Origin of the sequence: Sedimentitalea sp. (assembly GCF_039973035.1) — a bacterium.
Lineage (GTDB): Bacteria > Pseudomonadota > Alphaproteobacteria > Rhodobacterales > Rhodobacteraceae > Sedimentitalea.
Genome location: NZ_JBDWLR010000069.1, coordinates 57672 through 107690, shown reverse-complemented (window position 1 = coordinate 107690; position 50019 = coordinate 57672). Strand labels below are relative to the sequence as shown.

Sequence of the window (50019 nt, the reverse complement as noted above, 5' to 3'; positions counted from 1 at the left end):
CGCCGCCACCTCGACCGAAGACGCCACCGGCCAATCCACCCTCGTCACCCTGCGCATCACGCCCGAAGGCGACCTCTTCATCGACGACACCCTCCCCGACACCGTGCCGGACGAGACCGACGCACCGACACTGGTGATCCCGAACGATCTGTTGCGCCCTGCCGCTACGGACTCCGACGGGTCGGAAACCATGACAGAGCTGTCGCTGACCGTTTCCGGTCTTCCGGGCGGGTCAGCTGCAGGATCGCTGAACCTGAACGTGCCTGCAGGAGCCAGCGTCCTGTTTACACCGGAGGCGGATGGGTCGACCACGATGGCGATCTCCCTGTCCACAGGATCGGTCGGCGATGTGGCCGCGGCCTATGCCGCAATCAACTTTGAGCTGCCCGCTGACTTTTCCACGACCAACCGGACCGATCTGGCGAGCGAAACTTCTCGACCGCTGGAACTGACTGTGACGGCCAGCACCGACGAGGATCAGGATTTGTCCACCGATACGCCGGTAGATGGTCAGCAAACCGCCTCGCGCGTGGTCGTGATCGATTATCAGGCCGACGTGACCCTGTCTGCCCCGGCAACGCTGTCGGGAATCGAAGACAGCCTGAGCGGCGACGGTTCTGGCGTTTTGGTGCTGCTGGATATCGATGTCGCGCCAAACGATATCGACGGCTCCGAAGACTCCACGACGGTCGAAATCATCTATGCAGACATGCCCGGCGGCACGATGTTCTCGGCAGGCACTTATGACGCGGCAACCGGCATCTGGACCGGAACCTGGCAAGACGCCAACGAGCTGACGCTCACCCTGCCCGGCGACTATTCAGGTACGATCAATTCGACGATCCGCGCGATCAGCCCGGAGGGCACCGTCGAAACACCGCAGGTGATTACCATTGATCCGGCAGGTGACGTGGACCTGACACTAACCGAATTGACCGCCGAAGAAACCGATGCGCCCGTCACGGTCACACCCTCAACCGCCTGGCAGGTCGCGGTCAGTGATTTTGACGCAAACCAGCCGCGCGAAACCATCGATACCGTTACCCTGACGCTGAGTGACCTTCCCCCCGGCGTGATCGTCAGCGGTGTGCCCGGCAGCACTGTGTCCTATGATGCCGTGGCAGGCGGCGATTTCACCTTTAGCGGAACCGGTGCCGAGTATGCGGCGCTGCAACTGGTCTTTCCGGCCGATTTCTCAACCGAAAGCCCGATGCTGACCGGAGGTGTGATTTCCGGCACCCTCACCGCCACCTCGACCGAAGACCCTGTGGGGCAATCTGCGCCCGTGACATTGCGCATCACGCCCGAAGGCGACGTGACGATCGACGATACGCTGCCCGACACCATACCGGACGAAACGGACTCAATGACCCCGGTTGCTCCACACACACTGCTGGCACCTTTGGTGACGGACTCGGACGGATCGGAGAGCTTTACCAGCATTGAATTGGTCATCGAAGGTGTGCCTGTCGATACGGTTTTCGCTGCCATTCCCGATGTGTTGTTGTTCCGCGATTTGCAGCCCGATGGCACCTATACGGTCACATACAGGGTGGATCCGAGCGCCGCCGACATGCTAGCTGCCTACAACAATATCAGTTTTGCCCTGCGCGAAGATTTCTCAACCGCGAACCGGTCTGACCTGTCCACCGGCGACACACAATTGCCGCTGACCTTCCGTCTGACCGTGAAAACTGACGAGGACCAGAACCCGCTTGATGATACGCCTGTTGACGGGCAAGCGACCGTGGAACGGATCGTCGACATCGGGTTTGAGGAAGACATTGATCTGACGGCCCCCGCACAGGTCTTGGCGGATGAAGACAATGGCGTGGCCAACAGCAATCAGGGCGTGACCGTCGATCTGGAAATCGACATTGTCATCGACGACCGTGACGGATCAGAGGTCGAAGACCCTGCAAGCCCGTTTGGTGCGAATGTGCGTATCGTCTTTTCTGGCCTCCCCACCGGCACAATCGCGACCGAAGGAACCCTTTTGGGACCAGTCTGGCTTGGCAGCGTTGCAGAGGCGCGAGACCTCTCGCTGGAGCTTCCCGGTGATTATAACGGCACGATCAACGCGGTGATCTCTGTTTCTACGCTGGAAGGCATAGAAACCACGCCTCAGACCATCATCATCAACCCCACACCCGACGCCGAGATCGACGGCCAGGTTGATACTCAGGAAACCGACGCCGCGCTGCCAGTGCGATTGTCGGACTATGTCAGCATCGTTGACCCGGCACCGGGCGAAACAATTGTTTCGGGGGATTTCGTGGTCACCGGCTTGCCCGATGGCACGACAACCAATGGTGGCAGCATCGTCGCTGACGGCACTGGAACATTCACACTCACCTATGACTATCCGACCGACGCGACGCTCCCTGCCGATCTGGTCATTACATTTCCAGCCGATTTTTCGAGCGACAACCCGCTCACAACTGTTTCCGGAGAGCTATCGCTGGTCATTAATGATGGCACGTCAACCTACACCGAAAACGCCACGATCCCGTTTAACATCGCAGTCGAAGGAGATGTTGAGGTCACCAGCGACGCAATCACGATTGCAGAGACTGACGATGTCGTCACGTTCCGGCCCGCTGACACGATTACGCCGCAGGCCACCGATGCGGACGGATCAGAAAGCAATACCGAAATTACTGTCTCGATACCCCAACCGCCGGCTGGTTTGCGATATTCCATCGATGGGGGGACATTTGCGTTATTGCCACCCAACAACACGATTTTCATGACCGAAGCCGAGTATCAGAACCTGATATTCGAATTGCCACAGGATTATTCGACCGAAAGCCCCGTTGCGACGCTTGAGCTTCTTGTTCTGGCGACAACCGACGAAAACGGCAGCGACATAGGCACATTGTCGGTGACGGTTGATGCCGAGGGCGACATAGTTCTCAATGGCCCCGGCACGATTACGCTCGCCGAAAATGACACGCCCGGCGACACCGATGAGGATGTGACGACCACCGCGCCAGTGGTTTTCACCCTCAGCGATACCATCGACCCGGTCGCGACGGATGTGGACGGTTCGGAGACTGTTGCCAGTGTCGATGTGACAGTGAACGACCTGCCCGATGGTGCGGAATATTCCACCGATGGATTTCAGACCGTCACCACGGTTACCGGCGGCACGTTCAGCCTTTCGGCCATAACGCCGCAAGACTACGACGCGCTGCAAATCCGCCTGCCTGATGACTATGCGACCCAGACCGACATCACCGGCACGGTTACCGCACGCACCGATGAATCAATTCTGGCTGGCGAAACCGACAGCGGGCCGGACGATGGCGTGGAATCGCGAGACTTCACCGTTACCGTCGAATCCGAGGCCGATGTCCGGATCGACGTGGCGGACATCACGGTGATCGAGGATCTCGGCACCGATATTCCATTAAATATCGACGCCGCGGTCACCGATATCGACGGCTCGGAAACGATCACGGCGATCGCTGTCACGTTTGACGGGCTGCCGACCAACGGGCCAACCACGCTGACCGATGGCACGCAACTGACCGGTCCAAGCGGCAGTTGGTCAGGCACTACCGCAGAATTGGCTGCTCTCGGTGTCACATCCTTTCCACAGCATTTCTCGGGGATCGTTGACATCACTGTGAATGTGGTCACCAACGAAGGTGACCAGAGCGGCACCAGCGACGCCTTTGTTCTGAACGTCACCCCGGTGGCTGAGCCGACGATCGTCCTGACCGTAGATGACAGCGAAGCCGCCGTAAATTCACCGGCCGCTGGCAACTTTGTGGTCAAGGAAGACAACGGGTTCCTGTTGCAGATCGATGCGCAAACGCCAGATCAGGACGGTTCCGAGGCCTTGACGACCATCACGATCGAGAACCTTCCCGCGGGATGGGTGGCCAGCACAGGCGGCACAGTTGATCTGGCCCTGTTCGAAGCGGGCGCGACCGAGGTTGACAGTGCGACCGTTTCCGGCACGACGCTGACCATCACGCTGCAACCGGGGGTCACCAGCTTTGATGGTGCGCTCCGTGTCACACCGCTCGCCGATGATGACCGTGATGTCGCCACGCTGACGGGCGATGATCTGATCGCCACCGTCACCTCTGTCGATACCGCAGCAGGTTTGGCCGACGATACGGCAACAGCCACAGACGACGTGGATGTCGATGTCGACGCGGTGGTCGATGATGCAACGCAGACCGTGGCGGATGCCAGCACGGATGAGAATATCACAGACGCGCTGGACCTTGATCTGGATCTGAACGGGCTTGGTCTGACGGACAATGATGGCTCCGAGGTATTCGATGCGGTCGAACTTACCTTCACGATCGCCACGGCCAGCGACGTATTCGATCCCAGAACCGATATGGTGCTATCCGGCGACCCCGCACTTACAGGGTTCGTCGATCCATCTTTCGTTGGGTCGACGGCCACCAGCGCCACCTATCGGTTTGAACCAGCGGGCAACGCCACAACACAACAGTTCTCGGATGCGCTGGCGTCGATCCAGATGCAATTCCCACAGCATTTCAGTGGCGTTGTGACCATAGACGGAACAGCCGATTGGCACGAAACCACCACGCCCGCGACCCATCCGGGCGACGTCGAACAGGACACGAGCGACAACACCAACAGCGGCAGCTTCAGTTTCACCAAGACCGTGAACCCGGTTGCCGAGGCACAATTGACGGCCAGCGTGTTCGTTCTGACGGCAGACGACGCGGCAGCAGACAGCCCGACGCGGGTCGACGCTACAGTCAAGGATGGCACGGTATCAGGCGCGAGCATCCTGACGCTGCTGGAAAGCACCAGTGACGGGTCAAGCCCGGGGGGGCAAGTTGACCTGTATATTGGCATTCAGGGCGCAACCCCGGACGACGACGGCTCTGAAGAGTTGCACACAATCACGGTTGAAAACGTGCCGACCGACTGGATTGCCCAATACGTGACGGGCGGAACCGTGGATCAGGCAGCATTCTACAGCGCCGACGGCTCCAGCGCGCTCGCAGCCAGCGAATACGCCAAGATTGACAGCGCGAACTATGATGAAACGACGGGCGCACTGACGCTTGACCTCGTCCCCGACGTCACATCGTTTGATGCATCCATCCTGCTTCAGCCAACGCTTTACGAAGATTACGATGTCGACCGGCAGGATGGTGATCCTTACACCGCAGCGGGCGCGTTCTTTGGTCAGGACCTGAACATCACCATCGATGTGACCGACGCCAACACCGCAACAACCGATGACCAACAAGCCAACACTGTTTTCGACGTTGATGTCGATCCGGTCAACAACCTCGCCGTGATCGATCCGTCGCCGGTGGGCAATGAACAAGAGATCGACGATGCGGGTGGCGTCTGGGCGCTGTCACTGAATGCCTCGATCCTGGATGTTGATGGCTCTGAAGAGATTACCGCGATTGTTCTTCGCAGCGTGCCCAGTGCTGTCACGATCTTTGTTCCGGACCCTGCAGACCCGACTGGCCCCAAGATTCCGGCCCTGATTACCGAACTGAACTCTCCGCCCGGCTTCAACACCTGGAGTCTGGAATCCTACGAATGGCTGGATATGGAGTTTCGCGGCATACCCACGCATTGGGCCGGACCGATCAGTCAGGATATTCAGGTCGTCACCACCGAAGACGACGGCAATACCCGTGTCACGACGCTGGACACCCCGTTCTACATCGAACCGGTCGCCGATGGCGGGGATCCGTCCGAAACCGCCAGCACCCGCGAGGATACTGCCGTGCAGGTGGTGATCGACGGAAATATCATCGACAACTCAACCAATTCACCGCTCTCGCCCGAAGCGATCCTGAACTATGTCATCGTCGGCAACGTTGGTAGCGACTCGGTACGCCGACAGCCGCGCTTCTTTGATGGTGATCCGGCCAATGGCGGAACTGAAATATCCCTTTCCGGCGGCCGGGTCATACTGTCTCCGGATCAGGCCGCAAACCTGTGGGTCCTGCCGGGACAGGACACCAACGAGGACATGACCTTTGATGTGCAGGTCCGGTACTATGAAACCATCGATCCGACAGAAACGAGGGTCGAAACCGGTACCATCACTATTAATGTGCAGGGCATTGCCGATACGCCAGATCAGGTCGTGCAAAACGAGGACCCTGCGATCACAGCGGGCGGGATCACGCAGGCCGAAATAAATGACATTTACCGTCCTGATGAGGTTCAGGATGGCACGGCAAACTACAATCGGGCCTATGGTTATGCCGGGTTCGACGAAACACCTTTTGCGCTGGACATGCGGCTCACCGACGACGCACTGGAAAACGGGTTCGACAACGTGGCCGCGGTGTTCGAGGATGCCACCACGCTGTCTGCATCGATGACAGAAATCATCGTCGCCCCGCCCGACGGCTATGACGGGTCGGAAACGATCTATCACATCATTACAGGCGTCGACCCAAGTACCAGCTTTATCGGCGGGCAATCGATTGATGCATCCGGCGAAACCTATCTGGTTACCGATACTAACCTTGGAAATCTTCTGTTTGTGCCGTCGGACGTCACCGATGTCACCTATTACAACATGACCCTGCATACGATCGTCATCGAAGACGATCAGGATGTGGACCTGCCACCCGGTAATTCGACGCTGCTTAACCTCGCCTATATCAACACCCTGCCCGGTGGATCAGTTGTCTCCGAAGACTTCAGCGTCGTCGTTCTGCCCGAAACCGGAAACGGTCCGCCCGATCCCTGCCCGCCGGAAATGCAGCTTCCACTGCCTGACCTGACATTGGTGGGAAGCGGTGACGAGGATACCGAGATTGCACTCAAGCTTCAGATCACGCCGGTGCCGGGCTATTACGACAGCATCGATGATCTGGCCAATCTGCCAAATGGTGTGCAGGGCGATTTCACTCTGGTGATTGATCTGCCGGATAGCGCTTCACTTTCCAGTGACCCAACCGGTGCGGTCCTGCTTGACCCGACGACGGGCAACTATGTCGTGGATATCGCCAAGCTGGGCGTCGATCCGAACGATCCGACCCAGACCGAAGGCAGCATTCTCTATACCCCACCACCGCATCAATCGAGCCCGGTGAACCCGTTCGATCCGGCGGAAACCCTTGGTCCCGACGATCCTTATGATGATTTGACGGATTTGACCTATCAGATGCGTCTGATCAACGCCTCCTGCGAGACCGTGGACACCGGCGGTGGCAGCTTTGGCATCTATATCAATCCGGTGGTCGATGGGCCTGACATCATCCTCGGCGGGGCGAATTCGTTTGATGAGGACACCCCCTATGATCTGGGGCTTACCGTCGAAGGCATCGACGGTGGCGAACGTCTGGTTGGCGATGTTGAAATCACAATCGGCGGCGACAACGGCGCGCAGTTTTACGATGCCAGCGGCACGCTCCTGACCGGAACGGTCAATCCGGACGGATCCGCGACCTATTCCATTTCTCCTGACGATCTCGCTGGTCTCAGCGTTGTTCCCACCCAGCATCTGAGTGGTAATATCACCATAGAGGTCAGCGCCACATCCGAGGATGTCGATGGCTCTACGCTGACGAATACGGCGACACGAACCGTCGAGGTGATCCCGGTCGCGGATGTGCCTTTCATCAACTTTGATGACACTGTGATCGACACCGATACTGGCCAACCCTATGTCGACAACAGCGGTGCTGAGCCTGTCATTACGATTGTCGAAGATCAGGCGTTTACTCTGGCGGATGTGATTGACGCAGACACCCCGGATCAGGACGGGTCGGAAACGATCTCGATCACAATTTTTGATATCCCGTCCTACATGCTGATCTCCGGCCCATCGGGTTCCGGTTTCATCGACAATGGCGATGGCAGCTATACGATTTCACGCGAGGCCTTCCAGCAAGTCACCCTGAGCCTTGCGGTTGAGAATGCGCGCACGCCCGATGCTCTGAGCCCTGCATTGCCCGACAGCATCCCCCTGCGGATGACGATATCAACGCTGGAAACCGGAAATTCGGATACGCAAAGCACGACGCTGGATTTCTCGGTCAAGGTGCGCCCTGATGCCGATGTGGCGGACCTGACGGCCTTTATTACGCCGACAACCGGAATCGAAGATCAACCTCAGGCCTACACCCTGACCTTGTCGGCAACGGTGTACGATCTTCATGAAACGGCTGCGTTCCGCGTTGCCGTTCCTGCCGAAGGATCGGTCTATCTGGATGGTGTGGCGTTGACCCCGGATGCCAATGGGAACGTGACAATCCCCGGCACTCCTGGCGCCAGCACGGGCCTGACAACCAACTTTACGCCCGCTGGGCAAGTAACGTTCGTACCGGGCGGCGATTTTGCGGGGCAGGTTTCGCTGGACGTGGTCGCGGTGACCTCTGACGCCGAATTGAATGGCCCGTTTGTCGATACCCAGGACTCTGCCGTGGTAACGCTCGATCTGGATATCGCGGTGGCGCCGGATCTGATCGTGACTGTGGATACACCTGTCGTGGACCTTCAGGAAACCGACGATGTGGTCAGCTTTGATCCGGCCGGCGATTTCACGATCGACGTCACCGATGTTGACGGGTCGGAAACGGTCGATGCTGTCACCTACACCATCAGCGGCATACCCGATGGCACGTCGTATTCGGTCGGTGGCGGCAGCCCTGTCGCCGTCAGCGGTGATCTGGTGTTCACCGGGTCGCTGGCCGAGTTCAATGCGCTGACAGTCACCTTTCCGCGCGACTTTGCGACCAATGGAACGCCGTTGGATGGAACTCTCAATGTCACGACCAACGAAGGCGGCGATCAATCCGGCAGCTTCAGCATCAACATCGATGGCGAGCTGGACCTGACGGTCACCAATACCACTCCGATCAACGTGGCACAGGACGGCGCGCCGCTGACCGTGGATTTCGGGATCGTTGCTGATGTGACCGATCAACAGCCCGATCCATCCGAATGGCTGGAAGAGGTGATCGTCACGTTCGACACGCCCTTGCCCGCCGGCACCACGGCATCAAGCGGTACATTCGACGCTAACCGGCAAACCCTGACATTCACGCGCGGCAGTATGGATATTGCAACATTCAGCGCAGCCGTGGCGGCCCTGTCAGTCGCACTGCCAGACAGCTTTTCAGGCGGATTTGGTGGCACCATAACCGTATCAACCAATCACGGGACGGCACCGGCGCAGAACTATGTCGTCGATGCGAATGACCAGCCCCAGATCAGCGGACCGGTCAGTTACGCGACGACTGAAACCAGCTTTGAAATTGATTTCGCCGCCCTGCTGGCCAATGCCTCCGATTCCGACAATTTGACGATCGAAAACCCGGCAAGTGCCGACCCTGACGTGTCGGTGGCGCTTCTTGCGGATTCGGTTCAGGTTACGGTGCCCACGGGCTTTGTCGGAACACCGGTCCTCACCTATGACGTCGTGGACGATGCAAGCGTGCCGGCCAGTGCAGAGGCCACTGCCGATCTTGATATCAACACGATGCAGATGGTCGATACCGGTCAGACCGTGAACGGCAATCCATTGCTGTCCGACGTCACTGGCGGTACTGGCGCAAACGATATCGCCTTTGCCACGGATTCGGCGGACTCGGTCGTCTATGACGCCGTGGACCGGCCTTATGACGCGGTCGAAGGGTTCTCGCTCATGGGAGGTGACGATTTTGTCGATCTCTCCGGTAGCAGCGCTGGCTATGACGTGGATGGCGGCGATGGCAATGATACCATCATCGGCAGTGCAGGCAGTGACCTTCTGACAGGTGGCGCTGGCGCAGACACCCTGACCGGCGGCGCCGGGGATGATGTCTTTGCCATGACCGATCTTCTGGCAACTGACGTAATCGCCGACTACCAGACGCCGGATGACCCGGCGAACACCGATCAGATCGACCTGACTGCACTTGTGCAACTGGCCGCAGGTGAGGTCGTTGCCGATCACGTTACGTATGACAATACCACGGGCAATCTGAGCGTTGATAGCAACCAGATCGCCACGGTCGAGACCGGGGCCGGGTTTGCCGATCAGGTTCAAGTGATTTTCGAAGACGCTGCCAACACACAGCAAAGCGCGGTCATCTGATCGCGCTTACCGTTCGCGCAGGGCCTCAAGACGGGCCTTGCGGAACGGTTTCAGCAGATAGTCCAGCACCGTCTGTTCGCCGGTCATGATGTCGATGGACACGACCATGCCGGGGCGGATGTGGAAACTGCGCCCTTCGTGTTCCAACGTGTCGCTCTGGGTTTCCACGATCACTGGAAAGTACACCTCGCCCGTCGCCTCGTCCTGCTCGGCATCCGCGCCAACGCGCAGAACATTGCCCGGAAGTGAACCGTAGATGGTGAAATCAAAGGCCGTGATCTTGACCTTGGCAGGTAGGTCCGGGCGGACAAAGGCGATGTCTTTGGGCGCGATCCGGGCCTCGACCTGTAGCTGGTCGTCGTCGGGTACGATGCGCAGCACCTCTTCGCCCGGTTGGATCACCGACCCGATGGTGTTCACATTCAGGACCGAAACGATCCCATCGACCGGCGCACGCAGGCTGGCCCGTGCAACGATATCACTGGCCCGCTTGATGGATTCGTCGATGATCGCCTTCTGGTTCAAAGTATCGGACCGCTCGGCGCTGATCTCGGCGCGGCGGTTCAGTTCCAGTTCGATCAGCCGCGCCTCGGCCTCGGCTTCGGCAGAGCGGGCCTGTGCCAGCTTGCTGACCAAAGCACCCTGTTCCTGTCGTTTTATGGCCCGCTCACGCTCCAACGGCAGGATTTGCGCCCGCGAAACCACACCGCTCGTGGCACGCAGATCAATTTCTTCTTCGAGTAAGGCGAGCGTTTCCTGGACCTGAGGAACTGCGGCCTGCAATTCGGCAATCTCTTCGCGACGCTGAGACAGTTGTGCCTGCAGCACGTTGCGCTGTGCCCGATAGGACGCCAGCCGGGATTGAAACAATGCCACCTCGCGCAGCGCCTGGGGTGACGCGTTGCCCCCGTCAATTCCCGCGAAATCAAGCGACTCTTCGCCCCGCGCCTCGGCCTCAAGACGCAGGTTTCGCGCTTCGAATGCCTGTTGCTGCGCGCGCAACTCGCCCAGGTTGGCGGCAGACCCTATGTCGCTGATGCGCACCAGCACCTGACCTGCGCCCACCGTGTCGCCCTCGCGCACCTCGATTCCGCGCACGATCCCGCCCTCAAGGCTCTCGACCGTTCGGGCGCGACCCGACGGCACCACGCGACCATCTCCGCGCGTGACCTGCTCGATCCGCGCCCAGTTGGCCCAGACCAACCCGCTGGCGACCAGCGCCACCAACACCACAAGCATGAGCGTCACCAACCGGGAACTGCGCCCGATCCGGGCATTTCCCCCTCCGGCCGTGAAATCCCGCAGGTCCCAATTGTCGGCGCTCATTTGCCGACTCCCTCTGCTGCTGTACGCAAGGACGCAAGAACCGCTGGTTTGTCCCCATCACGCAGTACTTTTCCGCCATCCAGAAGGATCAGACGGTCAACCAGTTCCAGCAATCCCATGCGGTGCGTCGATACGATCAGCGTCATCGGGCGCTCTTGCAGGGCGGCCCCAAGGCGACGGATGAATTCTGCCTCGCTTTGTGTGTCCATGGCACTTGTCGGTTCATCAAGGATCAGAACACGCGGACGCGGCAGCAGGGCACGCGCAAGCGCCACCATCTGCCGCTGACCACCGGACAGGTTGCGCCCCCGCTCGGTTATGGGCATGGCGAACCCGGCAGGATGGCGTGCGGCAATCCGGTCGACACCGGCAATGCGGGCCGTGCGCAAGACATCTTCTCCCCGCGCATGCGGCGTCCCAAAGGCGATGTTTTCGGCCAATGTGCCGGAGAACAGAACCGCCTCTTGCGGCACCAGTTGCACGGCCCCCCGGACACGTGCGGCGTCAAGCTGGTTGAGGTTCAGCCCGTCCAGAAGAACGCGGCCTTCGCTCGGAGGATAGAGCCCCGCCAGCACCCGTACGAGGCTGGTCTTGCCGGCCCCAACCGGCCCGATCAACCCGATCCGTTCCCCCGCCGCAATCGTGGTCGAGACCTCACGCAACGCCGGAACCTGTGCCTGCGGATAGCTGAGCGCGACGTCAGTCAGCTCGAACCGCCCCTGATCCAGCGGCGCATTGATGCCACTGCCTTGTCCGGCGGCATCCGAAGGCATCGCCATGATCTGGTTCAGGCTCCGCATCGTCGAGATCGCAAAACTTGCCCGCACGAACAGATTGGCCAGCATGGCTGTCGGGGCCAATGCACGGCCTGACAGGATCATCGCGGCGATGACCGCACCCATGGTGATCCGCCCGTCCAACGCAAGGTAGACACCTATCACCACGATCCCCACCGACGATAACTGCTGCATCAATCCAGTTACGGTGGTCGCGTAGGTCGCCAAGCCCTTGCTGCGTTCTTGCGCACGCGCGCTCTCTGCCACCTGGCTTTCCCAGCGAGCCTGCATCCGCCCCTGCCCGGATACCGCCTTGAGCGTTTCCAGTTCCGTCACCGCCTCGACCGCAACGGCGTTCTTGCTGCCTTGCGCCTGACGCGAGGCATTTGATGCGGTGCGCAACGGCCACAGGATGAGAACCCCCATCACACCCACGACTCCCAACGCCAACGCAGGCGGCAAGGCAAGCGGGCCACCGAGGTAGTAGATCACCGCAATGAACAGCACCGCGAAACACAGGTCGGTCAGGGTCGCGAGCGTTTGCGAGGAAAAGAAATCGCGCACCTGCTCGTAATCCTTGAGCGTGTTCATGAGCACACCGCTGGACATGGTCTGGCTGTCCAGCTTCAGGTTCGCTACATGCCTGAAGATCGTGGACGATACCGCGTGATCGACCTGTCGCCCGACCCGGTCCACCACGGCAGAGCGGACCCATTTCAGGATATTGTCAAACACCAATGCGATCACCACACCGGCAACCAGCGACCACAACGTCACCACCGCCGCGTTGGGAAACACCCGATCATAAACCGTCATCGTAAAGATCGGCGTCGCGAGCGCCAAAAGGTTCACAACCGCCGACGCCACGATAACTTGGGAATATTCCGGCCAGAACCGGGCCGCGACGCTCCAGTACCAGTGACGTCCGCTGCTCGGGGCGGCGTCTTCCGAAACCACCTGCGCCTCTTCCGGGCGCAAGAGCAGAACATGGCCCTGAAACGCCTCTTCCAACTCGGCGCGGGGCAGCGTGATCGGATCGTCTGAGCGAGATGGCCAAATGACTTGGGCGGTGTCCTCGGAAATCTGGAGCAGGACACAGGCTTCACGCCCATCCAGAAACAGGACAGCCGGCAATACCTCGGCAGGGACATGACGCAATCCGCGACGAGAGGTCAGTTTGGCGCGAAACCCCTGCAACTCGGCGGCTTGCAAGGCAAGCTGCGGCGTGAGGCGACCATCGTTTGCCAGCGCGATTCCCGCGACCAGCGAAAGCGGCGCAATATCGCGGCCCAACTCGCGCATCGCCGCCACCATGGACAGCACGAGCGGATCGGTCTGTCCGGCCTCAAAATCCCAGTCGGCCTTGACCGCCTTGGACCCGGTCCGTTTCAGTTCAATCTTGCGCTTCACTGGTTCAGCGGCGCTTCCCTCGCTCACGTCAGTCTCCTGCTGGGGGCGATGACGCACCCGAATATGCCTACTTGTCTACAGAACGACGCCAGTCGGTGAAAGAGCGCGCATCAAACCGTCTGGGCTGTGCTCCCGCGCCGACATCCGGAGCGTTCTGGAACTGGCTGGCATAATTCGTCGCGTCCTCGGGAGCCTGAATACCCATCGTATTCAGCAAGGTACCGGTCGCGGCAAGCAGGCGATACCGGATATAGATCTCAAGCGACCTCGCGTTTACGAGATTGACCTGCGCCTGAAACAACGAATTCTGCGTGTTCAGGATATCAAGCAGCGACCGTGAGCCGACGGTGTATTCCTCTTCATACGTCGCGCGCAATTCCTTTGACAGGTCCGCTTGCCGGGACAGCGTCACTACACGGCGCTGCGCAGCCTTCCAGTCGGCCCAGGTATCACGCACTTCGCGTTCGACAAGACGCGTCTGATGCAGCAATGTTGCGCGGCTTTCGCTGATGCGCCGGATCTGTTCCTGCCGTTGGGCGCGCTTGCGATCACCCTGCAGTTCATAGCGCAGCACGACGCCGACCTCGGCATCCGACACACGACCTTCGAACCCGCCAACATCTTCGCCCGCCGTAACTTCGGCCTCCAGATGCACGGTCGGACCACGGTTTGCCTCGGCCACACGCCAACGCGCCTCAGCCGATCCCACATCGGCCTGCGAAAACCGAATGGTCGGGTTCTGCCGGCGCGCGATGGCCAGCGCCTGTTCAACCGACCCGTGCACTTGCGACGAGATGCTGGGCACCGTGCCGAGCGATTTGGGTTCAATGCTGACGATTTGCAGGAATTCGTTTTCGATGCTTTGGGCATTAAGTTCGAAATTGATCATCGTGTCTTCGGCAAACAGCACCCTCTCGCTGGCTTGCTGCACGTCACCAACCGGGATTGCACCGCTACCAAACGCGTTGTCGAGCCGGGCGTACACATCACGGTGATACCCCAGATTTTCCCGCGCGAGATTCAGCATTGATTGTGACCGCAAGACATCCGCATAGAGGCGGATCGCCTCGAGCGACAGGAACTCGGATCGCTCAAGAACCCGCAGCGCCGCCGCATCGACGCGGTAGGCCTGGCGTTCAATTTCGGAGCGGATACGAAATCCGTCATACAGAACCTGCGAGACGCGCCCCGTCACGCGATATCCTTCGATCGGATCACTGGCTGCGGACGCATCCGTTGACCGTGTCCCATCGTCAAAGCTCGACCCGGCCCATGCCTCAAGTTCGAACTTTGGCATACGGAACGACTGCGCCTGATCCAGCTCGAATTCAACCGCCTGCTTGTTGGCTTCTGCGGCCTCGATCTCGGGGTTGGTTTCCAGAACGCTGCGAACGGCGTCTTCCAGTGTCAGTGCCAAAATAGGCACCGGAGACAGACAAATGCCCGCGAACAGACCCAGACCGGCGAATGCGTGGTGAAGTTTCATAGTGTTCCCTGTTGTGCTCGAAGACGCAATCATCTTAACGTTTAGTGCGACTCTCGCAAAAGGGTCAAACAAGAGTTAGCTTTTTTGCGGAAATGCTTGCTTGCAGACAACACAGTAGCAACGAAATGGGGCTTAGATTCGAGAGTATGAACATGAAACATCTGATCCACGCACTCGCCCTTGCCTGTTTTGTGCCTTTCTTTGCCACTGCGCAGGCGCAAGAAATCGGCACTGTCAATTTTGACTTTGATTCCGCCGAGCTTGACGCGACGGCAATGGCGAAGATCGAGGAAATTGCGAATAAACTGAAATCCATAGACAGCTATAAGCCAACAGTCGTGGTGGGATACACTGATGCGGTTGGTAGCGCGGGCTATAACCTCGGACTTGGCCAGCGTCGCGCCAATGCGGTGGCAAATGCGCTCACCGCCCATGGGGTACCGGTCGATCGTGTGGGCCTCGTCGAAAGTCGGGGCGAGAATGATTTGCTCGTCAGCGTCGCCACACCCGAGCGGCGCAACCGAAGGGTGAATGTGACCTTGGAACAGATGATGGCGGCGTGCCAGGATTACCGGGCCGTTCCGCTGACACAGCGGTCAATCGGAAGCGAATTGCAGGGGGATCTCAAGGCCCGCCTGACCACCGCCGCAACATCCTTTCAACAGTTTCAGTCCGACGGGTTGAACACCGCGGCGTTTCAGGTCGCGGGCGCTGCCCGTGAAACCTGCGAGATCGCAGTCGCCTATGACATGGGAGCTTTTCGCAAACTGGAATATTCCCAGCGTTGTTTCTGTAACGCGGCTCGTCTGGACGTTGCCCTTGGGAAAATCCCGCCGGCTTGAATCCAGACGCGCAATGGAATTCGCCGGTGCCGCTAGTCAGCCTTGTCCATCAAGCCGCGCAACCACCACCCTGCCGCGATGGCGGCAGGGACCCCCAAGGGGACCGCAACGACAAGGGCCAATTCCGGTGACAACGCCGACAACCCGATGGCCTGCCCCATCAGCCCCAGCATGAAGAGGTTGATGGCAACCGCAGGCATCGCAAACGGATAGAGCAAGAGCGCCAGTTTCCCGATTGACCATTTGCCGTGAGTGCTCATACCAGCCCCCTCAACCGAACACGATCACCGCGACGCTTAGCCAGCTCGAAGTGCCCGCCATAGGGGAAGACAATCGACATCCTAATGGCTGGTGCCTTCGGAAAAGCTGATCTTGTTCCAGACATTGTATTTCCCCGAGGGTCTTTTCATCGGCAATCGCGTGACCTCTTCCAGCGTCGCCGCGTCATAGACGATCACCGCCCCGTCTTCCTCCCAGACCGATATCAGCGCATGGCGACCATCGCGCGTGAACTCTACATGCGCCACCGTGGCACCCGGCACGGGGCGCAGGGTCTTCACGATCTCCAGCGACTGCTTGTCGATCACATGCATGACGTCGCGATTGGGGCCGAAAAAGACATCGGCCCAGAAATAGGGCGTGTTTTCATGACTGCGCAGAAAAAAGCCCGGTCCCTGGGTTTCGATGGTCGTTATGAGCTCCCAGCTACTGGTGTCGATCACAGACAGCTTGCCTTCCTTTAAATGCGGCGTGGCCATCACACGGCGCTCTCCCCTGTCCCAGCTGATGCCAGAGCCCAGATGCGGCATTCCATTAAGCGGCAGTTCCGCGATCTCGCGGCCAACAATCAGGTTGACGACCACAGCGCGGCTGCCATCACGCGCCGCGCCGATCAGGTTACGGTAGTCGTCCGAAAAGAAGAAATCGTCCAGCGGCTCTGAAATCTCGATCCGGCGCCGGGCAAAAAGCCCCTCGGACGAGGCAAGCGCCTCGATCATGCCTTTCTCATAGCTGTGCACAAAGCCTTCGTAAATCGGCGGCGCATTCGGATCGGTCGATATCTCCCAGATCTCGGCGGCATCCTTGAGCGCCAGAATAAGGCTGTTGCGTTGCGGCGCCTGATACACCGCAGAAACGCGGCTTTCGCTGCCATCCTTGGCGACAATCGAGACGACCTTCTCGGGCACCAGGTCGTCGGTCGACAGGATCGCCAGCGTCATCGGAAGGTAATTCGCCACCGCCAGCCATTTGCCATCGGCGCTGATCGCGATGTTGCGACTGTTCAAACCGGCGCGAACGCGGCCGACTTCTTGCAGCGACCAGATATCGTATTTCTGCACCCACCCGTCGCGCGACATGATAAAGACATACCGCCCATCCGGGGTGAACTTTGGCCCGCCGTGCACCGCAAACGGTGTCGGAAAGCGGTCGAGCACGTCAAACGTATCACCATCCAGAACCGAAACATGGTGATCGCCCTTTTCCACCACCAGCGTGATGTTCATGGGATCGGACTGCCAGATCGGGATGCTCGCGGCGTGATAGCCATCGTTCATCTCGCGGCTCGCGGCGATATCCTCGATCTGCCATGCTGGCACCTTGTCCAGCGGCGTCTTGAGATAGGCGGCCAGCGCGGCAATCCGGTCGACCCCCAGATCATCGCCAAAGGCAGGCATCTGCGTGGCGGGCCGACCCTGCGCGATCACCTCGTCCAACACAGGCCCGCGCATCCGTCCAAGCGTTTCAGGGATCAAGGCGGGGCCAAGTCCACCCAGCCGGTTTTCGCCGTGGCAATCCGCACAATGGGCCGCAAAATCCTTTTGCGGATCGGCAGTTGCAGCCCCGGTCAGCAGCAGCACGATTAGGGCCGCAATGTCAAAAGAAGTTATGCGCCGGGTCATTCCGTTTGCCTTTGAAAGGGGTGGTTCTCAGGCGGTCAGCGTCTGCTACGCCGATCTCTTCGCCGCTCAGGTAGCACGCCGGGTCCTCGGCCCATGGATCACCCGTGAGTTGCAGAGCACGGATCCGCGTGTTGCCACCGCAGACATCCTGCAACTGACAAACACCGCAACGCCCCTTGAGAGGTCGGGGGCGCATGCGCAGAGTCGCCAGCATCGGATCATCGCCGCCCCAGATCTCGGAGAACGGCGCGGTCTTGACGTTGCCCACAGTATAGTCGGACCAATAGGTATCGGGGTGGACGTTACCGAGGAAATCGATGTTCGCCACGCCCAACCCCGAGGAGTTTCCGCCCCAGGCGGCCAGATGTTCGCGCATGTGGGCCACACGATCCGCATCAAAATTCCGCGCCACCCATTGCAGAAAATATCCCGCATCCGCATCGTTGTTACCGGTCACGATCTCCAGTTGCGCACCGTTGTTTTCGGCCGCCCAGGCCCGATCAATCAGCAGGTCCAACGCATGACGGCTGCGGTCATGTTCGGCATCCTCGCCCCGGTTCTTGTCGCCGCGCCCGGCATAGACCAGATGCGACAGATAGAATTTATCAACTCCTTCGTCTTGGCAAAGCTGAAGAATGTCCGGCAGGCTCTGGTGATTGCCTGCTGTCAGAGTAAACCGCAGACCCACCTTGATACCCCGCGCCTTGCACTCGCGAACGCCGCGCAACGCTTCGGCAAAGGCACCGTCGACACCCCGGAACCAATCGTTCGTCGCACCAATCCCGTCAATCGAGATACCGACATAGTGAAAGCCGATCTCGGCCACCCGGTCCGCCGCCTTGCCAAAGATCCTGGTGCCATTGGTTGACAGCGCCAGCATCCGGGATTTGCCCCGCGCATGTTCCGCGATCTCAAAGAAATCCTTGCGCGATAGTGGTTCGCCGCCCGACAGGATCAGGCCGGGAACGCGCATCTCGCCGATGTCATCCAGCACCTCAAAGACCTTTTCGGTCGATAGCTCTCCGGGGAAATCCACGTCCGCAGACACCGTATAGCAATGGCGGCATTTCAGATTGCAACGCCGGGTCAGGTTCCAGATCACCACCGGCTTGACCGGACCTTTGCGGTGGCGCGCCGGTGTCGGGTGCACCAACTGGCGCATGTATTCGCTCAATCGGAACATGACGGTCCTTTCCTGCGGAGCCGCAGCCCCGTCTTTTTCAGTATCCGCGCGGAATAGAGAATGTCGTTTGCGCGCGACGCCGCGCCGAGTATCGCCGCGATCTGCTGTCGCTTCTCCTCGACCTCGTCACGCGTGGTTCCGTGCACCATGGCAAAGAGGTTATAGGGCCAGTCAGGCAAAGCCCTGGGACGTTCATAGGAATGGGTCACAAATGGCAAAGCACCGACCAGCGCCCCAAGGTCGGCCACACGCGCATCTTCGACATCCCAAACCGTCATACCGTTGGCTGTCATGCCGAGTTTGAAATGGTTGGGTGCCACGGCAATACGGCGGATTACGCCACTTGCCTGCATTGCCTCAAGCCGCGTCAACAGGTCCTGCTCGGCCAAGCCAAGCGAAGCGGCGACGACAGCATAGGGCGCAGCCACCAGAGGCAAACCACCTTGCAGCGCACTCACGATATCACGGTCGGTCACACTCATGCTGCCACCCTGAAACCGATGAAAAATTCTTGTAACTTCGGAAACCGCAACACCGTGATCCCAGTTGCCTGCTCGATGGTGTCCGCGGCCTCGGCAATACCCTCCGGCGTTTCGGTTGCCAGCACGAACCACATGTTCAGCCGATGCTCTCGCTGGTAGTTATGGGCGACTTGCGCAAAGGCGTTGACCTGTTCCGTCACCTCTTCGAACTCTGCCTCGGGAACTGCCATGGCGCAGAGGCAAAACGCGCCTCCCATCGCTGCCGCATCAAAGAACGGTCCAAACCGGGTAATCGCGCCGATGTCTTTCATCCGCTCCAGCCGTGCCAGAAGATCGTCAACAGTGATCCCAAGCTCTGCAGCGAGGCCGTCAAAAGGAGCGGATGTCAGGGGCAGACCCTCTTGCAAACGGTTGATCAGGGTGCGGTCTGTGGCATCCAGCATCATGCGGCCTTTCCTTTGTTCACGTTGATCAATGCTCCAGTCTGTTTGAAACAGCGGGTCGAAAACAGCACCTTGTGGCGCGCTTCCTTCAGGCCTTTCAAAGTGCGCACTTGGTCCAGCGTGGTCATCGCCTCGGGCCGACTGCGCGCGTGAATCATGTTGTAAAGACGATATGGCCAGACACCCTCGACCGACCGCCGTTCATAACACAGCGTGACACCGGGAACGCGAGCCAGCACCGGACCGACCTCACCGGCGACCTCATGGATCACGTCCCAGACGCACATCGCGTTCGATGTCCAGCCCAACGCGCGGTGACGCACGATCACGCCAAGGCGTGCGATGACCCCAGCGTCATGCAGGGCAGCGACACGCGCGAGCACTTCGTCCTCGCTGCGATCCAGATGGCGAGCCATCGCTGCCCAAGGGCGCGATTTAAGTGGCAGGCCACGGGTCAGGCATTGCAGGATGTCACGATCACCGTCGCAGATTGCCGATGGGTCAGCCGGTCGCGGTTCGGGTACGGCACCGGCCTTGCCATTCATGCGAAAGCCAAGATCGACGTTGAACGGGCGCACAAGCCGCAGGTCCAGCACCTGTCGGTTCGTGCGTTCCGAAATTCGGGCCAGCGTGTGGTTCACGTGGCTGCGATCCGGCCCTGTGGCCACGAACCAGATGTTCCATGCATCCTCGCGCAGGTAGGAATGATTGACGCCCGGCTCATCACCGACGATCCCCGCGACCTGTTCCAACTCCTCCGGCCCGGCCTGCAGGGCCGCCAAGGTGCTGGCCGATACCGTATTGGGCGCACAGGTCGCACCGACACGGGTGATCCGCCCGGCCGACCGCATGCGATCCAGCCGTTGCAGCACTTCGTCTTCAGAGATGTTCAGCCGCACGGCCAGCACTGCAAATGGTGCAGGTACAATCGGAAAATCCCGCTGCCAGTCATTCAGCAAGGCGACATCGACAGGATCGGCGACATTCTGCATCACAGGCCCATCCGGTGTGCGCGAGCTGTGAAAAAGATCCCTGATGGGCTTTCGGCGTCGATCTCTCCGCGTTTCTCAAAGGTCTGCGTGTCGTAAATCATGATCTTGCCGGCATCCGGCACGGAAACCCAGACCTCGTGCCCGCGCGGAGTGAACTCCATGTGCAGGACTGCAGGGCCGGGTTTGAACATATGCACCACCTCCTTGGTCACCGTGTCGATCACCTGGATCGTGTCGTTCAACGGATGCGCAAAATTGACCCAGACCTGACGGCCATCCGGACGCGCCATGGCAAAGACCGGCTGACCATAGGTGGCCGTCCTGCCGGTTTCTTTGAAATCGCGGGCATCGACCCAAAGCACCTCGTGCCGCCCGACCGCAGGCAGCACGAATTCTATTCCAGTCAGGGCCCAGCCTTCGAGATGGGGCATCTTGTATACGGGAAGCGGTTCTTCCCCGCGACCATACCCGGCAAGCACATGCGTGGGTTCCGGCGTCTCGGACCAGAGGTCGAGCGCGGTCAAACCGTCTTCACCAAAGAGACCAGCGATGTAAAACCGCCCATTTGCGGTAATCAGCGCGTCATATGGGTTTTCTCCGATCCCGGCGATCTTGGTGATCTGCGGTGTCTCGCCCGACAGGTCCGCGATCCAGGTCTCGTCCGCATCCCACAGGCTGAAGACAAAGCGACGTCCCGGCGCATCCACCAGCCCGATGGTCTTCGACCCGGTGGGAATATCCGCCACTATCTCAAGCGTATCAACATCAAAAACGCGCACGCCACCCGGTTCATAATTGGAAACAGCCACCAATGCGCCATCATCGGAAATCGCGCCGCCTATGGAATTACCTGCCTGTATGACGCGACCGGCGATGCGTCGTTCGACCAGATCCACCTTGGTCAACCCGCCGTCCCGCCCAAAGACGAACGCGAACCGTTGATCCGGCGAATAAACCAGCGAGGCATGGGAGAGATCGCCAAGCCCTTCGATCCGCGCCAGTGCCGCGCGATCGGACTGATCGACCAGCAACACCGAGCCGCTCGCGCGTTCGATCACCAGCCCCAGATCACCGGTGGCTATGGTTTCAGAGACAGCAGGCGGTCCCGCGAACACAAGGACCGCGAGGATCAGGTGCAAAAGCTTCATTCGCTCTCTCCTGTCAAAAGGTATTGGGCAATCCAGAGCGCTTCGTCATCAGACATCAGCGGTTCCCATGGCGGCATCGGCGTTCCCGGCACCCCGTTCAGGATCACCGAGGCGAGACCTTCGCGGTCATAATGCGCGAGTGTTTCCATCCTGAGATCAGGGCCAAGCCCGCCTTTCAGCGTCAGCCCGTGACAGGAACCACAATCCTGATGCACCAGACGTTTGAGTGCATCACTGTTCACCTCTCCCGCCCGGACCGGTGTGCAAAAAAGGAACAAGACCAACAGACTACGCATGTGCAGCCGCCATCGCTTGGGGCAATGCGCGGTCGGAATACAGCGTGACGACGCGACCAATCATGAAGAGCACCGGCGCTTCGAGCTTTGCCACCCGCACGTCGCGACCCAACATGTCGAGACGGGAAAGGAGCCGGCGTTCGCGTGGCGTGGTGGCCTCGGCGACGGCCAGAACCGGCGTCGCGGGATCAAGTCCCTCGGTCATCAGGCCCATGGCGATCTGCCCGATATTGGCAACGCCCATATAGATCACCAGCGTCGAATCCGGATCGGCCAACCGCTTCCAATCAAGATCCAGAACTTGCCCGGCCTGCCGATGACCCGTGACATATTGCACCGCCCCCGCCAGCCCGCGATGGGTAAGCGGCACACCCGTCGAGCTGGCCGCTCCTTGTGCGGCGGTAATGCCGGGAACGATAACCACCTCGACCCCATGCGTCTCTAGATGTGCCGCCTCTTCCGAGCCACGTCCAAAGATCAGCGGATCACCCCCCTTGAGGCGGGCGACGATGTGCCCCTGCCCTGCGCGTTTCAGAAGAAGGTCATTGATTTGCTCTTGGGGTACGGGATGGCACTCGGGCGATTTTCCCACCGCGATGCGCTCTGCCCCCTCGGGACAAAGCGCCATGATGTCCGTAGATACCAGCCGGTCATAAATCACGACATCGGCCTCAGACAACAGGCGCAGCCCGCGCAGGGTCATCAGCTCTGGATCGCCCGGTCCGGCCCCGATCAGATACACTTTTCCCGCGCTCGTCATGGCATGTCTTCCTGTCTGGCATCAGCTGGAAAAGGTGGCGGTGGGCCGTTCTGATCGGCCCACCGCGTCAGGCTCAGTAGACGTCGGCCCGTGTGTTGTAGACGTTGAACTTGCCGGTCGGCGTGATCAGGCGCGGGTCTTTGATCACCTTTTTCAGTTCAAGTGTCTTGTCATCGACGACCACGATGGCGCTTTCCAGATCCTTCGCGTTCCAGACCGAGAACCAGACTTCGGTGCCCGCCTGATTGAACTCTGGTTGCACGACGCGTGGCTGGCCTTCTGCGATGCCCGCCCATTCGCCGATGGGTAACGTGGTGTATTCTGGGTCTTCGCCGGCCTTCATGTCGGGGATCTTGAACACCGCAACCGAGGCCGAGGTCTCGGCGTCCGGGTTCAATGTCGCGTCAACATAAAGATTTTCGGATTCCGGGTGCGTCTTGATGAACAGCGACCCGCCCCCAAGCGCATAGAACGTCTGGGCGATCTTCCACGCCTGATCAGCGTGCCCCTCGGGATCAGTCCCGATAAGTGCAACGGAATCGTCACCCAGATGGGATGTTGCCCAGACCGGACCATGATCAGGGTGCACGAAATTGGCACCCCGGCCAGGATGGGGCGTCAGACCTTCGGTGTCAGTGATGGCGACCAGCTTACCCTCTTTTGTATCGATCACCACCAGCTTGTTGCGCGCATTTGCAGCGGTGATGAAATAGCGCCGCGTGCTGTCGAGCCCACCATCATGAAGGAAGCGTTCGGCCTCGATCTCGGTGGTCTTGAGGTTGGTCAGGTCGGTATAGTCCACCAGAAGGATCTTGCCGGTTTCCTTGACGTTGACGATGAATTCAGGCCGGTAGTGGCTGGCCAGGATCGCTGCCACGCGTGGCTCCGGGTGATAGGTCTGTTCGTCATAGATATAGCCGCGTGTCGACTTGATCTTGAGCGGTTCCAGCGTGTCGCCGTCCATGATGACATATTGCGGCGGCCAATAGGCACCGGCGATGGCGTATTTGTCCTCGTAGCCTTCCATCTTTGAGGTCTCGACAGACCGCGCCTCCATACCCACCTTGATTTCCGCCACCGTTTCCGGGTGCTCCATCCAGAGGTCGATCATGTTGACCCGCGCGTCCCGGCCAATCACATAGAGGTAACGCCCAGACGCCGAGATACGGCTGATATGGACAGCATAGCCGGTTTCGAGCACTGCATGGATTTCATAGGTGCCGCCGTCGATCAGGGCAATCTGGCCCGCGTCGCGCAGTGTCACTGACATCAGGTTGTCGATGTCGATGTCGTTCATCTTTTCGGTCGGGCGGTCTTCTGGCGCGACAACGACCTGCCAACTCTCAAGCATCTTGTCCATGCCCCATTCCGGCGGCACAGCCGGATCTAGCAGCAGGTAGCGGGCCATGATATCGACCTGCTCTTCGCTCAGATCGCCCGAGGTGCCCCAGTTTGGCATGCCCGCAGGCGAGCCATAGGTGATAAAACTGTGCAGATGATCGTAACCGAGTTCCCGCGTGAGATCGACGGTCAGCGCCTTGCCGGTCGCCCCCTTGCGCAACACGCCATGGCAGCCGGCGCAGCGCTGGAAATAAATCTGGTTGGCGACGTCGTATTCTTCCTGATTCATCACCGGGTCTTCCGGACGGCGGCCCGGTATCTCAATGTTGAGTTGTCCCAGCGTGTCGTATTCGCCCACGTAGGATCCGGCGGGGCTGGTGTCGTGAACCTGTTCCGGGTCGTCCTGGGCCGCAACCGGACCCGCGACGGCCAACGCCAGCGCGGCGCTGGTAAACAGCAGTCGGCTACGTATGGCTTTGATACTTTGCATGACGTTGTCTCCGTGAAGCTGGTGAGGCCACGGTCAGCCTTGCATCGCGCCGAAGTGCGGTCCTTGACTTTCGTTAAGGACCATTCAACCGGGCGGCGATACCGCTTGGATCATGAAAAGTGCGTTTCATCCCCACCGGCTCGCGGCGATGGTCGTTCTGGCGTTTTTATGCGCCCTGCCAGCGATTGCCGAGACCCGCATCGGATTTGAGTCAGACATCGCACCTGCTGTTCCCGATACCCCGCTCGCTGCGGAAATGTTCGATGTACCCTTGCCGGTGACCATTGTCCGAACCGAATCCCCGGTTCCCGGATGGCAGATCAGCGCGCGGGATGGGACCCTGTTGGGTCGCATCGGGTCGAGTTGGGAAATCGCAGGCTCGGTGGGGTATTCCGGCCGCCCGATCGATATGCTAGTGGCGGTGGATACCGAGGCACGGATCACCGCCGCGCGTTTGATGCAGCAATCCGAACCGATCCTGACCCTTGGCCTGACCAAAGATGACATCATAGGTTTTGTCCAAGGCTTTGAAGGCATCGACCTCCGCGCACCGGACAAGTCGGATGCCCCCCGTTTCATCTCGCGCGCCACCGTGTCCACGGCGGTGATCCGCGACGCCATCTTTCGCACGGGCCGGACATTGGCGCTGGCCGATGGCGGTGCAGGCGTCGGCCGGATTGACCGCCTGACATTTGCACCGCACGACTGGGACTCGCTTGTTCGCATCGGCGGCGTGCAATCGGGCTCCATGACAATGGCCGAGGCCGCCGAGATTTTTGCAGAAACTGCAAATCCGCCCACACCCAGCGGGGCCTATTTTCTCGACCTGAACGTCGCATTGCTCGACCCGCCCGAGATTGGTCGCAACCTGTTGGGCGAAAGGGTCTACTCCGGCGTCATGGGCGATTTGCCCGCTGACCGTGTGGCGCTGTTTGTTGCCTCGCGGGGGCTCTATTCCCATCGTGGATTGGAATGGCGCAATTCAGGGGTTTTTGACCGTCTGTCGGTGATCCAGAACGCCAACCGCTATCCTATAACCGATCAGGGTTACCTTCGGATTGACGACCTTGCCATCTCAGGCGCGCCTGACTTCAAGGAACGCAGCATCTTTCGCATCGGCGGCAACGGGTTTGACCCCGCCGCGCCATTTCGCATAGAGGTTTCCGCCACCCCCGACGCGGCAAGAGGCCCGGTGACCGCGACCATCGGTGTTGATTATGCCCTGCCCGAACACTTTCTGCTGCCCCCTCCGCCGCGCCAGATCCCATTGTGGGAGGAAATGTGGCAGCGAAAGCGCCCGGCCATTGTCGCGCTCGGCGTCATGCTGACGGTGTTGACCGGTATTCTGCTCTTTCAGGACAGCATCACCCGCCGCCCTCTGCTCTGGCGACGGCTGCGGCTGGGATTTTTGACCGTCACTCTGGTCTGGCTCGGTTGGGGGGTGAATGCGCAACTGTCGGTGGTTCAGGTTGTGGCGTTTGTGCAATCGTTGTTGAGCGGTTTTCGTTGGGAAACCTTTTTGGTCGAACCCCTGATCTTTATGCTGTGGAGCTTTGTGGCATTGGGCCTGCTGTTCTGGGGGCGCGGTGTTTTCTGTGGCTGGCTGTGCCCGTTTGGTGCTTTGCAGGAACTAACCAATCAGGCCGCGCAGAAACTGGGCGTGAAACAGATCGCCGTACCTTTTGGCCTGCATCAGCGGCTTTGGGTCATCAAATACACGCTCTTCATAGCCATTCTCGCGATTTCGTTCTATTCGATGAAGGACGCGCTGATCCTTGCCGAAGCCGAACCCTTCAAAACCGCCATTTCGCTTCGTATGGTCCGGGCTTGGCCATTTGTCGCCTTCGTTCTGGTGATCCTCATTGCGGGCCTGTTCATCGAACGGTTCTACTGCCGCTATATCTGCCCCCTCGGCGCGGCGCTGGCGATTCCCGCAAAACTCAAGATCTTCGACTGGCTTCGCAGACGTCCACAATGCGGGCGTGAATGCCGGTTGTGCGAACCCAAATGCACCGTCGGAGCCATTGATCCGCTCGGACGTATCAACCCAAACGAGTGTGTCCTATGTCTGAGATGCCAGGTCATTTACAACGACCCGACCACCTGCCCCACCCTGAAACGCCGCGCGCGCGCTCAAAAGGCCCCGTCATGAAGACCACCGTACTCAGGGTAATCACCGATGGTTTCCGCGTCTTCTTCCTCGCTGCGGGGCTATTTGCCGTTTTTTCCGGCCTCGCATGGGGCATTTACCTCAGCGTGCATATGGCCGGCGGGCTGATCATCGATCTGCCCTATGCGATGGCGCCGCATTTCTGGCATGGGCACGAGATGATCTTTGGCTTTGCCGGTGCAACGATTGGCGGCTTTCTTCTAACAGCGGTGCCCAACTGGACCGGTGGCAGTTCGGCCAAGCCCTACTTCATCGGCGCGGTGGCATTGCTCTGGCTTTGTGGGCGTCTGGCGATGTGGTGGTCCGCAGCCATGCCCGGATGGCTTGTCGCGGTTGCGGATCTGTCTTTTCTCCCGGTCCTCATCGCACAGGTGGCGTGGCAACTGACGAAACGCCCGAAACCGCAGAACGCGATGTTCCTTGTGTTCCTTACCCTGTTCTGGGCCGCCAACCTGTTAACCCATCTGGAATGGACCGGCGTGACAGATGATACGGTGCTTGCTGGACTCTATGGTGGCCTCTTGACGGTCTGCGCCTTGATTTCGGTGCTTGGCGGACGGGTCACGCCCGCCTTTACCCGCAACGCCATGCGCCGTGCGGATGAACCCGAAGCGGCCTGGCCGCAAGGATTTCCGATGATCGAGAAGGCCGCCATCCCACTGGCGATTCTTCTGCCGATCCCGGTGCTGGCGGGATCTGCGGACTGGGCCGCACCCTTGGCAATTGCTCTTGGTGGCGTGCAGATTCTGCGGTTGACCCGCTGGCGACCGATCTGGGCAATGCGGCAGCCAATCCTGATTTCACTGCATGCAGGGTTGGCGATGCTTGGCTTAGGCCTGATCTTATGGGGGGCTGCAGTCTTGGGGCATGGCAGCGAAGTGGCGGCATTGCACATCCTCGGCATTGGCGCTGTCGGCGGCATGACCCTCGCCGTGATGAGCCGCGCGATCCTCGGCCATAGCGGTCGCGATCTCGCGGCGCCCGGACCTGTGGCCCTTGCCTATGCACTGATCCCCGCCGCTGCCGCCTTACGTTGGGGGGCCTCGGAATGGGCAGGTGATTGGTATTTCCCGATGATCCTGCTCTCGGTCTCTCTCTGGTGCCTTGCCTTCACGCTCTTTGTCGTTTCGCTCTGGCCTGCACTGACCGGACCGCGTCGCAAAGGCTGAAGCCCGTATTCGGAAACTCGCGGTTCCTTGACTTTCGTTAAGGCTGTGCTGCCCTCGGCCCGCCATAACGATCCTATCCAACCGGGCGAAGGAGAGCGCTATGCGCGAAGTCATGACCAAGAGCATGGCCCGAAACATTTTCTATGGCGGGTCATTGTTCTTTATTCTCATCTTCGTGGGGCTGACGGTGCATTCGCATCGCTACATTGTCACCACGTCAACCGACGCTGAGGGCCTGACCGAAAGCGTGGTGCTCGGCAAGCATGTCTGGGAAAAGCATGCCTGCATCAACTGTCACTCTCTGCTTGGTGAAGGTGCCTATTTCGCGCCCGAAGTCGGCAATGTGATGACCCGCTGGGGCGTCGATGATGACCCCGAAGCGGCCTATGAAACCCTGCGCGGCTGGATGGAAGCGATGCCAACCGGCATCGAGGGCCGCCGCCAGATGCCATATTTTGAGCTGACCGAAGAAGAATACCGCGGGTTGGCCGATTTCCTGATGTGGTCCGGCACCATCGATACTCAGGGCTGGCCGCCCAATGACGCCGGTTGAGAAAGGGCAAGCAAGATGAAATATCAAACCCAAAAGATCGCACTGGCCTATTTTACCGTGGCCTTGGGGCTGTTTGTAATCCAGATCATAGGCGGGCTGCTGGTTGGCTTTGTCTATGTCAGCCCGAATTTCCTGTCGGAACTGCTGCCGTTCAACATCCTGCGGATGCTGCACACCAACTCGCTGATCGTCTGGCTGTTGCTGGGCTTTTTTGGCGCGGCCTACTTCCTGATTCCGGAAGAAGCGGAACGCGAAATCCACTCCCCCATGCTGGCCTATCTGCAACTGATCATCCTTGTGGTCGGGACGCTGGGCGTGGTCCTGACCTATGTTTTCAACCTGTTTGAGGGCAACTGGCTGCTGGGCAAGGAAGGGCGCGAATTCCTTGAACAACCGAAATGGGTCAAAGTCGGCATTGTCGTTGCGGCGCTGATCTTTCTCTACAACGTCTCGATGACGGTGCTGAAGGGCAAGAAGACCGCGATCACCAACGTGCTGCTGTTGGGCCTCTGGGGTTTGGCGCTGCTGTTTCTCTTTGCTTTCTACAACCCGTCCAACCTTGCGCTCGACAAACAATACTGGTGGTACGTGATCCACCTTTGGGTCGAAGGCGTGTGGGAACTGATCATGGCGTCGATCCTCGCCTACCTGATGCTCAAGCTGACCGGTGTGGACCGTGAGGTGGTCGAGAAATGGCTTTATGTCATCGTCGCGCTGGCGTTGTTTTCCGGCATCCTTGGCACCGGGCACCACTATTACTGGATCGGCGGTCCGGGCTATTGGCAGTGGATCGGCTCGATCTTCTCCTCGCTCGAAGTGATCCCGTTCTTTGCCATGATGGCCTTTGCCTTTGTGATGGTCTGGAAGGGGCGTCGGGATCACCCGAACAAGGCCGCACTGTTGTGGTCGCTCGGCTGTGCCACGCTGGCCTTCTTTGGCGCCGGTGTCTGGGGCTTTCTGCATACGTTGCACGGGGTGAACTTCTATACCCACGGCACCCAGATCACCGCAGCACATGGGCACCTTGCCTTTTACGGTGCCTATGTCTGCCTCAACATCGCGATCTTTACCTACGCGATGCCGATCCTGCGCAACCGCGATCCTTATAACCAAGTGCTGAACATGGGGGCGTTCTGGCTGATGTCGGGGGGAATGTGTTTCATGACCTTCACGCTGACATTCGCAGGTACTGTGCAAACCCACATGCAGCGGGTTCTGGGCGAATACTTCATGGATGTACAGGATCAGCTGGCGATCTTCTTCTGGATGCGCTTCTTCTCGGGTGTGGTGGTGTTCATAGGCTTGCTGATGCTGGTCTATGCACTCGCCATGCCGCGCAAAGAGGTGATCTCGGATGATGCCTCGGTCCCGGCGGAGTGAAGCCCATGGATGGAAGTTTTGATCAACGGGAGGGGGTGCAAGCCCCCTTCTATCTCGCCCAGGGCGACGAATGCGAGGTTTTTGCCGCCGCCTATGCAAACACCCTGCCTCTGCTGCTGAAAGGTCCGACCGGCTGTGGCAAGACCCGTTTCGTCGCGCATATGGCGGCGCGTCTGGGCCGTCCGCTCTATACCGTTGCCTGTCATGACGACCTGTCGGCGGCGGATTTGATCGGGCGCTACCTGCTGAAAGGTGGCGAAACTGTCTGGGTCGACGGGCCCCTGACCCGCGCGGTGCGTGAGGGTGCGATCTGCTACCTCGACGAAGTGGTCGAAGCGCGCAAGGATGTGGCCGTCGTGCTGCACCCCCTGACCGACGACCGGCGCATTCTGCCGATTGACCGGACCGGCGAGGAACTGGAGGCCGCTCCTAGCTTTATGCTGGTTGCCTCCTACAACCCCGGTTACCAGAACATCCTGAAGACCCTAAAACCATCGACCCGCCAGCGGTTTCTGTCGCTGGAGTTCGATTTCCCCGCTCCCTCCGAAGAAGAGCGGATCGTTGCGCAGGAAAGCGGGCTGGACCCGGCGCGGGTCAAGGCGCTGGTGCGGTTGGCAGGCAAACTGCGCGGGCTCAAGGGGCAGGATCTGGAGGAAGGCGTTTCCACCCGCCTTGTCGTTTATGCTGCAACGCTGATCCAACAGGGGATGCCGGTCGAACGGGCAATCCGTGCGGCGATGGTGGAACCTCTTACCGATGACGAGGATATCAAACGCGGGCTCCTCGATCTGGTCACGGCCGTCTTTGGGTGAGGCGCGGCCGATGTCACGGATCACCTTCGAACCATGGGAACCCGAAGAAACTGTCGGGAAACTGTGGCATTCCTTCGCCAGTCGCCTGGATGCGCCCGAGGCGCATGGAGGAGCCGCAGTCGACCTTTCCGAGGTCGGCGGGCGGCTGGCGATCCTTTTCAGGGGGCTGGGTGGCAGCGCCTCTGTCGAATTGCGACCGGTTTCGGAAGAAGCCAGCCATCACCGTCTGTCGTGGCGCCGAAAACTGGGGACCGAAGCCGAAACAGTGCCGCGTGCCAGTTTTGATGGAGAAGTACTGCGGATGCCGGCGCGGCTGGCGGTTTTCCCGGCACGCGAGGCCAATGCGGCGCTCTACGTCTGGCTGGCTGCCGCTGCGGCCCATGCCCCACAGCGGTACGCCGAGGCCGATCCCTTGCGCACCGATCTGCGCGCACTGGCTGCTGCGCGGACAATGGTTACTGCGACACTGAACAATGCGCCGGGATTGCGCACCTTGCATGATACGCTGTGCGGTGCGACGCTCGCCCAACGTCCGACAACCGCCCTGCCCCGCATCGAGGCACAGGTCGAAGCGCTGGTGCGCCACATGCTGGGCGAGCCTTTGCCCGACATGGCCGCCGATATGTGGCAAGCGATCGATCGCGACGACCTCAAGGAGCTGACCGCCCCGCGCGGCTATCGCCCCTTTCGCCCGGTGCCGCTGTGCCCCGACCTGCGCGCGATTGAAACCAGCGAGCGGCACGAGGCCGAAGATTCCGAAACCGGAGAGACGCCACCTGAGGATGGCGAAGGCAGAACCCATCGCGCCCGCCGTCGCAAATCCGATCTGGCCGAACGCAGTGACAGCTTTATCCTGCACAAGTTCGAAGCGATCCTGTCTTGGGCCGAATTCCTCAACCTCAATCGGCGTGTCGATGATGACGACCCTGAAAATGCTCGCAAGGCCGCCGACGATCAGGACGAAATCGGCCTTGGACAGATCACCAAAGCGCCGCCTACCAAATTGAAACTGCACCTCGACCTCGCACCCGAAGATGTCGACCGCGAGCGCCTTTCGCAGAAGCTGACCTATCCCGAATGGGATTGCCGGTCCGGCGCATATCTGCCCGATCACGCCTGTGTGCTGGCCTCTGTCGCCACGCCCGCAGACGAAACCTTTGCCCATGACCCCGCCGCCGCCCGGCGCATTCGTGCCGTCAAACGCCAGTTCGAGGCGTTGCGACCGGGCCGCGTGACGACGCGCGGGCATCTGGACGGTGATGCGCTGGATATCGACGCAGCCGTGCGCTCTGAGGCGGATCGCATCGCCAGTGGTGAAGGCAACGAACGGGTCTGGATGCAAACCCGCCCCGAAGCCCGCGATCTTGCCGTGTCGATCCTGCTCGACGTGTCACGCTCCACAGAGAGCGCTGTGACAGGTCGCGCGGTCATCGACATCGAGCGCGAGGCACTGGATGCACTCGCGTGGGGGCTTGACGCCTGTGGCGATGATTTCGCGATCCACGCCTTTTCCTCGTTGAAACGGCACAGGGTTTATCTGCAAACCTGCAAGAGCTTTGAAGAGCCCATGGGCGCGATGGTCGAACGGCGCCTTGGTGGGTTGCGCCCCGGATTTTACACACGGATGGGCGCAGCGATCCGCCATGTTTCGGCGGACCTTGCCGGGCAGAGCCGCAAGCGGCGCCTCTTGATCGTGATCACCGATGGCAAGCCAAACGACCTTGACCATTATGAAGGCCGCCACGGCATCGAAGACACCGCCATGGCAGCCCGCGAGGCACGCCGCGCCGGGCAATCGGTCTTTGGGATCACCGTGGACAGCGACGCCAAATCCTGGTTTCCACGGCTGTTCGGCCAAGGCGGCTTTGCAGTGGTGCCTAACCCGGAAAAGCTGATCTTTGCCCTGCCCCGTATCTATCGCCAACTGGTCGGCGCATGAGCACGCAGGGCGGGTTGGATGAACTGCCGGGCGAGTTGATGATGTGGGTTCTCATCGTCAGCGAACTGCTGGTTTTCGCCGCCGGGCTGACGGCATTTCTCGCGGTGCGACTAACTGATCCGGTGGGTTTTGCCGAGGCGCAGGATCACCTGTACCGAACCGGGGCCGCGCTGAACACAGCGGTGCTGATCACCAGCGGGTTCCTCGCGGCACAGGCGCTTGTCTGGCGCCGGGTTGGGAAACGCGCGCTTGCGCGTGTGGCGCTGGTGGCGGCGGCCGCGTTGGGCGTACTCTTCCTCGTCATCAAGGGTGCCGAATACGCCGGCAAGGCGGCGCAGGGCATCGCATGGGACACCCATCCGTTTTTCACATTCTACTATGGCCTGACCGGGTTCCACGCTGCCCACGTCGTTGCAGGCGTTCTGCTTTTGCTGCTGGTGGCATGGCGGGATGCATCACAAAACATCGAGGCGTCAGCGATGTTCTGGCACATGGTCGATCTGGTCTGGGTGCTCTTGTTCCCAGTCATCTATCTTTTGGGATGACGGATATGGGCCTGTCCAAATCGCTGCTGAGCGCTTGGCTGTGGTTGACCGGGTTAAGCCTTGTCGCGGCTCTGGCGACATTGACGCCAATGCCACGCTGGACCTTGGCTGCAACGATCCTGTTGCTGGCGTTGTTCAAGGCCCGGCTTATCCTTGCGCGATATCTCGACCTGCAGCGCGCGCCGGGCTGGTTGACAGGTGCCACACTGGTGTTTGCGATCTGGACACTGCTCGCCTTCGGGCTCTACCTGATCCCGGTGTTCATGCGCTGAGTCCGGGTCGCGTCAGGATCTGTTCCACGCATCGGCGGGATCGGTTTCCACAACACTGCGCAACTGCGCGATATCCGCTATTTCGGCGTGGTTGCGCGTGATGGTGACGCCAACAGTCTTGAGCCGCGAAAACGCCCGGCTCAGGCTCTCGGGTTTCATCCCCAATCGTCCCGCGATCAACACCTTGTCATAGGGCAGCGTCAGCCGACAATCACCGCCCCCCTCCTCGCACAGTTCAAGCAAAAAGCGCGCCACCCTCTGCGCCCCGGTTTCCGCCTTAAGCTGTTCAAGTTGTGCGACCAGCGAATGAAGATGGTTAAAGGTCGCCGCGAGGATCGAGATGCTGGCCTGCGGATCGCGATGGATCAACTGGATCAGGGCGTCGCCAGGGATCAGGACTGTCGTACAGGCCGTCGCAGCCTCGGCCGACACGGGATAGGTACCTTGCCGAAGCGCCACCGGTTCGCCCATGCTTTCGCCCTTGGTGAACACGCCCACCACCGCCTCTGCGCCATTGGGCGCGATCCGGTAGAGCTTTACCCAGCCGTCCAGCACGACATGGATACCCGGACATCTTTCGCCCTGTAGAAACAGGGTTTCACCCCGGTTGGCGCTTCGGAACACCCCGCGTGACAGGATCGTCTCGATATGCTCATCGGGCAAGGAACGGATGAGCGCCGCGTTCCGTGCGACCGCCTTGTGATCCTCATGCGCCACCAGAAAATTCCTTTCTATTGCTGGCCTGATCCTACACCATCAAGCCCGGGCCCGCATCCCTGATCCGCCCCCTTGGGGATGACTTGACTATTGTCATGGAGACCCTTGGCCGCATTTGCCAAATTGCAGTCAGCCATCGCAAAACCGGGAGCCAAGCCATGGATTATCAGGACTTTTTTCAAAACCGGTTAGAGGGGCTTCACGCCGAGGGCAACTATCGCGTGTTCGCGGAACTGCAACGTGATTGCGGCGCATTCCCTGCGGCGAGGCAATACATTGGGCGTCGCGAACGAGACGTGACCATCTGGTGCTCCAACGATTATCTTGGCATGGGTCAGCATCCCGACGTTCTTGCTGCCATGCACGAGGCGGTTGATCGTTGCGGCGCGGGTGCGGGCGGAACGCGCAACATCTCGGGAACGACGCATGACCATGTCCTACTCGAACGCGAGCTGGCGGATCTGCACGGCAAGGATGCGGCGCTGTTGTTTACCTCAGGCTATGTCTCAAACTGGGCGGCCCTTGGCACGCTGGCTGCGCAACTGCCTGATTGTATCGTGTTTTCCGACGCGCTGAATCACGCCAGCATGATCGAGGGTATCCGCCATTCCCGCGCAAAGAAGGTGATCTGGAAACACAACGATCTCGCGGATCTCGAGGCAAAGCTGGCGGCTGCACCGGCCAATGCTCCCAAACTGATCGCCTTTGAGTCCGTCTATTCGATGGATGGCGACATCGCCCCGATTGAAGGCATCTGTGATCTGGCCGACCGGTATGGCGCGATGACCTATCTCGACGAAGTGCATGCTGTCGGGTTGTATGGCCCCCGCGGCGGGGGCATCGCCGAGCGGGACGGTCTGATGCACCGGCTGACGGTGATTGAAGGCACGCTGGGCAAGGCCTTTGGCGTGGTCGGCGGGTACATCGCTGCCTCTGCCGCACTCTGTGATTTTGTCCGCAGCTTTTCCTCTGGCTTTATCTTTACCACCGCCTTGCCGCCCGCGGTGGCCGCCGCCGCCGCTGCGTCAGTACAGCACCTCAAGACATCCGATATTGAGCGTAAGGTGCAACGACAGCGCGTGGCCGAACTGCGCGAACGGCTGGATGCCCTGAGCATTCCACATTTGCCCAACCCCAGCCACATCATCCCGGTCATTGTCGGCGATCCGATGAAGTGCAAATTCCTGAGCGATACGCTGCTGGACGAGTTCGGCATCTACATACAGCCGATCAACTATCCCACCGTTCCCAAGGGTACCGAGCGGCTACGCATCACCCCGTCGCCGGTTCACACCACCGAAGATATCGATCGCCTCGCCGCCGCTCTCGGCGCGTTGTGGCAGCGTTGCCAGATCGCGCGCATCCCCATCGCGGCGCAATAAGGTTTCCACTCACAGCAAAAGACCCGGTCGCCAATCGGCAACCGGGTCTTGTCAAAGTCCTGTTAAATCAGCTGTCAGATGGCGACACAGTTACCAGATAGGCCGCCATGTCTTCGGCATTCTTGCGGTGTTTGTAGGTCATCTTGGTCTTCACCTTGGACTCGCCCAGCGTCTCTCCCAGCCACGCTTTCGGATCGGTGATATAGGCCGCGACGTTCTCTTCATCCCAGACAAGGCCGGTTTCGCTCACCGCCGCTAGCGAGTCTCCATACCGGAAATCGGGGTCCGAACCCGCGACACGTCCGATCACGCCATAGAGGTTCGGCCCGGTCTTGCCGCCCTTCTGGATCACCGTGCCATCTGTCGCGATGACGGCGTGACAGGATTTGCAGAGTTTGAAATCCGACTTTCCCTTTTCGGCATCCCCGGCAAAAGCCGCGCCCGCCAGCATCGGCAGGACGGCCAGAATTGGAACGATTTGCTTGATCCCCATCGCAAGTCTCCTCTGATTTCACACAGTCTCAGAGGTACAGGCTCTCCAGTCTGGCATCCTTGACTTTGCTCAAGAGTTGCTGTGCCTCGCTCCGGTCGGCGGCAAGGCACAGTCCGGTGGAAAGCCCGTCCGCCAAGGCGGCGCTGGAGGCACTGACCGAAATCTGGCGGATCGTGGGCGTGACCATGCGACCGTGACGGGGATCAATGATATGTCCAATCGAGCCACCGGAATTCATCGTGGTGCCCAAAGGGGCCGAGGTGGCCAGCGCCCGGCCTGTCAACTGACGCGCAGTCGCCTCGCCTGCAATGGTAACGGGCCAACCCGTGCCTTTGCCAGGAGACCCCAATGCGACGATCTCACCTGTATCAATCAGCACATCCACCACGCCCTCGGCACGCATCAACCGGCCCACGCGGTCCGCAATATAGCCCTGAGCAATCCCGTTCAATGTGAGTTCCTGCCCGTGGCCCATGGATACGCCGGTCGCGTCAACATTGACGCGTTCAAAGCCGATCCTGTGGCGCGCGACCGTCATCTCGGCGGGCAACGGCGCACGCCCCTGCCGATATGACGTCGCCATCACGCGCCACAAGGGTTGAACCGATGGATCAAATCGCCCGCCCGTCAGTGTATGGACATGTCTGGCGACCCCAAGGCACTCCAGCAATTCAACCGAAGGGGCTGACAGCACCCCCGATGCATTCAAGCGCGAGAGTTCCGACGCCGGGCGATAGAGGCTGAAGATATCTTCCAACCGATCAATCTCTGCCCGAGCAACCTCGGTGATCGCCACCGCACGCGGATGATCGAGCATGATCTGCGCCCGCGCGCCCAAAGCCGTACCTTGCCAGACAAAGGCATTCGCCGCTGGCGCAGCAAGACAGGCGGCAGAGGCGATGCTCAGAAAACGGCGACGCGTCAACGTCATCTCAAACTTCCCCCCCTCATGCGGCGTTCGCAAGTTTTGTGTAGAGTTACTGCTATCGCCTACTCCGGCTCGTATTCTTGACTTTGGTCAAATGATCACAACAAGCCCGGTGGAGTCAGTGGGGCGTTTCTCGCCTCATGAATCTGATAGTTTAGATCATGTTTTGCCTTATCCATGCTTTACGCTAAGCAAAACAAATGGATCGGCCGGATAATTTTCAAACTGAGACACTACCTGCCCTTTCTCTCGCGTCTTCAAGCCTCGGCGCGTTTCATGGCCTGATGTTCGTCTTCGACGAGACCGATCTTCCAGTAGCCCGAAATATAGGTGTCCGCGCGCGGCAGGCTCTTTTCCTGATGAAGGAACGCGCGGAGGGCCCGGATGACGCCGGATTCACCGGCGATACAAGTCTGAACACGACCCTCGGGCCAGTCAAGCGCGCGGATGAAATCTTCTTGCCGGGTTGAGGGCGTGGCCGGATCAGGGTTCACCAACCAATGCATCGCAATGCCGTCCGGCGCATCAATCTGCTGGCGGTCCTTTTCGGAAGTCATTTCAAAAATGGCGACGCCCGTTGCATCACGCGGCATAGCCTCAAGTGTGGCAGCAGCCACAGGCAAGGCCGAGGGATCAGCGGCGATCAGATACCAATCTGCATCAAAATCCGTCACCTTTGGCGTGCTCGGGCCCGCGAAACCCAGGAAATCCCCCGGTTGCGCATGGCTTGCCCAGCGTGAGGCCGGGCCGTTGTCGCCATGCGCGACAAAATCGATATCTAATTCCTGCACATCTGCCCGATAGCTGCGCACCGTATAGGTTCGGCGGGCCGGAGGAGGCCCTTGGATCAGTCGTGCGGCGAAATCCTGTTGGGCTTCGTTCGGTTCAGGCAACATCAGCTTGCAGTTCCCACCTTCACGGCCCTCCGGAAAACCATCAAGTTCCGGCCCCGAAAAGGTCACGCGGATCATGTTGGGCGTCAGATGCCACGCCCGCTTGACCGTCAGAAGACGTGGTGCCGGACGGTCTGTTCGGGCGCGGGCAGCGGGGCGGATACTGTTCAATTCTGCCATATGAAACTTCCTTTGGCGTATTCTGATTATTTTTGTCAGAAATAACGCATGCACCGCGGACCACAAGAGGTTCAGCCGGCATTTATCCGCACAGGTCGTCGCAATTGGCGGACAGAAGGCCTTAAATCACTTTACCGGCAGTCACATACGCAAAATGATGCCTCGTTATCATCCATCACGATTGCTGCAATCCCTTGGAAGATATTGGGCAGCGTTCGGCGATTTCGGCCAATGCCAGAACCATCGAAACTCACGCCATTGATCGGAACAACGGCTTAATCCCGATTGCCTATGTGAAAGCCGACGAGCAAACACCTTGGCAATCCCTGCGCGCCCGTAGGAGTCTGGAATCAGTCTCAGGCGTTCCAACGCTGGTATGGTTTCAACAACGAAGTGACCAACGCTCTGGCTTCTTGACGTTGCTCATACATGAAGCGCCCCGCCACATCTTTGTGCAGCCGTATTGTTGTATCCCTTCCGATTTTAACACTCAAAATCATCGTCCAAAGCGTGAGGTTGATCGCCAAGAGCACAGCACAATTGCGTTCAATTTTGCAGGCTGACAGGTGAAACTCACCCCTCCGTCCCGCGCATGAATCGCCATAGGAAATTCAAGTGTGCAACTCTGAGTTGCCAACCCACAGCAAGAACGCAAGCTAAAGCCGGGTAGACGACTTCGAGCATTTTTCGACCTAATCATTGAATTTATGGAACTAATCGAGACGCACTCTCTGTCTTGGCCAAAATCGGGCGCCAAAACGCGTACACATCGCCCCCCAAGCCCAGTTCATGCGCCGTCTCGTAAAGAAGCACCCTGACAGTCCAATCGGCGCTGCTGTTCTGAGCGATCCTTCCGCCTTTCGGAGGTTGGTCACGCCATTGGCCGAGATGGCACGCAACGCGCTCAACCCATAGGAAAATTATTTTCCTAAAAATTATAAAATTCTGGCCCGGGTAAGAGCACCGTGGTTCATTTTTCGCAGTGGTGCGCGCGGCAAGAGACCGGCGCCACCAGACCAATGTCAGAAAAGGGGACTGAGACGTGGAACAACAACTGGCCGAACTCGCAGCGCAAGTCGCTGCCATAGAAACGAAGGGCAATCTGACGAACACGATGTTCGCCGAGCTCTTTTATTATCTCACCATTCCTTTGATGATCATCATTCACGCAGGCTTTCTGGCCTACGAAATGGGCGCATCCCGCGCCAAGAATGCGCTGTCATCAGGGGTCAAGAACATTCTCGCCTTCGCGTTCGTCATTCCGGCGTTCTACTTTTTCGGCTGGTGGATATACTGGGGCTTCCCCACCGGGCTGACCCTATCCGAAGGCCCAAACGGCATTTCCGGCGCCGCCTATGCGAATTCGATTGCGTGGGGTTGGGGTGAAAGCGCCGCCTATATGGGACCAAACACCGAAGACCAGATTGACGGCGTATTCTGGGGTGCCTTTGCGCTCTTTGCGGCAACGACGGCTTCGATTATGTCGGGCGCCGTTATCGAACGCATTCAGACAGTCGGCTTTGTCATCTGCGCGATTGTGCTTGGCGGATTTAGCTGGACGGTTGCGGCGGCTTGGGGTTGGCATTCTGATGGGTGGTTGGTCCAACAATGGGGCGTCCACGATTTCGGTGCAGCTGGCCTTGTGCACGCAGTCGCTGCGTTCTTTGCGCTTGGCGTTCTCATCAATCTTGGGCCACGCATCGGCAAGTTCAATCCCGACGGCACCGCGAACGACCTTCCGGGCCATAACATGCCGCTCACAGCTACAGGGCTGATGATTATCATCGTGGGGTTCTGGGGCTTTCTGATGGGTTGTGTTGTTGTCGGCGGCGAGGCCTGGTCGTGGGGTGGCAACTACGCCACAATCTACGGCACGCCCACCAACCTTGGCGCATTGGCGTTCAACGTATTGATGGCGATCGGCGGTGGCATCATCGGCTCCTGGGTGTTCACCAAAAACCCATTCTGGATGATGTCCGGTGCATTGGCTGGCATCATTTCAACCGCGTCTGGCCTGGACCTCTATTGGCCTGGTCTGACGTTCATCATTGCTATTGGTGCAGGTCTTTTGTTGAAACCAGCGGCCCGCGCACTCGAGAAATTCGGCATTGATGACGCGGTTGGAGCGGTCACCGTTCATGGCACGATCGGTATCTATGGCATGTTGGTCCTCGGCGTCACAGCGGCGGGTTATCCTGCACTGGGGGGTGAAGATGCCCCAACGATCAGCCTTTTTGGTCAACTCGCCGGCGCTGTCGTATTCATCGCAATCGGTCTGAGCACGGGCTATCTGACATCCTTCGTTCTGAAAATGTTTGGAATGTTGCGCGTGCCAGCAGCGGCAGAAATAGCCGGCCTCGATACCGTCAAGGTCCCTGCTCAAGCCTATCCAGAGGGCATACCCGCGTCTGCCCCTGCCGCCAGCTAACCCAAAAACAAGGAGAAAATCATGGGTTTTCCATTTGAACCAGCGACTTGGGACGGCGTATCCGGCCCAATTTTCATGGGCTACGGCTCTGTCATGCCCGGTGTGTTTACCGTCATCTCGATCGGGCTGTGCATTGCAGCGCTAGTCATCGGCCAAAGAGCCGAAGCTGCAAAATACAGCAAGTACAAATAAAGCACCGCACACTCCGAGAGGCCTGCAATGCGGGCCTCTCACATCGCTATAGCTTTACGCGCGGTCTCTATGACAATTCACGCCAAAAAAGCCAAATCACTGGTGTTATCACGCAAACTCGACATTAGTTGCTGGCTTTCCGGCATCAACCCAGTCGCTCAGCATGACCCAGCATTCGATCTACTAATGGCGCCGGCGCTTCCCGCCTGAGTTCATCGCTCACGAATACTGGCGGTACGTCCGTTTCATTCTGAGTTTGCGTGTGATTGAGAAACTGATTGCCGTCCTCGCGCCTATCGCCTCACCGCCACATCAGAACGCCACGCTCAAAATGACCCAATGACGGGCGCGCGCACGACCGCATTCGGACGGGTGAAACCACGTTGGAAATACCGTGCATCGTCAGATTTTGCTCAGAACTCCGTCAGGATTGATGGGTTTGGATTGAGTATGCTGATCCTCGTTTTGTGACAGCACCATTCCCTTGATCGCAGCGTCAATTATTCGACGCGCCCCAGCTTATTGATCGGATTTCTCATGGCCTACATTCCCAATGACCCCCTATTCACGACCCAATGGCATCTGTTGAACTCCACCCCGGGCGAATACGATCTAAACGTGGTCGATGTTTGGGACGACTATGATGGCTCTGGCATCAGAGTGGTCGCCTTAGATCGGGGATTTGACTACACCCACTCGGATTACGACAACTACCGCACTGATCTGGATTGGGATTTTGAAGACGGCGATTCCATTGCCCTGCCCGATCCAGACCCAGATCTGACAGACGACGTACAAGTCGATGCGCATGGCACCCCGGTCCTCGGGATCATCGGTGCCGCGCAGGATGGTGAAGGCACTGTCGGGATCGCCTTTGGAGCCGAGATCATCGGCTACAAGACCGACTGGTCCCGCGACGAAGTCGAGGCCGCGATTAACATGGCCACCACCGACATCCTCGACGTGATCACCATGAGTTATGGCGAGAGCGAGAACGTGTTCATCCCCCGCTTTGGCTTGGTCGATGCGGCCGAAAACGCGGCGGAAAACGGGCGGGACGGCAAGGGGCTGATCATCGTCAAATCGGCGGGCAACAGTCGGCGGGACCCGGACGGATTTTATCGCGAAGAAACCACTGCAGAAGCCCTGGAAAACTCACGTCACACAATTGTTGTGGCAGGTGTCAGCGATGCGGGCGAGCTGCCGCCAGTTTTATGGCAAAACGGCGATCCAGATGCCAACAATGGCGCCAACAAAAGCTCTAGCCCCGGTGCCAATATCCTGACCACCGCCTTTTATGGTCGAGAGGGCAATTCAGTCCAGACCACCGACATCACCGGCGCGCAAGGCTATTCGAGCAATGATTACACCGGCTTCAGCGGCACTTCGGCTGCAGCTCCGCAGGTGGCAGGCGTCATCGCGCTGATCCTGGACGCCAATCCGAACCTCGGCTGGAGGGATGTTCAAGATATCATTGCCTACAGTTCGCGCCATATTGGCAGCAAAGTGGGCGACCAAGCCGAAGGCGAAGAACAGGCCACACAGCTGGACGGATCCACATGGTTCTGGAATGCAGCCGACAATTGGAACGGCGGCGGGTTACACTATTCCAATGACTACGGTTTTGGCCTGATCGACGCGAAAGCGGCCGTCCGGCTGGCGGAAACATGGGATACGCAGAAAACCAGTGCCAACGAGGTCAACCCGGCCCGCATCGATGCGCTGGATCGCGAAGTCACGATAGCCGATGGCTCGACCACCGGCGGGTCGAACTACTTTTCGATGCGCTTTGACGATGGCATCATCATCGAGAACATTACCCTTGGTATCAGTTTCATCAACGTCGAAGATCTGGCCGATCTGGAAATCTACTTGACCTCACCGGACGGAACGCGCGTCCAATTGATTGCGGATACCGGAGGGCTCGAGGACTGGAGCGGGTACTGGCGGTTCGGCAGCACGGCGTTTCGCGGCGAATCCAGCGAAGGCACCTGGCGGCTTCAGATCCGGGATGACGACAACGCCGAAACATCGCCGATCACGATTGCAGACATCGACCTTTGGACGCATGGCGCAAATGAAACCAACGACGACCTGTTCATTTTTACCGATGAATATGCGACCTACGCCGGGGTAGATGGCCATACGACCAACTTTTCCGGTGGGGCCGGCCATGACGTTATTAATGCGGCGGCAATGGACAATTGGATCATCGTCGACCTTCAAAACGGACAGGGAGCGATTGGCGGACATGTGGTCACTATGTCCGGAATCGAAGAGGTATTTGGCGGTGACAATCACGACAGGATTCACGACGGCGCGGGCGCTAATGAGCTATGGGGCGGTCGGGGGAACGACACGCTGCGCGATACAAATGCGGGCGGCAGCGATGTGTACCATGGCAATCAGGGCTATGACACGTTCGAGGTTTATTCCGCTATTGGCGCCGACAGTTTCTTTGGCGGTGCGGGCCGCGACAGGATTGACTGGAGCCATAGTCCGGAGAATACCGCAACCTTTGATCTGGTTGCTGGCGAGGCCCGCGACGCCAATGGCAATGTCGAGGAAATGCGCAGCATCCGTGACCTGATCGGGACAGCGCAGGGCGACACCATCATCGAAAACAGCGCCGCCAATGACATCGACGGCCATGGCGGAAACGACATGTTCATCATGACCAGCAACATCCGCAACGATACGTTCCGGGGTGGCGCCGGTCGCGACACAATCGACTGGAGCGCGGCAACTGTAAACGGCGCCACATTTGATCTGAGCACAGGCGAGGCCCGCGATACGGATGGTCATGTTGAACAGATGGAGGATTTCGAAAACCTGATCGGCACTGAAAGCAACGACATCATCATTGAAAACAGCGCCGTCAACGTGATCGATGCGCGCCGCGGAGACGACATCGTGCGGGTCAACACCCTGATCGGTAGCGACAGCTTTACCGGCGGGTTCGGCAATGACACGATCGACTGGTCCGGCTCCGCACAGAATGGCGGTGTCTATGATATCTCTGGTGGCACTGCGACCGCTGGCACTGCGACCGCTGGCACTGCGACTGAAACCATGTTCGGCTTTGAAAACTTCTTTGGCACCTCGCAGAGCGACACGATCATCGAAGGTGCCGGGATCAATGCCATCAATGCCGGCGCCGGAAACGACACAGTGCGCATCACATCGCTGATCGGGCAGGACTCGATCGCCGGAGGCGGCGGCATCGACACGATCGACTGGTCCGGGTCGAGCCAGGTGGATGGCCGTTATGACCTTTCGGCCAATCTGGCTACGGCGGGGACCCTTTCCGAAGCCATGGTCGATTTCGAAAACCTGATCGGCACCAATCAGGCCGACACGATCACCGAGAGTGCCGCCAACAACATCATCTACGCAGGCAGCGGCAACGATCTGGTGCGGGTCACTTCGCTGATCGGTGGTGACAGTTTCACCGGCGGTTTCGGAACTGACACGATCAACTGGTCTCAGTCCGCACAGGCGAACGGCATCTACGATCTGTCCGGTGGAAACGCGCGATTCGGGTTTGTGTCCGAAGTCATGTTCGGGTTCGAGAACTTCATCGGCACCGATCAGAGCGATCGGATCATCGAAGGCGCGGGCGTAAACGACATTCGCGCCAGTTTCGGCGATGACATCGTCGAGGTCACGACCTTGATCGGTAATGACACGTTCCACGGAGGTGCCGGGAACGATATTGTCGATTGGTCCGCCTCGGCCCAGGAGGACGGCGTCTACGATCTTTACAATGGCACGGCGAGTTCCGGGCGCCTGACCGAAACCATGGCCAGTTTCGAAACCTTTATCGGCACCAATCAGGACGATACGGTCATCGAGGGCAACTTGACCCACGCCATCGACACTGGGGCCGGCGAAGACACCGTCGTAGCCCGATCCCCGATCCTGTCCACAGACTATGACGGCGGCGCCGGGACTGATCTGATCGATTGGCAGAACGTGCTGCAGGTGGGCGGCAGTTACGATCTTGCGGCCGGAACCGCCAGCGGCACCAATGGCGTGACGGTAGCGATGGGCGACTTCGAAAACTTGATCGGAACCGGGTTCCGAGACACGATCCGCGGGACCTCGGACGACAACGATTTGCAGGGCATGGATGGCGATGACCGGATCTTTGGGCGCGGCGGCGCCGACCGGATTGACGGCGGCGACGGAGATGACGCGCTCCGCGGCTCGGGCGGTTCGGACACGTTGTTCGGCGGCGACGGTGACGATGATCTGCGCGGCGGCAGTGGCCACGATGTCCTGACCGACGGCGACGGCGCTGACCGGTTGCGGGGCCAGAACGGCAACGACATCTTTGACTTCATCGTGGATCAATTCATCGACCGTATCCTCGACTACACTGATGGTTCCGACCAAATTCGGCTTGCCGGTCTTGATTTCACTGACCTCACCATCAGTGATCGCGCTTCAGGCGATGTCCTCATTATCTATGCCGATGACCGTCTAATCCTAAGGGATTCTGACGATACATTGAGCGCAGCAGACCTCACTGCATCAGATTTCCTCTTCGCATGATGCTGATACTGCAGGGGCGGACGATGAGACACGTGTTACCGACCGCCCAGGTTTGTTGCACAGCTCAGACTGAAGGCGAATCCGCACATTTCCATCTGCTCAGCGTCTTGCCGCCTTGAATGTTGTCCTTCCATGATTGAATTGCTAATGGGTCGTCCACCGTGCTCGTGGCACCCGCTCCAATTTCGTCGCTTAAGAGGTGTCAGACAATGCTGAGCGTAGCTGGCAGGCCGCCGCTTAAGCTTACAAGCTCTTGTGACATCGCCAATTCTTTAAAGGCACCGATTGGTGCTGCATAGGCGAAAGCAGTCAAGAGTGATGCGGGGTAACGCATTGACACCACATCACTATTCATCCCGCGTTCCAAGTCAGTGACAATGGCTCTCAGATCTCGACCTGATACATGAGCACTACGTCCGAGACGAAAAATTGTCCGCTGGTCGCGTCGGGTGTCTTGTGGATCAGGATCTGATTTTCCCGACCACGTCGGAACCCTGTCCCTCGCAGCAGTTCGTGCATGGTTTTGTGACCGGAACTGCCTGTCACCCGCAGCTCAATCGAAGCATTTGAGGCCGTGGGATTGTTGGCGGAATCGTTCACATGAACCCAACAGGTGCAATCGTCCTCGGCATCCACCCGGAACATCAAAACGGGAATGGCACGCGCGGTGCCTTCGACAAAATTACTGGGCAGGTTGAAACGAAAGCGCAGTGCTTCCCGGCGGGTTGTGTCTTGGAATGTTTGGTAGTCCGTTAGTGTTGGCATGATAATCACCCTCGAAAATGCGGGGCGTATCCTTGACTGCCCCTCAGGGGTCACGGTGCCACGGGCAGTCGCGCAAGTCCTGTGGGAGTTCTGAGCAAATTCTGACGGGCTGCCCGAGTGGTCGTTGTTCGGATAGGTTCAGCGCGCGGGCGTGACGGTATAAAACGGTTCCGCAATGGCGTTGTTTTCCACCATTTCTGCGATCTCGACCATGAGCTTTGCAGCCTCGGTTTCTTTGCCCTGGCGCTGTAAGATCTGCGTTTGAACCGCAAGAATGCGGGGGATAAACCAAATATCACCGGTCTTTTTGGCCCAGGAAAGCGCATAGACCGCAGAGGTTCTGGCATCGTCTAGCCGATCAGCCTGCAGCAGCGTTTCGGCTTTGAGGCCGTACCAATTTGGAATCTGTATACGTCCGCCAGTACGCTCAAACACGGAAATACCTTCTTCAAGTCTGGTCAGGCCAAGAACTGTTTGGCCATCCTTCGCAAGCGCCCATCCCTGCATGACAAGGCCGGTGCCCAGCCAAAATGGAAAGTCATGTTCGCGACTTAGAGCCACGGCTTTATTGGCAAGATCCCGGCAGGAATTCACGTCACGCACAAACATGAATGCTTCCGAGCATAGCGCCAATTGGATCGCCTCGGCAAAGCGGTTGTCGAACACTGTTGTGAGCTCTCTGGCCTGCGTCTGATACATCTGCATATCGTTGACATGGCCCTGAATCCCTGACACCCAAGCCGCATAAGAGGCGCAGGTCACGGTGGCGTTTTGTGCGGTGATCGTATCGGGAAAGCCATCCCCAACAACGGCCATAGCTTTCTTCAAATGGCCTATCGCGTCGTCATATTTGCCCATGTGAGTCAAAACCTCGCCGATGCCGCCATGACCTTGCACCAGCAGGCTTGGGTTGCCGGATGCCTGCGCCATACCCAGCAGGTTATTGGCGTGCCCCAATGCCTCTTCCAACTGACCACGTACCCATGTGTGGACCCAAAGGCCTACGGATGAACTGGCCAAGGCTTTGTAGTTTTGTGATTTTTTACTCAACGCCAGAACCCGCCGAAACGCGTCACCGACACTTGTAGCGCCGTAACCCTTCATCGCCATCAGCGATTGCGCCAATGACAATTGCAGGCGAATTTCTTGTTCGGGTGCCGCGTTCTCGAGCCCTTCGAGCAATGCAAGACCGTGATTTGAAAACACACAGGCTTCTTGTTGGGCAGAGCGAACCAGCGCGGCGTAGCTGGCTTTGGTCCAGTTGCCTATGGCCTGCTGTTTTTCGCCCGCTTCTTGGAAATGCCAGGCAAGGGTTTCCGGGCGCACCGGGTCCGCGTCTGCGTTCGCCTCAAGGTATGTCGCGATCTTGCGGTGCAGTGATCTTCGGTCTTCAACGCCCAGCATGGCATAGGCGGTATCGTGCAACAGCATGTGGCGAAAAACGAAACCTTCGCCGGTTTCTTGCAAAAAGCCCATGCTGACCAATCGGTCCAGATTATTCTCAACCTCGCTTTCGGGCTTGTCCAGAAGATGTGTAATCAGGGCAGGCGTGGCAGTCTGACCAACAACCGAGATCACATAGATCGTCATTCGCATAGAGCTTTCAAGCGCTCCAATCCGCACTTCGATCACGGCCTGTACGGTGTCGGGCAAATCGCGGACAGGGTCCGCGCCGGCTTGGGCCGCAAGCGCCAGCTCTTCCAAAAAGAACGGATTACCCGCTGCGCGTTGCACCAATAGTTCAACATTCTCGGAATCGACTTGCGCCAACGCCGGAATATCCTGCAGCAAGGCCAGACTTTCTCCGCGCCCTAACGGGGCAAGCTGCAACACACTCTCGACCAGAGACAGCTTGTCGGTTGGCCGCGTGGTCAAAATGATCATCAGGTCAAGATCGTGCGCCTCGCGGATTAGAACCTCCAGAAACCGGCGCGACGTCGTGTCGATCCAGTGGATGTCTTCGAATACCAGAATGCGGTGTCGATCACCAAAAACACGCTTGAGCAACTGATAAAGCAAGGCATAGCTGCGTTGTCGCTTTTTTCGATCCGACATTCCTTCAAGGATCGGGTCAAGACGTGCGGCGCCGTCCAGCAGCGCGCTTATCAGAGCCACATCCACCGGGTCTTTGATCTCTGGGCCGGGGCTGGATTGCATCAGGTCAATGCACATCTCGCGGATCACCGAAAGTGGCGTCTCATTGAGCCGGGGCAGACAGTAGTATCTATGGCAGGACACACGGTCCGTATCCAAACAGGCCAAAAACTCGGATACCAGCCGCGACTTGCCGATGCCCGCTGGACCAGAAATCACTGTCGCCTGACAGTTTGCGGCGAAGCTCTTCTCAAGGGTCGCATTCAAAAAGGACATCTCGACCCGACGCCCGACAAACCTCGTGGGTCTTTTGAGAGGTCGTGCCGGAAGACCCGCGCGATCTTCCGGCGGTGCCAGCAAGAGAAATCCCGACCCAGCCGATTCGGTTTCAATTTCGTCTCGCAGAAGGTCCTTTATGGCTTTGCTAACCAGAATGTCGCCACCGTTCGCACGATCGGCCAGCTCTGCCGATCCTCGCGCTACACCACTTGGCAACCGCCACCCCAGATCCACGTCGTCCCCTACATAGGTCCCAGTGCCGCAATCGACGCCAATAGAGATCATTGCACCAATGCTTGATGTGTCCTGAACGTCACGCAGGTTTACGATCTGATAGGCGCAACTCAGAGCAAGCCGTGTGCCATCTTCAAGGTGCGGGTCAACACCGAACGAGGCAGAAAAGCCGTCAAACATCATGTGAAGCAAATGCCCCCGTGCAGCACTGACAAGGTGTTCGGCTTCTTTCAGAAATCGGTCAATCTCAGGCGAACCAGGATCTTCGCTCGGCGCAACGCCGACACCGTTCAGCTTTACCGTCAAAACGGCGAACCAGCGCAACTCTTGCAAGCGCCGTTTCGGCGTCGGCGGCGCGGCTCGCGCGTCTGATCCGACGTCGGCCGCCGCCTTCAGGTCTGCAACGAACCGAAACCCACGACCATGATAGGTTCTTATGGTTTGGTTTGAACGGCCCTTTTCGCCAACGGCCTTTCGTACAATGCTTATGGTTGTCTGCAGGGCCGCTTCGGACACTCCCAACGTCCAAAACTGGTCCATAAGTTCTGATTTCGAAACCATCCTCTCTCGGTTTTCGATGAGATAGATCAGGACTGAAAAGGCCTTTGGCGGGATTGCCACCGGCTGGCCATGCGACACCAGTTCTTGATGATCGGTGTCCAGTTCGAAACTGGAGAATTTGGAAATCACTTCCAGTACTCCAACTGCATCCTCCGTTGAAAACGTCGATCGCAATTTCTAAACAGCAGGTTATCGAGTGCCTTGAGCGGGCCGTAGACAGACTAACCGGAAATGCGATCCTGTCCACTGGCGGTCAAGGTCTGTGGTAGGCTCCCGCCCCATTGATGTTAGCTTGTTGACATGATTCCGGCTCCGCACGGAGATCATATTCATGAGCAATCTGTTTTGGCTAACCAAGGCGCAGATGGCGCGCCTTCGTTCCCAAAAGCCATGGCCGCCCGCGTGTCTACGATAGACGAGTCCTGAACGACATAATTTTCCATGATCGTAATGGATTGCGTTGAATCATATGCTTAACAACCGTTTGGGAGCCTGCCTAAACGTAGCGATTGCGCCGGAGTTAACTGAAACGTCCGGGGA

General features: G+C 59.0%; 36 protein-coding genes and 1 pseudogene (1 of these 37 cut by a window edge). 15 read left to right on the top strand and 22 right to left on the bottom strand.

The features are described 5' to 3' along the window. The coding region (locus ABJO75_RS17380; RefSeq protein ID WP_348132191.1) for a hypothetical protein at positions 1-192 on the bottom strand (192 nt) is incomplete at its 3' end. Here ABJO75_RS17380 and ABJO75_RS17375 point away from each other — a divergent pair. Beyond that, positions 191-10060, top strand: coding sequence for a hypothetical protein (locus ABJO75_RS17375; protein ID WP_348132188.1), 9870 nt, complete (start codon positions 191-193; stop codon positions 10058-10060). The genes ABJO75_RS17380 and ABJO75_RS17375 overlap by 2 nt on opposite strands. A gap of 6 nt (positions 10061-10066) precedes the next feature. Here ABJO75_RS17375 and ABJO75_RS17370 read toward each other — a convergent pair whose 3' ends face one another. Genes ABJO75_RS17370 through ABJO75_RS17360 form a run of 3 tightly spaced genes read right to left on the bottom strand, consistent with a single transcriptional unit; the run spans position 10067 to position 15058 of the window. Further along, complete coding sequence (locus ABJO75_RS17370; protein ID WP_348132185.1) at positions 10067-11386, bottom strand: HlyD family type I secretion periplasmic adaptor subunit; 1320 nt, start codon at positions 11384-11386, stop codon at positions 10067-10069. Then, positions 11383-13599: a type I secretion system permease/ATPase gene (locus ABJO75_RS17365; RefSeq protein WP_348132182.1), complete on the bottom strand. Its 2217-nt coding sequence runs from the start codon at positions 13597-13599 to the stop codon at positions 11383-11385. The genes ABJO75_RS17370 and ABJO75_RS17365 overlap by 4 nt, the downstream gene beginning before the upstream one ends. A gap of 40 nt (positions 13600-13639) precedes the next feature. Beyond that, positions 13640-15058: a TolC family protein gene (locus tag ABJO75_RS17360; RefSeq protein WP_348132179.1), complete on the bottom strand. Its 1419-nt coding sequence runs from the start codon at positions 15056-15058 to the stop codon at positions 13640-13642. Positions 15059-15210: 152 nt separating this feature from the next. On the opposite strand from ABJO75_RS17360, the gene ABJO75_RS17355 reads away from it, so the two are divergent. Next, a complete protein-coding gene (locus ABJO75_RS17355; protein ID WP_348132176.1) occupies positions 15211-15900 on the top strand; it encodes an OmpA family protein in 690 nt (229 codons plus the stop codon). Positions 15901-15932: 32 nt separating this feature from the next. On the opposite strand, the gene ABJO75_RS17350 is transcribed toward ABJO75_RS17355, so the two are convergent. The 10 genes from ABJO75_RS17350 to ABJO75_RS17305 form a co-directional block, all read right to left on the bottom strand. Continuing rightward, complete coding sequence (locus tag ABJO75_RS17350; RefSeq protein ID WP_348132173.1) at positions 15933-16160, bottom strand: hypothetical protein; 228 nt, start codon at positions 16158-16160, stop codon at positions 15933-15935. A gap of 81 nt (positions 16161-16241) precedes the next feature. Continuing rightward, on the bottom strand, positions 16242-17801 hold the full coding sequence (locus ABJO75_RS17345; RefSeq protein ID WP_348132170.1) for a cytochrome D1 domain-containing protein: 1560 nt from the start codon (positions 17799-17801) through the stop codon (positions 16242-16244). Continuing rightward, complete coding sequence (gene nirJ, locus ABJO75_RS17340) at positions 17776-18984, bottom strand: heme d1 biosynthesis radical SAM protein NirJ (protein WP_348132167.1); 1209 nt, start codon at positions 18982-18984, stop codon at positions 17776-17778. The genes ABJO75_RS17345 and nirJ overlap by 26 nt, the downstream gene beginning before the upstream one ends. Then, on the bottom strand, positions 18972-19466 hold the full coding sequence (locus ABJO75_RS17335; protein WP_348132165.1) for an Lrp/AsnC family transcriptional regulator: 495 nt from the start codon (positions 19464-19466) through the stop codon (positions 18972-18974). The genes nirJ and ABJO75_RS17335 overlap by 13 nt, the downstream gene beginning before the upstream one ends. Then, on the bottom strand, positions 19463-19912 hold the full coding sequence (locus tag ABJO75_RS17330; RefSeq protein WP_348132162.1) for an Lrp/AsnC family transcriptional regulator: 450 nt from the start codon (positions 19910-19912) through the stop codon (positions 19463-19465). The genes ABJO75_RS17335 and ABJO75_RS17330 overlap by 4 nt, the downstream gene beginning before the upstream one ends. Continuing rightward, positions 19909-20901, bottom strand: coding sequence for an Lrp/AsnC family transcriptional regulator (locus tag ABJO75_RS17325; protein ID WP_348132159.1), 993 nt, complete (start codon positions 20899-20901; stop codon positions 19909-19911). The genes ABJO75_RS17330 and ABJO75_RS17325 overlap by 4 nt, the downstream gene beginning before the upstream one ends. Further along, entirely contained in the window at positions 20901-22049 is a 1149-nt protein-coding gene (locus tag ABJO75_RS17320) for a cytochrome D1 domain-containing protein (protein WP_348132156.1), read from the bottom strand. Before ABJO75_RS17320 ends, ABJO75_RS17325 begins: the two co-directional genes overlap by 1 nt. Then, positions 22046-22345 carry a cytochrome c gene (locus ABJO75_RS17315; RefSeq protein ID WP_348132154.1) on the bottom strand — a complete coding sequence of 100 codons (300 nt, stop codon included), beginning with the start codon at positions 22343-22345 and terminating at the stop codon, positions 22046-22048. Before ABJO75_RS17315 ends, ABJO75_RS17320 begins: the two co-directional genes overlap by 4 nt. Continuing rightward, complete coding sequence (cobA, locus tag ABJO75_RS17310; protein ID WP_348132151.1) at positions 22338-23105, bottom strand: uroporphyrinogen-III C-methyltransferase; 768 nt, start codon at positions 23103-23105, stop codon at positions 22338-22340. Before cobA ends, ABJO75_RS17315 begins: the two co-directional genes overlap by 8 nt. A 73-nt stretch (positions 23106-23178) precedes the next feature. After that, a complete protein-coding gene (locus ABJO75_RS17305; RefSeq protein ID WP_348132149.1) occupies positions 23179-24936 on the bottom strand; it encodes a cytochrome D1 domain-containing protein in 1758 nt (585 codons plus the stop codon). Between the two features lie 112 nt (positions 24937-25048). Here ABJO75_RS17305 and ABJO75_RS17300 point away from each other — a divergent pair, with 112 nt between their 5' ends. The 8 genes from ABJO75_RS17300 to ABJO75_RS17265 all read left to right on the top strand — a co-directional run bounded on the left by ABJO75_RS17300 (position 25049) and on the right by ABJO75_RS17265 (position 33776). Then, positions 25049-27088, top strand: a complete 2040-nt coding sequence (locus ABJO75_RS17300) for a 4Fe-4S binding protein (RefSeq protein ID WP_348132146.1) — start codon at positions 25049-25051, stop codon at positions 27086-27088. Next, the gene (locus ABJO75_RS17295; protein WP_348132143.1) at positions 27085-28275 is read left to right on the top strand and encodes an NnrS family protein; all 1191 of its coding nucleotides are present in this window, start codon (positions 27085-27087) and stop codon (positions 28273-28275) included. Before ABJO75_RS17300 ends, ABJO75_RS17295 begins: the two co-directional genes overlap by 4 nt. Positions 28276-28375: 100 nt before the next feature. After that, a complete protein-coding gene (locus ABJO75_RS17290) occupies positions 28376-28828 on the top strand; it encodes a cytochrome c (RefSeq protein ID WP_348132141.1) in 453 nt (150 codons plus the stop codon). Between the two features lie 15 nt (positions 28829-28843). After that, positions 28844-30208 carry a cbb3-type cytochrome c oxidase subunit I gene (locus tag ABJO75_RS17285; RefSeq protein WP_348132138.1) on the top strand — a complete coding sequence of 455 codons (1365 nt, stop codon included), beginning with the start codon at positions 28844-28846 and terminating at the stop codon, positions 30206-30208. 5 nt (positions 30209-30213) lie between these two features. Further along, positions 30214-31020, top strand: coding sequence for a CbbQ/NirQ/NorQ/GpvN family protein (locus ABJO75_RS17280; RefSeq protein ID WP_348132135.1), 807 nt, complete (start codon positions 30214-30216; stop codon positions 31018-31020). 10 nt (positions 31021-31030) lie between these two features. Further along, positions 31031-32959: a VWA domain-containing protein gene (locus tag ABJO75_RS17275; protein WP_348132132.1), complete on the top strand. Its 1929-nt coding sequence runs from the start codon at positions 31031-31033 to the stop codon at positions 32957-32959. Beyond that, positions 32956-33504 carry a cytochrome c oxidase subunit 3 gene (locus ABJO75_RS17270; RefSeq protein ID WP_348132130.1) on the top strand — a complete coding sequence of 183 codons (549 nt, stop codon included), beginning with the start codon at positions 32956-32958 and terminating at the stop codon, positions 33502-33504. The genes ABJO75_RS17275 and ABJO75_RS17270 overlap by 4 nt, the downstream gene beginning before the upstream one ends. 5 nt (positions 33505-33509) lie before the next feature. After that, the gene (locus tag ABJO75_RS17265) at positions 33510-33776 is read left to right on the top strand and encodes a cytochrome C oxidase subunit IV family protein (protein ID WP_348132128.1); all 267 of its coding nucleotides are present in this window, start codon (positions 33510-33512) and stop codon (positions 33774-33776) included. Between the two features lie 12 nt (positions 33777-33788). Here ABJO75_RS17265 and ABJO75_RS17260 read toward each other — a convergent pair whose 3' ends face one another. Further along, positions 33789-34493: a Crp/Fnr family transcriptional regulator gene (locus ABJO75_RS17260; RefSeq protein WP_348132125.1), complete on the bottom strand. Its 705-nt coding sequence runs from the start codon at positions 34491-34493 to the stop codon at positions 33789-33791. A 158-nt stretch (positions 34494-34651) separates the two neighbouring features. On the opposite strand from ABJO75_RS17260, the gene hemA reads away from it, so the two are divergent. Then, positions 34652-35875, top strand: a complete 1224-nt coding sequence (gene hemA / locus ABJO75_RS17255) for a 5-aminolevulinate synthase (RefSeq protein ID WP_348132122.1) — start codon at positions 34652-34654, stop codon at positions 35873-35875. A 67-nt stretch (positions 35876-35942) separates the two neighbouring features. On the opposite strand, the gene ABJO75_RS17250 is transcribed toward hemA, so the two are convergent. From ABJO75_RS17250 to ABJO75_RS17240, 3 genes are all read right to left on the bottom strand, one after another. Continuing rightward, the gene (locus ABJO75_RS17250; RefSeq protein ID WP_348132119.1) at positions 35943-36368 is read right to left on the bottom strand and encodes a cytochrome C; all 426 of its coding nucleotides are present in this window, start codon (positions 36366-36368) and stop codon (positions 35943-35945) included. Positions 36369-36396: 28 nt separating this feature from the next. Next, positions 36397-37299: an FAD:protein FMN transferase gene (locus tag ABJO75_RS17245; RefSeq protein ID WP_348132117.1), complete on the bottom strand. Its 903-nt coding sequence runs from the start codon at positions 37297-37299 to the stop codon at positions 36397-36399. A 254-nt stretch (positions 37300-37553) separates the two neighbouring features. Then, positions 37554-38369 carry a siderophore-interacting protein gene (locus tag ABJO75_RS17240; RefSeq protein WP_348132114.1) on the bottom strand — a complete coding sequence of 272 codons (816 nt, stop codon included), beginning with the start codon at positions 38367-38369 and terminating at the stop codon, positions 37554-37556. A gap of 1042 nt (positions 38370-39411) precedes the next feature. Here ABJO75_RS17240 and ABJO75_RS17235 point away from each other — a divergent pair. From ABJO75_RS17235 to ABJO75_RS17225, 3 genes are all read left to right on the top strand, one after another. Further along, positions 39412-40797 carry an ammonium transporter gene (locus ABJO75_RS17235; RefSeq protein WP_348132111.1) on the top strand — a complete coding sequence of 462 codons (1386 nt, stop codon included), beginning with the start codon at positions 39412-39414 and terminating at the stop codon, positions 40795-40797. 21 nt (positions 40798-40818) lie between these two features. Then, a complete protein-coding gene (locus ABJO75_RS17230) occupies positions 40819-40989 on the top strand; it encodes a hypothetical protein (protein WP_348132108.1) in 171 nt (56 codons plus the stop codon). Positions 40990-41526: 537 nt separating this feature from the next. After that, the gene (locus tag ABJO75_RS17225) at positions 41527-45546 is read left to right on the top strand and encodes a S8 family serine peptidase (RefSeq protein ID WP_348132105.1); all 4020 of its coding nucleotides are present in this window, start codon (positions 41527-41529) and stop codon (positions 45544-45546) included. A gap of 202 nt (positions 45547-45748) precedes the next feature. Here ABJO75_RS17225 and ABJO75_RS17220 read toward each other — a convergent pair whose 3' ends face one another. From ABJO75_RS17220 to ABJO75_RS17210, 3 genes are all read right to left on the bottom strand, one after another. Next, positions 45749-45901 (bottom strand): hypothetical protein, encoded by a 153-nt coding sequence (locus tag ABJO75_RS17220; RefSeq protein ID WP_348132102.1) that lies wholly within the window; start codon positions 45899-45901, stop codon positions 45749-45751. Between the two features lie 29 nt (positions 45902-45930). Next, a complete protein-coding gene (locus ABJO75_RS17215; RefSeq protein WP_348132099.1) occupies positions 45931-46311 on the bottom strand; it encodes a hypothetical protein in 381 nt (126 codons plus the stop codon). A 138-nt stretch (positions 46312-46449) separates the two neighbouring features. Then, a complete protein-coding gene (locus ABJO75_RS17210) occupies positions 46450-49608 on the bottom strand; it encodes an AAA family ATPase (protein ID WP_348132096.1) in 3159 nt (1052 codons plus the stop codon). Between the two features lie 202 nt (positions 49609-49810). On the opposite strand from ABJO75_RS17210, the pseudogene ABJO75_RS17205 reads away from it, so the two are divergent. Further along, positions 49811-49940: pseudogene (locus ABJO75_RS17205) on the top strand (IS5/IS1182 family transposase); the annotation flags it as partial. A 59-nt stretch (positions 49941-49999) separates the two neighbouring features. Here ABJO75_RS17205 and ABJO75_RS17200 read toward each other — a convergent pair. Further along, on the bottom strand, positions 50000-50019 hold the final stretch of the coding sequence (locus ABJO75_RS17200; RefSeq protein ID WP_348432504.1) for a TetR family transcriptional regulator C-terminal domain-containing protein. Its footprint extends 775 nt past the window's final position; the window shows 20 of its 795 coding nt (coding positions 776-795); its start codon lies beyond the right edge, outside the window; the stop codon is at positions 50000-50002.

Coding starts and splice junctions, on each gene's coding strand:
- ABJO75_RS17375 (WP_348132188.1), top strand. CDS start 191: ATGACAGAGCTGTCGCTGACCGTTTCCGGTCTTCCGGGCGGGTCAGCT.
- ABJO75_RS17370 (WP_348132185.1), bottom strand. CDS start 11,386: ATGAGCGCCGACAATTGGGACCTGCGGGATTTCACGGCCGGAGGGGGA.
- ABJO75_RS17360 (WP_348132179.1), bottom strand. CDS start 15,058: ATGAAACTTCACCACGCATTCGCCGGTCTGGGTCTGTTCGCGGGCATT.
- ABJO75_RS17355 (WP_348132176.1), top strand. CDS start 15,211: ATGAAACATCTGATCCACGCACTCGCCCTTGCCTGTTTTGTGCCTTTC.
- ABJO75_RS17350 (WP_348132173.1), bottom strand. CDS start 16,160: ATGAGCACTCACGGCAAATGGTCAATCGGGAAACTGGCGCTCTTGCTC.
- ABJO75_RS17345 (WP_348132170.1), bottom strand. CDS start 17,801: ATGACCCGGCGCATAACTTCTTTTGACATTGCGGCCCTAATCGTGCTG.
- nirJ (WP_348132167.1), bottom strand. CDS start 18,984: ATGTTCCGATTGAGCGAATACATGCGCCAGTTGGTGCACCCGACACCG.
- ABJO75_RS17335 (WP_348132165.1), bottom strand. CDS start 19,466: ATGAGTGTGACCGACCGTGATATCGTGAGTGCGCTGCAAGGTGGTTTG.
- ABJO75_RS17330 (WP_348132162.1), bottom strand. CDS start 19,912: ATGATGCTGGATGCCACAGACCGCACCCTGATCAACCGTTTGCAAGAG.
- ABJO75_RS17325 (WP_348132159.1), bottom strand. CDS start 20,901: ATGCAGAATGTCGCCGATCCTGTCGATGTCGCCTTGCTGAATGACTGG.
- ABJO75_RS17320 (WP_348132156.1), bottom strand. CDS start 22,049: ATGAAGCTTTTGCACCTGATCCTCGCGGTCCTTGTGTTCGCGGGACCG.
- ABJO75_RS17315 (WP_348132154.1), bottom strand. CDS start 22,345: ATGCGTAGTCTGTTGGTCTTGTTCCTTTTTTGCACACCGGTCCGGGCG.
- cobA (WP_348132151.1), bottom strand. CDS start 23,105: ATGACGAGCGCGGGAAAAGTGTATCTGATCGGGGCCGGACCGGGCGAT.
- ABJO75_RS17305 (WP_348132149.1), bottom strand. CDS start 24,936: ATGCAAAGTATCAAAGCCATACGTAGCCGACTGCTGTTTACCAGCGCC.
- ABJO75_RS17300 (WP_348132146.1), top strand. CDS start 25,049: ATGAAAAGTGCGTTTCATCCCCACCGGCTCGCGGCGATGGTCGTTCTG.
- ABJO75_RS17295 (WP_348132143.1), top strand. CDS start 27,085: ATGAAGACCACCGTACTCAGGGTAATCACCGATGGTTTCCGCGTCTTC.
- ABJO75_RS17290 (WP_348132141.1), top strand. CDS start 28,376: ATGCGCGAAGTCATGACCAAGAGCATGGCCCGAAACATTTTCTATGGC.
- ABJO75_RS17285 (WP_348132138.1), top strand. CDS start 28,844: ATGAAATATCAAACCCAAAAGATCGCACTGGCCTATTTTACCGTGGCC.
- ABJO75_RS17280 (WP_348132135.1), top strand. CDS start 30,214: ATGGATGGAAGTTTTGATCAACGGGAGGGGGTGCAAGCCCCCTTCTAT.
- ABJO75_RS17275 (WP_348132132.1), top strand. CDS start 31,031: ATGTCACGGATCACCTTCGAACCATGGGAACCCGAAGAAACTGTCGGG.
- ABJO75_RS17270 (WP_348132130.1), top strand. CDS start 32,956: ATGAGCACGCAGGGCGGGTTGGATGAACTGCCGGGCGAGTTGATGATG.
- ABJO75_RS17265 (WP_348132128.1), top strand. CDS start 33,510: ATGGGCCTGTCCAAATCGCTGCTGAGCGCTTGGCTGTGGTTGACCGGG.
- hemA (WP_348132122.1), top strand. CDS start 34,652: ATGGATTATCAGGACTTTTTTCAAAACCGGTTAGAGGGGCTTCACGCC.
- ABJO75_RS17250 (WP_348132119.1), bottom strand. CDS start 36,368: ATGGGGATCAAGCAAATCGTTCCAATTCTGGCCGTCCTGCCGATGCTG.
- ABJO75_RS17245 (WP_348132117.1), bottom strand. CDS start 37,299: ATGACGTTGACGCGTCGCCGTTTTCTGAGCATCGCCTCTGCCGCCTGT.
- ABJO75_RS17240 (WP_348132114.1), bottom strand. CDS start 38,369: ATGGCAGAATTGAACAGTATCCGCCCCGCTGCCCGCGCCCGAACAGAC.
- ABJO75_RS17230 (WP_348132108.1), top strand. CDS start 40,819: ATGGGTTTTCCATTTGAACCAGCGACTTGGGACGGCGTATCCGGCCCA.
- ABJO75_RS17225 (WP_348132105.1), top strand. CDS start 41,527: ATGGCCTACATTCCCAATGACCCCCTATTCACGACCCAATGGCATCTG.
- ABJO75_RS17220 (WP_348132102.1), bottom strand. CDS start 45,901: ATGAATAGTGATGTGGTGTCAATGCGTTACCCCGCATCACTCTTGACT.
- ABJO75_RS17215 (WP_348132099.1), bottom strand. CDS start 46,311: ATGCCAACACTAACGGACTACCAAACATTCCAAGACACAACCCGCCGG.